This is a genomic window from Amycolatopsis minnesotensis, assembly GCF_039529815.1.
GTDB lineage: Bacteria > Actinomycetota > Actinomycetes > Mycobacteriales > Pseudonocardiaceae > Amycolatopsis > Amycolatopsis minnesotensis.
In genome coordinates this window covers 1-54,943 of record NZ_BAAANN010000047.1, presented here as the reverse complement: position 1 = coordinate 54,943, position 54,943 = coordinate 1, and the positions used below count along the sequence as shown (strand labels likewise).

Sequence of the window (54,943 nt, the reverse complement as noted above, 5' to 3'; positions counted from 1 at the left end):
TCGCCGTGTTCGTCAGCTGCGTGCTGCTCGCCATGCCGAACGGCCGCAACATCGAGCTGCACTGGGTGTTCTGGCAGAACGTGCTCGGCAACGCCTACCTGCTGATGCCGCTCGTGCTCGCCGCCGTGCTCACCGCGCGCTGGATCGTCCTGCGCGGGCGCCGCGCGGCCGTGCCAACGAGAGCATCCGGGCCTCCTGGGCCACCGTCGGACGAGCATGTCGACGCGACCCCGGCGACCTGACCGCCGCGCCTGGTCGCTGGCGGCGGGCGCGCTGGTCGTCCTCGCGTTCGCGGGCGGGCTCGTCGTCTGGTTCACCGGTGCCCACCTCGGCGCGGACAGCGGCGTCTACCGCGCGGGCGCGCTGACCTTCCTGCGCGGCGAAGAGCTGTACAGCGCGCAGCGCCTGCCGACGCTGCCTTCGTGGGTGGCGCTGCCGTTCACCTACTCGCCGGCCGCGGCGCTGCTCTTCGTGCCCCTCGCGCTCATTCCCGAAGGGCTGACCTGGGGTTTCCTCGCCGCCGTCTCGGTGCTCTCCCTCGCCGTCGTGGTGCGCGTGTGCGCCCGGTCGGTGCGGGACTCCCGGCTCGCCTCGGTACCGGTGCTGATCGGCGTCACGGTGCTCGCGCTCGGCTTCGAACCGGTGTGGAAGACGATCCAGCTCGGCCAGATCAACCTGGTCCTGCTGGCGGTCGTCGTGCTGGACGTGCTGGTGGTTTCCGCGCGCGGTTCGCGGTGGGGCGGGGCGCTGATCGGCGTCGCGGCCGCGGTCAAGCTGACCCCGCTGATCTTCGTGCCGCACCTGTTCCTCACCGGGCGCTGGCGCGACGGCGTGCGCGCGCTCGCGACGTTCGCCGCGCTGCAGGGCGTGATGTTCGCGCTGATGCCGGGCGACGCCGCGCGCTACTGGACGGTCGCCGCGTTCGACCCGCACCGCATCGGCGGCGTCCAGTGGATCTTCAACCAGTCGCTCAACGGCGCGGTGACCAGGGCGTCGGCCGAAGCGCCCTGGTCGCAAACGCTTGCGCTGGCGATCGCCGCGGTGCTCGCGATCCCGGCGGCCTGGCTCGTCCGGCGCCTCGCCCGGCGCGGTGAGGCGCTCGCCGCGCTGGCGGTCACCGCGTTCCTCGGGCTGGTCGCGTCGCCGGTTTCGTGGTCGCACCACTGGGTGTGGTCGGTGCCGCTGGTGGTACTGCTGCTGGCGAAGGGCCGCGTGTGGCAGGGCGCGCTCGTGGCGGTGTTCTACCTCAGCGCGCTGATCATGTTCGTCCCGAACGGCGGGGACACCGAGTTCCACTGGAACCCCGGGCTCGCGGTGCTCGGCAACGCCTACGTGGTCACCGCGGTCGTGGGCCTGCTCGCCGCCGTGGCCGTCGAGCTGCGGCGCGACCGTGTGACGGAGCCCGCGCTCGCGCCACACCCGCAGGGCGACACCGCGGCCTCCGGCTAGTCTGCTCGCGCTATGGATACTCGAACCGGTCTCCCCGTGGTGGGCATGGTTGGCGGCGGCCAGCTGGCCAGGATGACGCACCAGTCCGCGATCGCGTTAGGACAGTCGCTGCGCGTGCTGGCCGCAGGCGAAAACGACTCCGCCGGGCTCGTCGCCGGTGAAGTGGTCTACGGCCACCACACCGATCTCGACGCGCTGCGCTCCTTCGCCAAGCACGTCGACGTGCTGACCTTCGACCACGAGCACGTGCCGGGCGAGCACCTGCGCGCGCTCGTCGCCGACGGGGTCGTGGTGCGCCCCGGCCCGGAGGCGCTGCTGCACGCGCAGGACAAGCTCGTGATGCGCGGGCGCCTGTCCGAGCTGGGTTTCCCCGGACCGCCGTTCGCCGAGGTCACTTCCCCGGACGACGTGCTGAAGTTCGGCGAGGAGCACGGCTGGCCCGTGGTGCTCAAGGCCGCGCGCGGTGGGTACGACGGCCGCGGCGTGTGGATGCTCGACGCCGCCGAACAGGCGCGCGAACTCGTCGGCGAACTGATCGCCGCGGGCACCCCGCTGCTCGTCGAGACGAAGGTCGCGATGCGGCGCGAGCTTTCCGCGCTGGTGGCGCGCTCGCCGTTCGGGCAGGGCGCCGCGTGGCCGGTGGTGGAAACCGTGCAGCGCGACGGCATCAACACCGAGGTCCTCGCGCCCGCGCCCGGCCTGTCCGCGGATCTCATGCACGAGGCGCAGGACCTCGCCCTGCGCGCGGCGGCGGAACTCGGCGTCGTCGGCGTGCTGGCCGTCGAGCTGTTCGAGACCGAGGACGGGCTCGTGGTCAACGAGCTCGCGATGCGCCCGCACAACTCGGGGCACTGGACCATGGACGGCGCGCGGACCTCCCAGTTCGAGCAGCACCTTCGCGCGGTGCTCGACTACCCGCTCGGCGCGACCGACCTGATGGCGCCGGTGTGCGTGATGGCGAACGTGCTCGGCGCGCCCGCCACCCCGGACATGAGTCCCGACGAGCGCCTGCACCACCTGTTCGCCCGCTACCCGGAAGCGCGCGTGCACCTCTACGGCAAGGGCGAGCGCCCCGGCCGCAAGCTCGGGCACGTCAACTTCACCGGCAGCGGTGTCGAACGGCTGCGCGAGCGCGCGACGCTCGCGGCGCACTGGCTCTCGCACGCCGAATGGCGCGACGGGCACGAAATCCACTGAATCCGCTTTGGACTGTCTGGAAAGGACGGCGATGTCGCCGAAGGTTGGCCTGATCATGGGCAGCGACTCCGACTGGCCGGTGCTGGAAGCCGCGGCGAAGGCGCTCGACGAGTTCGAGGTGCCCTACGAGGTCGGCGTGTACTCGGCGCACCGCACGCCGCAGCGCATGCTGGACTACGCGACGTCCGCGGCGGAGCGGGGCCTTTCGGTGATCATCGCGGGCGCGGGCGGCGCGGCGCACCTGCCCGGCATGGTGGCCTCGGCGACGGTGCTGCCGGTGATCGGCGTGCCGGTGCCGCTGAAGTACCTGGACGGCATGGACTCGCTGCTGTCGATCGTGCAGATGCCCGCCGGCGTGCCCGTCGCGACCGTCTCCGTCGGCGGCGCGCGCAACGCCGGGCTGCTCGCGGTGCGGATCCTCGCCGCGGCCGACGAATCCCTGCGCACCGAGATGGCCCGGTTCCAGTCCGATCTCGCGCAGCTCGTACTGGACAAGGACGCCGCACTCCGGGCACGGGTGACCGAGTAGCGCTTTTCCGTGCCCTGAAGGTCGCCTTCGGGGAATCTGACGCCGCGAAGGGCACCTTCAGGGCACGCGGTGGGCCGGGAGGCGAGGAAGTGCGCCAGCGGGCCGCTTCGCAGGTCCCTGATGGCCACCATGACGGCACTGGACGCCCGAAACTCGGCCTTCACGACAGCGCCCCGACAGCGCCCCGACAGCAGGGCCTGGGGGACGGCACTTTCGCGGGCGGGGCCGCATCATGCCTGTCCGGCGGCCATCTCGGATGCCGTCATCGTGGGTTTCACGGCACCTGGTGCCCTCATGGGGCCATCAGGGGCATCGATTCGCGAGTAGCCCGCCGGGCGAAGAGCGCGGTGGGTCCCTGAAGGTCGCCTTCGGGGAATCTGACGCCGCGATCTCTCCCCTCGCGGCGGTCAGGATCGCGAGGAATATGCCCTGAAGGTCGCCTTCGGGGACATAGACGCCGTGAAGGCGACCTTCAGGGCATGCGGCGGGCCGGGGAGACGAGGCAGGTGCCGTCATGGGGGCCATCAGGGGACATCCGCTCGCGAACACGCCGCCCGCGAAGGAAATGACAGCCTCCGCATGGTGGCGAGCCGTCAGAGCTGGTCCCGCAGGGTCCGCTTCAGGATCTTGCCCGCGGCGGAGACCGGGATCTGGTCGACGAACCGCAGCTCGCGAAGTCGCTTGTACGGCACCAGCTTCTCGTTCACCTCGGCCATCAGCCCCGCCTCGGTGATCTCGTCGTGGCCGGGCGCGCGCACGACGAACGCCACCGCCAGCTCGCCGAACTCCGCGCTCGGCCGCCCGATCACCGCGGCGCCGCGGACCTCCGGCCTGCCGATCAGCAGTTCCTCCAGCTCGCGCGGATAGACGTTGTACCCCTTGTAGATCAGCATGTCCTTGATTCTGTCCACAATGGACAACATGCCGTCGGTGTCGAGCACGCCGACGTCGCCGGTGTGCAGCCAGCCGTCCCGCAGCGCGTTGGCTGTCTCTTGTGGACGGTTGAGGTACCCGGTCATCACCTGCGGCCCGCGGACGCACACTTCGCCGCGTTCACCGGCGGGCACCGGATCACCGTGCTCGTCCGCGATCTTCACCTCGGTGTCGAACAGCGGCACGCCGACCGAGCCGACCTTGCGGAGCCCGGAGCGGAACACCGGCCCCGACACCGCGCCCATGGTGACCTCGGTCAGCCCGTAGCCCTCGGCGATCACCGCGTCCGGGCAGCGCCTCGCCAGCGTGCTGATCACGTCGTGCGCCAGCGGCGCGGCGCCGCTGGTGATCGCCCGCACCGAGGACAGGTCGCGCGAGGGCCACGAAGGGTCGGCGATCAGCGCCGCGAACAGCGCGGGCGCGCCACCGATCGACGTCACGCGAAGCCGTTCGCACGCGGCGAGGTAGCCACCGGGGTCGAGCCGGTCGTGGAGGACGACCGTGGTTCCGGTGAGCAGCGGGATGTTCAGCGCGCCGATCGTGCCCATCGCGTGGAACCACGGCGTCAGGTTGATCGCGGTCCCGGTGCCCAGCCGGACCGGCCACTCCTCCGCGCTGCCGACCTGGTCGAGCACCACGTCGCCGCGCTCGTCCTTCGAGGGCAGCGAGCCGGTCTGGCAGCAGGCGAACTGCAGCGCGTTCACCACCACGTTCCGGTGCGGCAGGCAGACGCCCTTCGACCGGCCGGTGGTGCCGCCGGTGTAGGCGAGGTGCGCCAGCGTGGTGTGCGGGTCGAACTCGGCACCCGGCGCGGTGTCGGGTGCTTCGGCGTGGAACGCGGCGAACTCGAAGTGCCCGGGAAGGGGCGTTCCGTCCGGATCGGACATCACCACCAGCTCGACGCGGGTGCGGTCGAGCCGGGCGGCGATCGCGTCCGCGGCCCGTGCCGACGCGATCGCGGCGACCGCTCCGCAGTCGGCGAGCTGCGCGGCGAGGTCGTCGGCGGGGAGCAGCGGGTTGACCGGGCTGAACGTCGCGCCCGCCAGGAGCGTGCCGAAGTAGGCGACCGGGTAGGCGAGGCAGTTCGGCATCGCCACCGCGACCACGTCGCCGTGCCCGGCGCCGTGCGCGGCGAGCGCGTTCGCGAACCGGTGCGCGGCACGGTCCAGCTCGCTGAAGGTGAGGTGGCGGGTGCCGTGGCCGAAGGCCACGCGGTCGCGGAAGCGGTGCGCGGCGCCGGCCAGTATCGAGCCGACCGCCACTTCCGGGTAGTCGAGGGTGGTGGGAAAACCGGTCGGCCACGAGCGATCAGTGATCGGCATCACTGCACGGTACGAAGAATGCGGCCGACGACACAAGCACCGTCTGGTAAACGAGCGCTAACATCGCGGGAAGCCCTGTACTGCGATGAGAGGTGACAAAGGTGTCGGACGGTCCCGGTCTTTACCAGCTTGCCGAGGAGCACGAGGAGCTGCGGGCCGCCGTGCGCGCGCTGGCGGAGAAGGAGATCGCTCCCTTCGCCGCCGAGGTCGACGAGCAGGAGCGGTACCCGGCCGAAGCGCGCGACGCGCTGGTCAAGGCCGGTTTCCACGCGGTGCACATCCCCGAGGAGTACGAGGGCCAGGGCGCGGACGCGATCGCGGCGTGCGTGGTGATCGAAGAGGTCGCCCGCGTCGACGCCTCGGCGTCGCTGATCCCCGCGGTGAACAAGCTGGGCACCCAGCCGATCCTGCTGTCCGCTTCGGACCAGGTCAAGAAGCTCGTGCTGCCGTCCATCGCGTCGGGTGAGGCGTCGGCGTCGTACGCGCTCTCGGAGCGGGAGGCCGGTTCGGACACCGCGTCGATGCGCACGCGGGCCCGCCTCGAAGGCGACTCGTGGGTGCTGAACGGCACCAAGGCGTGGATCACGAACGCGGGCGAGTCCACTTGGTACACGGTGATGGCCGTCACCGACCCGGAGGCGGAGAAGAAGGCGAACGGCATCTCCGCGTTCGCCGTGCACAAGGACGACCCCGGCTTCTCGGTGGGCCCGAAGGAACGCAAGCTCGGCATCAAGGGCTCGCCGACGCGCGAGATCTACTTCGAGAACTGCGAGATCCCCGCCGACCGGATCATCGGCGACCCCGGCACCGGCCTGAAGACCGCGCTGCGCACGCTGGACCACACGCGCCCCACCATCGGCGCGCAGGCACTGGGCATCGCACAGGGCGCGCTCGACGCCGCGATCGCCTACGTGAAGGAGCGCAAGCAGTTCGGGAAGTCCATCGGCGACTTCCAGGGCGTGCAGTTCATGCTCGCCGACATGGGCACCAAGATCGAAGCGGCGCGGCACCTCGTCTACGCCTCCGCCGCCGCGACCGAACGCGGCGACAAGCGCGCGGGCTTCATGGCCTCGGCCGCGAAGTCGTACGCCTCGGACATCGCGATGTCCGTGACCACCGACGCCGTGCAGCTCTTCGGCGGCGCGGGCTACACGCGCGACTTCCCGGTCGAACGCATGATGCGCGACGCGAAGATCACCCAAATCTACGAAGGCACCAACCAGATCCAGCGCATGGTGATGGCACGGGCCCTGCTCAAGGGCTGATCCATTTCGACCGTCGTTCGAGCGGTTCTGACTGCCTATGATTAGCCTGCTTCCCAGGCAGTCGTCGGAGCCAGACCGCCCGAGTGTGGTCGGTGCCGCTTGGTGCGCCTACTCGTGACTTGACAGCCCAGTTGCTACTGGATTAGGCGATATATTGCCATGGGGATTACGGTTAATCCAGGATGTTGCGGAACATTCAAAAAACCTGCCTGACCCATTTCTGAGAGCATCTGCGCTATTCCTTTTATAAAGTCTGCTCGCCTGAACTTAGAGTTTTCTGTAACGTTCTGAAGATCCTCAAGTGTTTCGTTGGCGGTTTTTATCGTCGAATTGACGTCTGAAGTCGCCTGCTCGCAGTCATTTGACCACTGCTTTGAGAGCTAAAAGAGAGCAGATTCAGTCCTGGGGGCAGCACTCCTCGTGTTGTTCTTATGATAGCTCGAAGGAAGTCTGCGCTGTAGCCTAAATTCGGAATAAAATCATGGATAGTACGCTCGTGTTCACTGCCCCTGTCTTCTGGTGGAGATGAGTCCAAAAAGTTCAGATTCGTAATTTCTTTAACCGTTTCATTGTCGCCGGATTCCTCAAGCGCTGCCTTTACGAGTTCATAGCTGAACCACTGGTATCCGTTTATTGCGGTCGACAAGTTGACGAGAGAGTTGCCAAGGTAGTTGCTATCAAATAGGTAGCCGGGTGCGGTGAGTCGTACAATCGAGCCCTCCGGGCACCTGTTGTAGATGGTTTCGTAGGTATCGATTTCCTGGTTTGCGAACTCATCGCTGATGTCTCGCATGTGCGTTGCTTCGAGACTGCTTTCAAGATCAGGAAAAAGGCTGTCAAGCATTGACCTTTGCGTGATGGATTCGCTTCCGGTGTCCGAGTTGAAAGAGAGAAACTTTTCCCAGCCTAGTGCTAGCTTCTTGCTGGAGCGTCGAGAGAAGCTGCGACCTTCTTCTACGCCCTGGTCAAGTTGACCTGCAATAGACTTGACTCTATCCACGTCTAGATATAGGTAGTCGCGAAGAGTCATTTGGGGTATTGATTCGTCTGTGGTCATGATCGAAAATCGCGGCAGAGATCGCCCCTGTTACATGTTGGAAAATAGTAACCATGTTCACGCTTTTGTTAGGCGTCATTTTCTGTGTATATGATGGGCGAGTATGCCTGGCGGTGGCACGTTTCACTTGGCGGCTGTCTCGTCAAATTCTTCGTCGCACGCGTGGCAGTCGTAGATGTGTGGTGACTTGGCTGTCCGATGGACCTTCCACAGGAAGCCGCACAGCATGCGGATCGTGACGCCGTCAGGCGGGTTCGGATCGCCCGCGACTCGATGCCTAACGCCCCCTACGATCGGCCGGAGTGGACCGTCGGGCTCGCTAGGCGCCGTTACTCGTCGTCCTCGACCGGGCCAGTGCCATCGAGGTCCTCGACGTTTCCGTCCATGTCCCGTCGCCAGCTCATGGTCGCCGCCTTCCTGCGCACTGTCACGCTCTGTATCCATGTGACAGCACGCTAGAATCGCAGCGCTGGCGAAAGAACTCACTGGTGGTCCGAGTAGAGGGCCCTGACGAGAGGCCGCTGATGGCCGAGCGTGGTGGAACCCCGACTGCTGGTCGGGGTAGTCGCTGTTCGGGCATCGTGTCGGGGTTCGTGTTGAAGTTGGCCCGGCAGGCCGCTGGTGCTACGCAGGAGTCATTCGCGGCGTCATTGGGTGTGGACGCGACCACCGTGCAGAGTTGGGAGTCGGGGCGTCGTCCGCTGACGGCGGTGCGCACGACAGACCTGCTTCGCCTGCGAATGCAACTCGCCCGAGCAGGTGCTCCGGCCGACACCGCGCGCTACCTCTTCGACGCTCTGGACGCGGACATGGTGCTCTCCGCCGCCATTGAGGGAGGCGATGTATGGCAGCGAGAGGAGTTGCACCCGCTATCGGCGACCGTGCACCGTCGGACGCTGATGAACTTGGTTACGTGGCCGGTTACTGGCCAGCTACCGGTGCAACTGGCTGGCCTGGCGCCGAAACGCCCGCATCGGGGACCTACTCCTGTTTCGCCTTATCTGTCCGATGAGGAACAGACGCGCCTCTTCGACCATCTGTTCACGGTTTCGCTACGTGCTACACAGCCCTCGGAGTCGCTACTGCGTCGGCAAGCCATCTACTTGCTCAGCTTCGATCGCCGACGGGACACCTCCGCATGGTTGCGTGGCGAATGGAGTCGCGCGACTAGGGGCAGGTCGTCCGACGACCTTTCGGGGCTGCTTGGTGTTCGTTCGGCGGCTGTGACGCGGGCGTCGATCGGTGATACCGACACTCTGCACGACTTCGTCGCCTCATTGGACTCCGAACGTGCCGCGACAGCGAACCTGAACTACTGGGCGCATTGGCTCGGTGAGTTGCCCTCGGAACAGGCCAGCGACGACTTCATGGTGACCGTCGACCCGCGTTCGTGGGCTGGCTTGCACCTGGCAGCGCATCTGACCGGTCGACTCGATCCCGCATCGCCTCACCTCGTGTTGAACTTGCACAGTTTGCACGCGTTGATAGCGCTCCGGCCAGGTCTGCTTACCGACTGGCCCCTGCTACGAACACGGCTGGCCGCTGCGGTCGAGCGACTGCACGGGTACGACAGTCTTGGTAAGCCCATGCATGATGAACTGGCTGGACTGGCCTATGCTGTCCGGCTCGCTAATCGATAAGGAGAGCGCAAAATGGAGGATCCGGCTGCTATCGCGGCGTTCGGGTACGAGTTGGGCATACTGAAGCGCATCCGGCGAGCTGGGTGGTGGCAGGCCGGGGTGCGTGACCCGGAGTCGGTAGCCGAGCATTCGATGCGCGTGGCGCAGTTGGCTGGTCTGCTCGCCGCTGAGGAAGGTGCCAATCCCGAGCGTGCGGCGTTCCTCGCGTTGTGGCACGACACGCAGGAGACTCGCACCGGTGACCTGCCGCACACGGTCAAGGGCTACTTGACCAAGCCCGATCCGCGGCAGATCACCCACGATCAGACCGGGCAGCTCCCGAGCACGGCCCGTGACAGCGTGCGCAACGCGGTCGACGAGTACGAGTCGAACGAAACGCTTGAGGCTCGCTGCGCGAAGGACGCCGACAAGCTCGAGATGTTGTTGCAAGCTGTCGAATACCGTGAGGTCGGTGTTCAGCGTGTGCAGGGATGGATCGACAGTGCGCTGAAGGGTGTCGTGACCGAAACGGGCCGACGTATCGCCGAGGCAGCTATTAACTTGTCGCCGTTGGCCTGGCGCGATCGCTGAACAGAGACGGGCGCCCAACTTACTGACGCTCGGCTACCTCATAACGCCCTGTGTTCGTCGCGCGCTACGGGCCAGCAACTCAGGAGCAGTCGTGCAGCGTGCAGTAAGAGGAATAGCTGCTGCTCGACGAGCTGCGGCTGCTGACGTGTCCTATTTGGACGGCTATCACGATCGCGCAGATGGCCGTGAGGATGGAGAACCCGACCGCGATCACGGCGAGTACGAACAGGTGTTTTCGCGCGGCCGGCTGCTGGATCGGCTTCCGCGGATTCGGCTATCCACTGGGTCGACCGGGTCTCGACCGACGGGCTGCCGACGTCTCGTGATTCCACGAAATCGTGCATCATGCGCTCGGTGCTGCCGTTAACTCTTCAGGTTAAACTTGACAGTTTGGACTGCAGAGTTCATCGTGGTGGGCATGGATGGGACTACGGAGCGGCTGGGCGGGTGTTGACGGCACTGACGGCGTTGCGCAAGTTCACGAGCACGTCGTCGAGCCGGGAGCGGACCGGATTCGATCGGGGGCTCTTGCCGCCGATGATGCTCGGGGCGGTTCTCAACCCGGTGAACTCGTCGATCCTCTCGGTGTCGCTGGTGCCGATCGGGGTCGCGTTCGGGGCGCCGCCGTCGCAGACGGCGTGGCTGGTGTCCGCGCTGTACCTGGCCACCGCGATCGGGCAGCCGGTGGTGGGGCGGCTGGTCGACCTCTACGGGGCACGGCCGCTGTACCTCGTCGGCGCGGGGCTCACCGGGATCGCCGGTGTGCTGGGCATGCTGGCGCCCAACCTCGGCGTGCTGATCGCCGCCAGGGTGGTGCTCGGCTTCGGTACGTGCGCGGGATATCCGGCCGCGATGGCGTTGATCCGCGGGGAGGCGCGGCGCACCGGGCGGGACAGCCCGGCCGGTGTGCTGACGGCGCTCGCGGTGGCCACGCAGACGATCGCGGTGATCGGCCCTCCGCTCGGCGGCCTGCTGATCGGCCTCGGCGGCTGGCGCACCACGCTGGCGGTCAACATCCCGCTCTCGCTGGCCTGCCTCGCCCTCGGTGCGTGGCGGCTGCCGCGCACCGAACGTCGCGAGGGGAGGGCAGCGCTGGACTTCCCCGGTATGGCCGCCTTCGCGGTGATGCTGGTGTCGCTGCTGCTGTTCCTGATGAACCCGCGCGCCGACGGCTGGTACCTGCCCGTGCTCACCGTCGTGTCGGCGGCCGGGCTGGTGCTGTGGGAACGACGCGTCGCGGATCCGTTCCTCGACGTGCGGGTGCTGGCGGGAAACCTGCCGCTGCTGGCCACCTACGGCCGCGCGCTGCTCGCCTTCACCGCCTCCTACGTCTTCGTCTACGGGTACACCCAGTGGATGCAGCAGGGGCGTGGCCTGTCCGCTTCGACGGCGGGGTTGCTGCAGCTTCCGGTGTTCGCCACCGCCGTCGTCGTTTCGATCACGACCGGGCGGCGCGAGCAACCCCGCGGGAAGCTGCTCGCCGGTGCCGTGAGCGTGATAGTCGCTTGTGGACTGATGCTGACGCTGCACGGGAGCAGTCCGATCTGGCTGCTGGTGCTGATCGCGCTCGTCTTCGGTATCCCGCAGGGACTGAACAACCTCGCGCTCCAGAACTCGGTGTACCGCCAGGCGGATCCGGAGCGCATCGCGTCCTCGTCGGGGCTGCTGCGGACCTTCGGCTATCTCGGCGCGATCATCGCTTCGGCCGCGCAGGGCGCCTTCTTCACCCACCGCGCCGACACCGCCGGGCTGCACGGCCTGACCTGGTTCATGCTCGCGATCGGCGTGCTGCTCTTCGCGCTCACCGTCGCGGACCGCTCGCTTGGCCGGAACGCCGAACGCGGCCCCGCGGCCGAAGCAGATGACGCGGACCGGTGATGGATCGCGCTACCTGTCGGTGTACTTGATCGCGGTCAGGGTGACCACGGTGTCGGTCGGCGCTACGGTGCCCGCGGCCGGTGACTGTCCTGTTTGGACCCAGTTCGCGTCGACGAGCAGCATCCTGCCCTTGCCGCTGCCGTCGACCTCGCGGAGGGTGTAGAACCCGGCCGCCTGCATGGTGTCCTGCGCCTTCTGGTGGCTCATGCCGGAGACGTCGGGGATCTTTCCCGTTTTCGCCGCGGCGGCGGACTTGGACTGGGCAGGGGCCGCACTGGTCGCGGCCGGGGCCGCGGAGGTCGTGGCCGTGGTGGGCTCGGGTGATCGCTGTCCCGGTGCGCCGCAGGCGGCGGCTCCCGCGACGGCGAGCGCGGCGGCGAATCCGAAAAAGATCTCGGTCTTGTGCTCGGGCATGAAAATGATCCTCCTGAATCGCGGTCGACTGTTTGGTCGTTTCCAGGAGGTCCGGTGTTAGCCCGCGAGGCAGAACGGTGCCCCGGTGCCGCTCACCCGATATTGATGGTGAACCCGCCGCCGAACGCTTCGGATTCGCTCTTCCAGATCACGCCGCGGTTGTCGTTGCCGACGTGCACCCCGTACTGCTTCTCCCCGCGCCGCGCGTGGGTGAACGTGAACGAATACTTTCGCTCGCCGGTGGATTCGGTGGTGACGGTGCCCAGCACCAGTTGGGTTATCGCCAGCACCTCGTTCTTTTCGTTGTAGAGGATCACCTGCGCGCCGTCCCGGATATCGCCGTACCCCGAGCACGATGTGACGCAATTGATCTTCATCGTGCCGGTGATCTTCCCGTTCTCCGGCGGGGGTTCGGGGGACAAGGTGACGACAAGGGCGACGGTCACGGCGGCCGCGACGACCAAGGCGCCGACCAGCCACGGCCAGCGTCTTCGCCTGCGCGTGACCGCTGGTGGGGGCGTGCTGGTCATGGCTGCTCCTTCGTGCGGTGGTGTTCCGGTTTCCTGCGAGTCGTGGCGCCCGGGGGAGGTGTTACTCAGGACTCCCACGATCTGGTCAAGGTGTTCCGGATGATGAGAGAGTGTCGTAGAGTCGGAGTACGACGACACGGGGTGATGGCGATGGAGCTGCTCGAATGGGACGCGCGCGCCTATGACGCGCTTCCCTTGCCGCACAAGCGATGGGGGCCCGCCACCGTCGCGAGGCTGGCCCTGACCGGCCGCGAGGCGGTACTCGATCTCGGATGCGGCACCGGCCGCGACGCCGAGCAGTTGCTGGAGCGGCTGCCGGACGGCCGGGTGGTCGCGGTCGACGGATCCCAGCAGATGCTCGAACGCCTCGCTGAGCGCCTCGCGGACCGGCTCGACCGGGTCGAGGTCGTGCGTGCCGACCTCCGCGACCCGCTGCCGCTGGACGCACCCGTCGATGCCGTGGTCAGCGTCGCGACCCTGCACTGGATCCCCGACCACGCACGGCTCTTCGAAAACGTCGCCTCGGTGCTGCGTCCCGGCGGGCAGTTCGTCGCCGAGGCCGGAGGTTTCGGGAACATAACGGCGATCCGCGCCGCACTCACCGCGATCGGCGCGGACGAGGGCGCCGGGATCTGGAACTTCGCCGGGGTCGCGGAAACGCGGACCCGCCTCGAAGCGGCGGGTTTCCGGGAGATCGAGGTCGAGCTGGTGCCCGATCCGGCCCGGCTGGCGGCCGGCGAGCAGTTCGAAGCGTTCTTGGCGACCGTGGTGCTCGCCGCGCACCTCCGCGGCCTCCCTGCCGCCGAGCGGCGCCCATTCGTCCACGCCGTGGTGGAACGCCTTCCCGGTCCGGTCGTCGACTACGTCCGGCTCCGGATCAGCGCGGTGCGCCGGTGAAATCCACAGTGGACTACCGAGAGTTGGCTCGGGGCAACGAGTTCGAATACGGAGAGTTCGGTTGAACGGTTGAGAGGACGCGTTCCGGTCGATCTTGACAGCGCTCAGTAGCCATTTCCCCGGCGGATCCTGCCCGCTTGACCCCTGACCCGGGGCCGGTCCCGCACGGCATGATCGAAGGTATGGCCTACAGCTTGCAGGCGCTCATTGCCGCTGATCGCGATGTGTTCGACGAGGCCGCCCGTTCGATCGCCGGGCTGGCCGTCGTCCCGCTCCGGCACGGGTTCGCGATGGTCCCGCTGACCGGCAGGCTGAGAACGGCGCTCGGGCCGTGTTCCTACCGCTCGTACGAAGAAATCTTCGACGGACTGACCTCGACGGTGGCCGAGTTCGCGGCCGGGGTCTCCCGTGCCGGCCCGGTCGCCTACTGCGAGGCCGAGTTCTTCGGCGGTGACGGCGGGCAGGCTTCCATCGTGTGGCGGGGCGGCGCGGTCGAATTCGGCCCGGTGCACGTCGCCGTGGACGACGACGGCGGGTGCCCGCCGGTCGGGGAGTGGGCGATCAACCTCGCGCTCGCGCGGCTCGGCGGCATCACCTGGACCGATCCCGACCACTTCCAGGTGGTCGGGCTCAACGGGCACCGCGCGACCGAGGCCTGGGTCAACGGCCGAGTGGGGCGCGGCGGGCGATGAGCCCGCGGGGGCTGATCCGCCAGCCGTGCTGGCCGCGGACCACGGTGTCCTGGTAGGTCACGCTGTCGCAGGTGCCGTTCGCCATGACGCCGATTCCCTTGGCGTGCGCGAAAACGCTGCCGTCCCGCTCGGTGACGACGACGTCGGTGACGTGGTGGGCGACCGGAGTGCGTTCGCCGAGCGCCAGCGGGCGATCAGCTCCGTGCTGCGCAAGTGGTCTTCGAGGGGCATCGCAGCTCCAGAGGCTAAGTGGGGAGTTCCCCGGTATGCTGGCCACGGTACCGGGGAACTCCCCAGTTGAGCGAGGGGCGGCAAATGCGAGCGGATGCGGCGAAGAACGTCGAAGCGGTGGTGTCGGCGGCCAGGGAGCTGTTCGGCGAGCGGGGGCCGGACGCCCCGCTCGACGACGTGGCCAAGCGCGCCGGGATCGGCAACGCCACGCTCTACCGGCACTTCCCGGCGCGCGGCGATCTGCTCGTCGCCGTCTACGCGGACGAAGTGGCCGCGCTCAACCGCCAGGGTGCCGCGCTCGTGAAGGACGTCACGGCCGTCGACGCGCTCTTCGACTGGCTGGACCACTTCGTCGTGCACGTCGCGACGAAGCGCGCGCTCGCCGTGGCGATCACCGAAGATCCCGCAGAACGTCGCACGGCGTTGTTCGAGCAGTGGCACGATTCGATGCGATCGACGGCGGAGGAACTGTTCGTCCGCGCCCGTGACACCGGTGTGGTCCGGCCGGACCTGACCGCCGCCGACGTGCTGGCACTGGTGAGCGCGGCCGCCGTCGCGAGCGCGGACGCCGGCGACGCCCGCCGGTTGCTGCGGGTCCTGTGGCACGGTTTCACCGGCACGGGCACCGGTATTTAACGAGGTCGTAGCGTTCCTGTCGGTAACCTGTCGATCGCGCTCGGGAGCGGGGCCCGAACCCGGTTTTCCCTTACCGTGGTCCCGGTAAGTTGAACTTTCACTTATTTCCGGGAGCTAATCGATGTACGCACGGGTTCGAGACGTGACCCTCCTGCTCGCACGCATCGGAGTCGCCGTGGTGTTCATCGCGCACGGCCTCCAGAAGTGGGACAACGGGCTGGACGCCACGTCGGCGATGTTCGCCAAAACCGGGCTGCCGCTGCCGACGGCCGCCGCCCTCTTCGCGATGACCGTGGAAATCCTCGGTTCGGTCGCCTTCATCGCCGGGTTCCTGCTGCCGCTGGTCGGCATCGGCTACGCGGTGGTCGGGATCGGCGCGCTCCTCTCGGTGCACGTCGACAACGGCCTGACCGGGCAGGGCGGCTACGAACTGGTGCTGGTGCTCGCGCTCACCGGGCTGGCGCTCGGGTTCAACGGCGGCCGGATCTCGCTCGACCACTTGCTCTTCTGGCGCAAGCGCGAGCGGCCGAAGCTCGGCGAGCCGGTGCCCGCCTAGAGTTCGACCGTGGTCCGCTCGGCCTTCCGATGCGCGTCCAGCCTGGCCGCCGACGTCACCTGCACCAGGTGCGCGCCGGCGGCCAGCGGCGTCAGCAGCCCTGCCAGCACCCCCTCCGGCACCATCCAGTCCAGTGTGGACAGAACGCGGTCCTCGCGCGACAGTGCCGATTCGCGCGCCGCGGCCAGCACTTCGTCCACTGTGGATCCTTGAAGTGCCGGTGTGTCACCGGGAATCGGGAGCAGCGGGCTGAAGTCGTCGCCCGCCAGCCGTGCTTCGTTCAGGTAGTCGAGCGAGCCGTCGGCCGGCGGGGTGCCGAGACCCCGGCCGAGCGGGTCCAGCGCGACGATCGCCGTCGCCTGCGCGCCGGTGGGGCTGGTGCCCGGTGCGACGAACGCGATCCGCGCGTCGGCCGAGGCGCTCACCACGTTCGCGCCGCACCACCAGGCGCCGAGCAGCACGCCCGCGGTCTGCCAGTGCGGCGGCAGGGCGACCACGACGTCGTCACCAGGCTCGACGTCGACCTCGTCGACCAGCCAGTTCGCGGTCTTCGCCGCCCAGTTCGCGGTCGTCGCGACGGACAGTTCGATCCGGCTGCCCGCGGCGTCGTCGTAGTGCGTGATCAGCGGGCGCGCGGCCGAGGAACGCAGCAGCGGGCGAAGCAGGTGCTCGGTGAGGCTCACCCCTGCCACGCTAGTAGACGCAGGTGACTCCCGGCGGCGCGGTCACCCCGGCGACGGGGCGCGCGGGCGCGGGGCCGCCGCCCGGCGCGCCACCACCGCCCGTCGGAGGCTGCACCGGTGGCGCGGGAGCCCGCCCGACCAGGCTCGCCACGTACTGCTGCACGGTCGGCGGGTCGATCTGCACGATGCTCTGCGTCCCGTCCGGGCTGCGGCCGTTGATCGTGACCACCGGGATGGTCTTGAAACCGACGTCGCCCGAGGCGATCCCCTTCGCCTGCTCGGCGAACTTCAGGATGTCGAGATCGGGGTCGAGCACGATCGACCGATGAACCGCGTCGGTGAGCTGGCCCAGTTTCGTCGGGCTGGTCAGCGTGCCCGCGGAGAGCACCTGGTGCAGCGCGGAGGACAGGAACGCCTGCTGCCGCACGATCCGGTCGAGGTCGCCGTGCGGCAGGTTCTTGCGCTGCCGCACGAAGGAGAGCGCCTCCCCGCCGGACACGGTCTGCACGCCCGCCTTGAAGTTCGCGCCGGAGTCCTTGTCCTCGGTCGCCTGCTTCAGGCACACCTGCACGCCGCCGAGGGCCTCGGTGAGCAGGTAGAACCCGAGCAGGCTCACCTCGGCGTAGTGGTCGACCCTGATCTGGGTGAAGTCCTGCACCGTCTTGATCAGTGCCCTGCGGCCCTCCTGGTCGGAGTCCCGCTCGATCTTCGCCTGGTCGGTCTCGCCGGTGTTGCGCAGCTTCGCCGCCGCTTCGGTCTTCGCGGTGCCGAACGCGGAGTTGATCTTCGCCTCGCCGCCGCCCGGCACGGTGACCCAGGAGTCGCGCGGGATCGAGATGCCGGACGGCTTGCCACCGTCTTTCGGCAGCCGCAGCACGATGATCGTGTCGGTGTTGATCCCGGCCTTTTCCTCGGTGCGCAAGGATTTCAGCATCGACGGCGGCAACGGGTTGCCCTGCATGTCCGACCGCGAGTCGGTGCCGACGAGCAGGATGTCCGTCGCGCCGTCGTCGGCGGGCGGGGAGCCGGTGTCCTCGCCGGTGCCCAGCGCGTCCGTGGTGTGGACGTTGCTCTTGAGGTTGTCGTAGGTCAGGTAGGCGATGCCGGTCGCCGTGAACGCGATCACGGACAGTAGTGCCACGAACGTTCGTCGCGTGATCTTCGCCCCCGTGTGCCTGCGGGGCAGCGGCACCGGGTCGCCGAACGGATCCGCCGACGCGTCGGCTGGCTCGGTGCGCGGATGCGGTGACGGGAGCCACCGCTCCTCCGCCCGCTCGCCGCCGTCGTCGCCCGAACCCTCAGCCACGCGTGTTCGCTCCCCGTCTGTTCCCTGTTGACCCACCGTAGAGCCTATGCGGTGGGTTAATGGCCCGCACTGGTGAGTCGGGCGCGTCAGTTGACGCAGGGCACTCCGCCCGCGGTGATCTTGTTCTCGGCCGACGGCGGCGCCGGACTGCTGCTCGGCGATCCGCTCGGCGATCCGCTCGGTGACGAGGACGACGAGGACGACGAGGACGACGGGGACGACGGGGGTGTCGCCGTCGTGGTGGCCGGCGCCGAGGAGCCGGACGCCGGTTGCGGTCGGTAATCCTTGCCGAGCAGCACCCGGACGTGCCCGGTGGCCACGTCGCGGTCCGGCTCGGTCTGCACGGCGGTGCCGAGCACCTGCTTGATGGCGGTCACCGCGGACTCGTCGCCGGGGTGGTACCGCACGAGCGTGCTCGTCCTGCCCGCGGTGTGGGTGATGCCGCCGTCGCGGAAACCCTTGTTCACGAACAGCGTCCTGGCCCCGGAGCCGGTCGCCGACGAGCCGGTGCCGTCGAAGAGGTCGACGGTGACCGCGTTCGCGCCCGCGATCGTGCCGGGCGTGCCCGGCTGCCCCGGCGCGTTCGGGGTCGTCGTCGAGGGCTGCCCGTCGCCTGCCAGCCGGGTCACGAACGCCTGCACGGCAGGCTGGTCGACGCGCACCACGTCGGCGCCGCCGATCACCGCGCTGCCGAGCACCGGGATCGTGCGGAACTCGATGTTGCCACCGGTGAGACCGCGCATCTGCGCCGCGAATTCGAGCAGGTCCCAGCCCTGGGAGAGCACCACCGACTTCTTGACCGCCTCGATCACGTCGCCGATCTTCGCCGGGTTCGCGATCACGTCGGGGGAGAGCACCTTGCGCGCGAGCCCGGACAGGAACGCCTGCTGGCGCGCGATCCGGTCGAGGTCGTTGTTGGGCAGGTCGTAGCGCTGGCGGACGAAGGCGAGCGCCTGCACGCCCTGCACCTCCTGCTCGCCGGCGGGCAGGTCGACGCCGGACTTGCGCTCCTTGACCGGCCCGTTGAGGCACACCCGCACGCCGCCGAGCGCTTTGGTGATCTCGTAGAAGCTCGACAGGTTCACCTCGGCGTAGCGGTCGATCATGCCCGGCTTGCCGATGAACTGCTCGAGCGTGGTGATCAGGTTCTTGCGCCCTGCCAGCTTCGCCTGCTCGTCGACCTGCTTGGGATCGGAAACGCCTTGCTGCCGCGCGGTTTTCGACTTGTCGTTGTAGGCGTAGACGTAGGCGCTGTTGAGCTTGTGCTTGCCGAACCCGCCCGCGATCTCGACGTACGTGTCGCGCGGGAAGGAGATCGCGACCGCCTTCTTCCCGTCCTGCGGGATGTGCACCAGGATCATGGTGTCGGTCTGGCGCTCGCCGTCCGACTCGCCGGCGTGCAGCATGTCCAGCACCTCGCGGGGCAGCGGGTTGCCCTGGTTGTCGGTGCGGCTGTCCTGGCCGACGAGCAGGATGTCGACCGCGCCGTCGAGCGGTTTGGCGTCCGGCGTGTCCTTGTCGAACACGTTCGTGGTCGCGAGCCCCTCGTTCACGTCGCCGATGAACAGCCAGCCGTAACAGGCCAGCACCACCACGACCGCGGACACCAGGCTGATCAGCACCTTGCCCCCGCGCAGTGCGAACACCCTCATCCCGCGCCCCCGCCCCCTGCGTGGTGCCGGAATGGGCGGTGGCGGCCATTCGTCGCTCACGCGCCCCTCCTCCCGGCCCACCCTTGTGCCCTTTCGGCAGCTTGAACTGGCGCCGTTGTCTTGCGGTTGTCCGCTTCCCGGCACGCACCCCTGGTCAAGCCACCACATTACTGTGCTTCTTGTATGACGTTTGTGGGCTCAGGAGGTTGCCCACCGATTCGTGGCACACTGCCCTCGGATCCCACGAGGAGGAGTGCGAAATGCGCGTGCTGGTCACCGGAGGCGCCGGGTTCATCGGGTCTCACTACGTGCGGCAGGCCGTGTCGGGCGCGTATCCGGCGCTGGCCGATGCCGAGATCGTGGTGCTCGACAAGCTGACCTACGCGGGGAACGAGGCGAACCTCGCGCCGGTCGCCGACGACCCGAGGCTGAAGTTCGTGCGAGGCGACATCTGCGACGGCGAACTGGTCGGGCGGCTGATGGCCGGGGTGGACCTCGTCGTGCACTTCGCCGCGGAGTCGCATGTGGACCGCTCGATCACCGGTGCGGCGGACTTCGTGCTCACCAACGTGCTCGGCACGCAGACCCTGCTGCAGGCGGCGCTGCTGGCCGAGGTGGGGAAGTTCGTGCACGTCTCGACCGACGAGGTGTACGGCTCGATCGCGGAGGGCTCGTGGGCGGAAGAACACGCGCTGGAGCCGAATTCGCCGTACTCGGCGTCGAAGGCGTCGTCCGATCTGCTCGCCAGGTCCTACCACCGCACGCACGGCCTGCCGGTGTGCGTCACGCGGTGCTCGAACAACTACGGGCCGTACCAGTTCCCGGAGAAGGTCATCCCGCTGTTCGTCACCAATCTGCTCGACGGCGGCACCGTGCCGCTCTACGGCGACGGCCTCAACGTCCGTGACTGGTTGCATGTGGACGATCACTGCCACGGCATCCAGCTCGTCGCCGACGGCGGCCGCCCCGGCGAGGTCTACAACATCGGCGGCGGCACCGAGCTGACGAACCGCGAGCTGACCGAACGCCTGCTGGCCGCGGTCGGCGCGGGCTGGGACCGGGTCGAGCCGGTCACCGACCGGCTCGGCCACGACCGGCGGTACTCGGTCGACATCGCCAAGATCGGCACGGAGCTGGGCTACGCGCCGCGCGTTTCGTTCGCCGAAGGGCTGGCGGAGACCGTACGCTGGTACACCGAAAACCGAGCATGGTGGGAACCGCTGAAGAGCCGGGCCGCCGTGGCTGGAGGCTGAGGCATGGCAGGGATTTCGGTCCTGGTACCCGGAGGCGGCGGGCAGCTCGGCCGCGCGCTCGCGGCACGGGCTTCGGACGAGGTCGAAGTGCACGCGCCCGGTTCGGCGGAGCTCGACCTCACCGACACCGGTTCGGTGCTCGAGGCCGTTTCGACGCTCGCGGAGGGCGCCGCGGCGGCGGGGCGGCGGCCGGTGGTCGTCAACGCGGCCGCCTACACCGCGGTGGACGCCGCCGAGGCCGACGAAAACCGGGCCTTCGCGATCAACGCCGACGGGCCGAGGGTGCTGGCCGCGGTCTGCTCGTCGCGCCGGGTGCCGCTGGTGCACGTCTCCACCGACTACGTGTTCCCCGGTGACGCGACCGAGCCGTACCCGGCCGGCGCGCCGCTGGGCCCGCGCAGCGCGTACGGGCGGACGAAGGCGGCAGGCGAGGACGCGGTGCTCGGCTCCGGTGCGTCCGCCTGGATCGTGCGCACCAGCTGGGTGTACGGGGACACGGGTTCGAACTTCGTCAAAACCATGACGCGCCTTGAGAAAGAGCGCGACGCGCTGTCCGTTGTGGACGATCAGCGGGGTTCGCCGACGTATGCGGGCGATCTCGCGGGCGCGCTGCTCGAACTGGCCGCGCGCGTGGTAACCGGGGACGGCCCCGCTTCGCGCGTCCTGCACTGCACGGGCGGTGGCGACACGACGTGGTTCGGGTTCACGCGGGCGATCTTCACCGAACTCGGTGCCGATCCCTCCCGGGTGAGCCCGTGCACCACGGCCGACTTCCCGCGCCCGGCGCCGAGGCCGGCGTACTCCGTGCTGTCGAACGAGGAATGGCGAGCCGCCGGGCTGGCCCCGCTGCGCCACTGGGAAGAAGCGCTGAAGGACTACTTCGCGCACCAGTCCTGAGCGGGTCGCGCTTTCCGGCTCTCGTGGAGTGGAGGCATGGATTGCGGCGAGGCCGGGCTTCGCAGGACCGCACCTTCAGGGACCAAGCCCGGCGGCTCCACGCTCCCGCTCACCCGTCGCACCGGAACCGACGCGCGCATCATCACTGCGACCCTCGGAGCATCGGCGGCCCCGAAGGCGACCTTCGGGGGCATGGGCGCGGGGGAGCGCGGTCAGGAGGCGGCGCGCTGGTAGGCCTCGACGGTTCGTTGCGCGCAGCGACGCCAGGTGAAACCGGCCGCGTGCGCCCGCCGCGCGGCCGAGTCGCCGGTGCCCGCGGGCTCCGACACGGCCCCGCGCAACGCTTCGGTGAGCGCTTCGTCGTCGGCGTAGGGGACCAACCGGGCGAACCCGGCCGAAACCTCCCGCAGCGCGGGGATGTCCGTGCACACCACCGGCACGTCGCACGCCATCGCCTCCAGCACGGGCAGCCCGAAGCCCTCGTCCCGCGACGGCAGCACCAGTGCGCCCGCGCCGGCCACCACGCCCTGCAGGTCGACGTCGGTGAGGTAGCCGATGTGGAAGGTCCGGTCGGTGCTCGGGAACGGGCCGGGCCCGGAGAACACCAGCGGCGGCAGTTCCGGCGCCGCGGCGTGCGCGCGCAGCAGCCAGTCCAGTCCCTTGCGCGGTCCCGCCGCGCCGACGAAGAGCAGGTACTCCTTGGGCAGGCCGAGCATCTTGCGCGCGTCGGGGCTCGGCGGCCTGCCGGTGAACCAGCCGGCGTCGACGCCGAGCGGGGTCACCGTGATCTTGTCGCGGCCGACCGAAAAGCGCTCCGCGACCGCGTCGGCCACCGCCGCCGTCGGGGTGCAGATCACGTCGGCGCGGGCCGCGCCGCGGCGCACCAGCTCCGGCAGGCCGCGGTCGCTCGGCGCCAGGTCGGCCGGTTCGTCGATGAACGCGAGGTCGTGGATGGTGAGCACGCCCGCGGCGCGCAGCGCGGGCGGGAGCACGAAGTTGGTGCCGTGCACGACGTCGGTCGGACCGGCGAACAGTTCGATCGGCGGGAACGGCGAGCGCAGCCACGACCGGCGGAGCAGGCGCGCGGCAACCGGGACGCCGCGCGCCCTGGTGCCGTGCGGAAGCACGTGCCGCAACCGCCGCCAGCCGCGCAGCGTGAACGCCACCGCCCGCATGTCCACATCGGACCGGGATGCGAGCTCTTCGGCCAGCGAAGCCGTGTAGCGGCCGATACCGGTGCGCGCGCCGAGCAGCGGCGTGCCGTCGAGGAGTACGCGAAGCTCAGGCATTCGGGCGCCCTCGCCGCGCGACCTTCAGCACGCGCCCCGCGACCCGCCTCGCCAGTTCCTTCGGTCCGCCGTCGGCGAGGTACTCCTTCACCAGCGCCACGTCGCGCCGCACGAGTTCGGTGCCCCGCAACGGTTCCGTGATCACCAGATCGGCGGAGCCGGGCAGCCGGTCGGCGGCCGGACGCGGGTCGCGGCAGAATTCGACGAGCGGTTCGAGCGCCTTCGGCCAGGTGAAGCGGGTCGCCACATCGGCGATCCGCTCGCGGCAGCCCTCGGCGAACTCGGTGTCGTAGAGCGCGCGATCGAGTGCGTCGGCGAGCGCTTCGGGGTCCTCCGCCGGAACCACGACGCCGAGGCGCTCCTGGCGGATGAGGTCGGCGAAGGCGTCGCCGTCGGTGGTCACGATCGGCAGCCCGGACCACAGGTAGTCGAGCACGCGGGTGCGGAAGGCGAAGGTGGTCTCGACGTGTTCGAAATGCGTGGTGACACCGCAGTCGGAGTCGAGCAGCCAGTTCTGGCGCTCCTCGTAGGGCACCCACTGCTCGTTGAAGAACACGTGCTTCCCGGTCAGCCCGAGCCGGTCGGCGAGCTGGACGGTCCTGGTGCCGATGTCCATCTCGGCGACCTCGGGGTTCGGGTGCCGCATGCCGAGGAAGACCAGCCGCACGTCACCGCGGCGGTGCCGGAGCCGGTCGATCGCGTGCACCAGCGTCAGCGGGTCGAACCAGCTGTAGATCCCGCCTGCCCACAGGATCACGTGGTCGGTTTCGGCGACCCCGTCGAGGGTGGCGCGCAGGCCGGGGCCGGTGCGCACGGGCGGCTGGGCCGACAGTCCGAAGGGGACGACGGCGAGCAGCGACTGCGTGGTCGGGTCGGCGTCGTAGAGCCGGGGGGAGAGCCTGCCGAGCGCGGCGAGGTGGCCGAGCCACAGCAGCCGCTGGCGTTCGGAGGCGCACAGGAAGAAGTCGCCGCGTTCGAGCTGGGCGTCGAGCACCTTGGTGACACCGGCGAGATCGGCGGCGCGCCGGTCGTCCGGCGCGCTCTTGCCCTGTTCGAGCAGTTCGAGGTGCATCGGGTCGTACAGGTCGCACACCACGATCTTGTGCGACTGCTCCTTCTTCAGCGAAGGCGCCATTTCGAGCACATGACCCTGCACGATGACGATCTCGGCCCAGTCGATCGGCTCGGTGAGATCGCGCTTGCGTGCCGCGCTCACCGGGAACGGCGCGGGCGGCGGCGCGGCGAGCGGGTTGACCGTGACCAGGCGGACGTCGTGCTCGGCGGAGAGCACGCCCGCGATGTTCCAGGCCCGGATCGCGGGCCCGGCCATCCGCTCGCTGATCGCGTCGCCGGTGATCACCAGCACCCGGCGGCGGCGCCCGAAAACCCCGTCGATGCCGAACGCTTCGACCAGGATCTCGTGCGCGTCGAGGTAGCGCGGCAACGGGTACGCGGGTTCCAACGCCTTGCGCAGCAAGGGAATCAGGTCCGCGTCGGTGCGCACGCGGGCGGACTGCTCGATGGCGCGGGATTCGGCGAGCGATGGCATCAGCTCGACGAACTGGTCGATCGCGAGCATCCCGGCGAGGGTGGTGCGCGGGACGGCGATGGGATCGGTCTCGACGGCGGTCACGCCGCGTTCGAGGTCGAGCTGCGTCGCGTCGATGTCCCCGCGCGCGGTGGCCCTGCGCACCGCGAGCGCGAGCGCCGCTGGCAGGACCTTGGCGAGCGTCTCGTCGGAAAGGTTCTTGTACAGCGCGGCCAGTGCGTTGCGTTCGAGGAGGAACGTCTCGCGGCCGGTCTCCGGTGCGTCCACTTCGGACATCGTCGCGTGGTGCCGGTGGAAGGCGACCGATCCCGGCACGTACCGCACCCGCCAGCCGCGGAGGTTGAGCCGCCAGCCGAGGTCGACGTCCTCGTAGAACATGAAGAAGCGCTCGTCGAAGCCGCCGAGTTCGGCGAACACCGCGGAGCGCACGAACATCGCGGACCCGGTGCCGAAGAGGACGTCCTTCGCGACCTCGTGCTCCGCGGCGGGCACCTCGGCCAGCGGGGCGCCCGCGTGCCGCTTGTAGCCCATGCCGAACCAGGTGAGCCCGCCGTCGACGAAATCGGTCCCGGTGCCTTCCCAGTCGAGCACCTTGCTGGCCACCGCGGCGACCGTCGGCTGCGCGCGCAGTTCGTCGACGGCGGCGCGCGCCCAGTTCTTCCCGGGGCGCGCGTCGTTGTTGAGGAAGGCGAGCACGCTGCCTTGCGCGGCGCGCGCGCCCAGGTTGCAGCCGCCCGCGAAACCGCTGTTGACCGGCGACTCGACGACCTTCGCCGACGGCACGGCCGCGCGGATCTTCGCCGCTTCGCCGCCGCCGGAGGCGTTGTCCACGCAGATCAGTTCGAGGCGCGGGTAGTCGAGGTCCTCGGCCAGCGCGCGCAGGCAGGTGACGGTGTCGGTCACGCCGCGGTAGTTCACCACGACCACCGACACCAGCGGCAGCGTCGTTTCCCCCTCGGCCAAGACCAAGCTCCTCACGCTAGCGCCCTCGCGAACCTTTAAACTTCGAAAGTTCAAAGAGTTGACCGGGAGCTTATCGACCGGCCCAGCTTCGCCAGACCTCGCCTCGGCTGACTCGTGCCAGGCCGCCGACCGCGCGGCGCGCGACGAGCGCCCCGGGCAGCATGGCGACGATCTCGGCGAGCACGCGCGCACGCAGCGTGAACCGGAAGTTCGCGGCGGCGGGCCTGTCGCGGCGCAGTGGCAGCACCGCGGTGAGCGCGGCGAACTTCGCCAGTTCGCGCGCGGCGACGGCGGCGGGCGCGCAGCGCACGAGCATCAGCAGCCGGTTGCGCTCGTTCCACCGGTGGAACTCCGGCGAGCCGGGCCGCGTGCTGGCACCGTGCCGGTGCCGGACCCGCGCCGAGGGCACCGCGAGCACGTCGTGCCCGGCCAGGCGCAGGCGCCATGCGGTGTCGGTGTCCTCGTAGTAGCAGAAGAACGCGGCGGGCACGCCGCCCGCGGCGCGCAGGGCCTCGGTGCGCAGGAGCACCGCGCCACCGCAGAACCCGAAAACGGGGAGCTCCCCGGTTACCCGGTCGTAGCCGTGCCCGTCCGCGGTCAGCCGCACCCCGGTCGACTGCGCGGTGCCGTCGGCCCGGTCCAGCCTCGACGCGGCGGCAGCCGCGCCCGGTGCCGCGCCGAGCGCGTCTTCGAGCAGGCCGAGCCAGTCCGGCGCGGGTGCCGCGTCGTCGTTCAGCCAGGCGACCAACGGGGTGTCCACATGCGACAACGCGGCGGCCAGTGCACCGGCGTAGCCGGTGTTGCGCGGCAGCCGCAGCACTTCCGGCGCGCTCGGGTGGGCGGCGAGCAGGGCGGCCGTGCCGTCGTCGGACGCGTTGTCCACCACGAGTGTCCGATGTGGACGATCCTGCGCGGCGAGCGCGTCGAGGCAGTCGGCGATGTGGGCCGCGCCGCGCCAGGTGACGACCAGGACGGTGATGGGCAGCGGCACCAGCGCAGAATAGTGCCCGTGCCGGAACTCGTGGTCATCGCCGAGCAACTGCTCGCGCCCGTGCCCGGCGGCACGGGCCGCTACACCGGAGAGCTGCTGCGCGCCCTCGCGGCCACCGCGCCGCCGGGATGGACCGTGTCGAGTGTCGTGGCCAGACATTCCGACGTGACCGCGGCCGAGATCGACGGCGTCGAAGGACCCCGCGTGCTGCCGCTGCCACCGCGCGCGCTCATCGGCGTTTGGGAGCTGGGCCTGCCGTTCTGGCCGGGTGGCGACGCCGTGCACGCGCCGACCCCGCTCGCGCCGCCGCGCGTCCCGGCGGGCCGGACCCTGTCCGTGACCGTGCACGACACCGTGCCGTGGACCCACCCGGAGACGCTGACCCCGCGCGGCGTCGCGTGGCACCGGAAAATGATCACGCGGGCGGCGCGGTGCGCGAACGGCGTGCTCGTGCCGACCGAGGCCGTGGCCGGGGAGCTGAGCGCGCTCGTGGACGTGGAACCGCTCGTCGCCGGGCACGGCGTGAGCGAGGCGCTATCCGGGGAGGTCCCCGGTTTCGCTCTGCCGCCGCGGTACGTGCTCGCCGTCGGCACCCTCGAACCCCGCAAGGGCGTCGACGTGCTGGTCGAGGCGATGGACCACGTCGACGTGCCGCTGGTGCTCGTCGGCCAGCCCGGCTGGGGCGGCGTCGACTCCGCGGAGCTGACCCGGCGGGGCGTCCGCGTGCTGGGGAAGCTGTCCGATCCCGAGCTGGCGACCGTCCTGCGCGGTGCCGCCGTGCTCGCCGCCCCGAGCCTCGCCGAGGGGTTCGGCCTCCCGGTGCTCGAAGCGATGGCGGCCGGGGTCCCGGTCGTCCATTCCGACGCGCCCGCGCTCGTCGAGGTGGCGGGCGGCGCCGGGATCACGGTCACCCGCGGGGACGCTTCCGGCCTGGCGTCCGCACTGCGCGAAGTGCTCGATTCAGCCGATCGGGCGACACGGCTCGCCGAAGCGGGCCGTTTGCGCGCGTCAGCGTTCTCGTGGGAACGGGCCTGCGCCCCGGTCTGGACCCTCCACCAGCGCCGATGAGCGCCGAACTTTGTTGGTTCCTGACCAACCGGGCGCCGATCCGCCGTACCCTGCTCGGGTGGCAGTCGAACCCCGCGTCCTGATCGACGCGACAGCCGTGCCTGCCGATCGCGGCGGCGTCGGCCGGTACGTCGACTCGCTGGTCGCCGCGCTCGACGAGGACGGTGCCCGGCTCACCGTGGTCTGCCAGCCCCGTGACGCCCGCCTTTACGACGGCCTCGCGCCGCGGTCGCGCGTGGTGCCGACGGTGCAGTCCACCGCGACCCGCACCGCGCGCCTGACCTGGGAACAGACCACCCTGCCCGCGCTGGTGCGCCGCCTCGGCGTGGACGTCGTGCATTCGCCGCACTACACGATGCCGCTCGCCAGCCGCGCCGCCTCGGTGGTCACCCTGCACGACGCGACCTTCTTCACCGACGCCGTGCTGCACGCCGGGGTCAAGGCCCGCTTCTTCCGCGCGTGGACGACGACGGCGTTGCGGCGCGCGTCGCTGTGCGTGGTGCCGAGCCAGGCGACCGCGGACGAGCTGGCGAAGGTCGCCAGGATCCGCGCCGGGGAACTGGAGATCATCGAGCACGGCGTCGACACGGACCGCTTCCACCCGCCGTCACCGGACGAGGTGCGCGCCGCGCGGGACGCCGTCGGCCTCGGTTCGACGCCGTACGTGGCGTTCCTCGGCGCGCTGGAGCCGCGCAAGAACGTGCCCGCGCTGATCCGCGGGTTCGCGCGCGCGGTCGCGGGCAGGCCGAACCCGCCCGCGCTGGTGCTCGCCGGGCAGCCCGGCTGGGACACGCAGGTGGAGAAGGCGCTCGACGCGGTGCCGCACCGGCTCCGCGTGATCAGGGCCGGGTACCTGCCGTTCGGCACGCTCGCCGGCTTCCTCGGCGGCGCCGAACTCGTCGCGTACCCGAGCCTCGGCGAGGGGTTCGGGCTCCCGGTGCTCGAAGCGATGGCGGCGGGTGCGTGCGTGCTGACCACCCGGCGCCTGTCGCTGCCCGAGGTCGGCGGCGAGGCGGTCGCGTACTGCGGCGTCGGCGCGGGCGATGTCGCGGCCGCGCTGTCGGAACTGCTCGACGACCCGTCGCGCCGGTCCCAGCTCGCGGCCGCCGCGCAGCGGCGCGCCAAGGAGTTCTCGTGGGCCACGAGCGCGGAGAAGCACCGTGTCGCTTACGAGAAGGCGTGGTTGTCACACCGGCTGAGGGCCGGGGCCTGACACCCGGCACAATGGTGCGCCGTGACGCAGCCAACTGTTTATGGCGACGGCGTGGCCGTGGTCGTCGTGACCTATTTCCCCGGCGAGACCCTCGAGCCGTTCCTCCAGACGCTCGAAAAGGCCTCCACGCGTGACGTGCGGGTGGTGCTGGCCGACAACGCGTCCACCGACGGCGCGCCGGAGAAGGCCGCCGCCGCGCACGACAACGTGCACCTGCTTTCCATCGGGGAGAACCTCGGCTACGGGTCCGCGGCGAACCGCGGGGTCGCCGAGCTGGGCCCCGAGTACGGCTGGGTCGTGGTGGTCAACCCCGATCTCGAATGGGGTCCCGGGTCGCTCGACACCCTGCTCGAAGCCGCGCGGCGGTGGCCGAGGGGCGGCGCGTTCGGGCCGCTCATCCGCGAGCCGGACGGTGCCGTCTACCCGTCCGCGCGGCTGCTTCCGGAGCTGGGCAGGGGCATCGGGCACGCGGTGTTCGGCAAGGTCTGGCCAGCCAACCCGTGGACGCGGGCCTACCGCCAGGAGCGGGGCGAGCCCGTGGAACGGCTCTCCGGCTGGCTTTCCGGGTCGTGCCAGCTCCTCCGGCGCGAGGCGTTCGACTCCGTCGACGGGTTCGATTCGCGCTATTTCATGTACTTCGAGGACGTGGACCTCGGCGACCGGCTCGCCCGCGCCGGCTGGCAGAACGTCTACGCGCCGTCCGCCGAGGTGATGCACATCGGGGGCAAGGCGACTTCGCGCGCGCCGGCGAAGATGCTCGCCGCGCACCACGTCAGCGCCTACCGGTACCTCTCCGACCGGCACCGCGGCCTGCTGTGGAAGCCGGTGCTCGCCGCGATCAAGCTTGGCCTGAAGGCCCGGCTGAAGCTGGAGACGCGCTGACCCCGCGCAGTGCGGCCGCTTCGAGCCCGGCGAACACCGCGGTGACGAACGCGGCGACGAGCAGCGTCACCGTCACCGTCGCGGGCAGGGGGAACACGAGCACCAGCGCCACCGCGACGACCACCCCTGCCGCGTTGCCCAGCGCGGCGAGCTTGCACACAGCCACCGCGTCGGTGCCGCGGGCGGCCCTGGCGAGCACGAGCGCCATCGCGACCATCGCGACGCCGAGCGCGTAGTACACCGGCCACGGGCGCGCGACCGGGAACCCGACGGCGTCGGTCACCGCCGAAACCGGGACCAGGAACAGCGCGACGCCCAGCAGGCCGTCCCACACCGCGTCGGCGCCCAACAGGAGCCGCATCGCGGCCCCGTCCTGCTCGGACATGCCGCCCCCAGTTAGTGAAACGAGTGTGTCACTAATACTGTGGCACTCCTACCCCGGAGCTGTCGAGAGGAAGTCCGTGGCAAGACCGCCGGAACCCGGCCGCCGCGACGCGACGCTGGCGAAGGCCACCGACTACGTGCTCGCGCACGGCCTCGCCGGGCTGAGCCTGCGCCCGATGGCCACCGCGCTCGGCACGAGCACCCGCATGCTGCTCTACGACTTCGGCAGCAAGCGCGCGCTGGTCTCCGAGCTGCTCGCCGAAGCGCGCCGCCGCCTCGGCGCGAGCCTCACCGAATACCTCGCCGAGCACGACCTGTCCGCGGCGGAGCTGATCCGGGTGATCTGGGCCTGGCTCATCGACGCCGAGCAGGGGCCGTACCTGCGGCTGTTCTTCCAGACCTACACCGACGCCATGACGAACCCCGGCGACTACGCCGACGGCGGCCGCGGCATGGTGGACGACTGGCTCGCGGTGCTCGCCGGCCGGTTCGACCCCGCGGCCGCGACACTCGTGGTGGCGACACTGCGCGGGCTCGTGCTGGACCGGATGACCGCCACCGATCCCGCCCGCGTCGACGAAGCCCTGGCGCGGTTCGCCGCGCTGCTTCCCCGGATCTAGCGGGTCACAGGCCTTCGAGGCGCCGGGACAGTGCCGACTGACCGTTGGCCGGTGCGTCCTGGGTGGTGGTCGGCACGATTCCGCTCACGCTGCTCACGCCCTCGCGCGGGGTGTTCTGCTCGGCCTGCGGGCGCGGGCGAGGCTGCGGTTTCGTCGGCTGGGGCAGCGGAGCGGTCTGCTGACCGCGGGCCTGCGACGGGCGTTCCAGGCGCGCGGTAGATTCCTCGTTCGCCAGGTGCGACGCGGCCTCGATCAGTTCCGACGGCAGCACCGTGGTGGTGTCCGGGTCGTCGGAGCGGTCGATCTCGGAGACCACCGATCTCGGGATCTGCTGCGTGTTCGACGAGTCCATCGGCGAAGTCGCGTTGTCGGAGGTGACGACATACGCGCCGCGGGCCCTCGCACGTGAAAGCTGGGCATCCGCACGATCGCGGGGGTCCATCCCCTCGGCCTCCCGACTCGACCAGAGGCCCGCGCCGACCGGGGCCACCTTGTACTCGTACTGCTGGGCCCTCCCGTGGAGAAGGCTTCCACCACCTAGGGTAGGCCCTTGAGGCCGTTGCCGTCAGCGTTTCTCGCGGTTCTTCGCGGCATGTCGCGCGGTGCCGCGGTGGAACCTGGTGATTCGCCGGGTGGACGGAGAGGATCTTGACATGACATCGGACCAGCCCGCCGACGCGGTGGTACTCGTCGGCGGAAAGGGCACCCGCCTCCGCCCGCTGACGCTGTCCGCGCCGAAGCCGATGCTACCGACCGCGGGGGTGCCGTTCCTGAGCCATCTCCTGTCGCGCATCGGTGCGGCCGGGTTCCGGCACGTGGTCCTCGGCACGAGCTACCGCGCGGAAGTCTTCGAAGACTTCTTCGGCGACGGCGCGCCGCTCGGCCTCGAAATCGAATACGTGGTGGAGGACGAGCCGCTCGACACCGCGGGTGCGATCCGGAACGTGGCGGGCAGGCTGCGCGCCGACGACGCGGTGGTCTTCAACGGCGACATCCTGGCCGGGGCGGATCTCGGCGAGCTGGTGCGCACGCACCGCGACAGCGGCGCGGACGTCACGTTGCACCTGCAGCGCGTCGCGGACCCGAGCCGGTTCGGTTCGGTGCCGACCGACTCCTCCGGCCGGGTGCTGGAGTTCCTGGAGAAGATCCCCGATCCGCCGACCGACCAGATCAACGCCGGCTGCTACGTGTTCCGGCGTTCGGTGATCGAGTCCATCCCCGAGGGCAGGCCGGTTTCGGTCGAGCGCGAGACGTTCCCCGGCCTGCTCGCCTCCGGCGCGCACATCCACGGGTACGTCGACTCCTCGTACTGGCTCGACGTGGGCACCCCGGAGGCGTTCGTGCGCGGTTCGGCCGATCTCGTCCGCGGCCTCGCCCCGACGTCGGCGCTGCCGGGCGAAGTGGGGGAGTCCCTGGTTCTCGGCGGCGCGCACGTCGCGGGTGACGCCGAAGTGGACGGCGGGTCCGCGATCGGCGCCGATGCCGAGATCGGCGCCGGAGCACGGGTTTCCGGCTCGGTGCTGTTCGACGGCGCGTCGATCGGCGAGGGCGCGGTGGTCGAACGCTCGGTGCTCGGCGCGGGTGCGCGGGTCGGCGCGGGTGCGCGGCTGAGCGGCGTGGTCCTCGGCGACGGCGCGTCGGTCGGCGCGCGCTGCGAACTGGTCGACGGTGCCAGGGTCTGGCCCGGCGTCGAACTGCCCGACGGCGCCGTCCGGTTCTCCAGCGACGCCTGAGCATGCGCTACCGGCCGTCGTTCCCGCTCGATCTCGCGCAGGTGCTGTCCCCGCACCAGCACGGCCGCGGCGACCCGCATTTCCGGCGGGACGAGCGCGGCGTCGCATGGCTGGCCGGGAACACCGCCGACGGGCCTGCCGCGATGGCGCTGCGCCGGTTCGCCGACGGTGAGGTCGAAGCGCAGGCATGGGGCGATGGCGCGGACCGGTTGCTCGCGGGGCTGCCCGCGCTGCTCGGCGCCGATGACGACGACGCGGGGTTCGTCGCGCACCACGACGCGGTGGCCGCCGCCCGGCACGCGCTGCCCGCGTTGCGGCTCGGGTCGAGCGGGCGGGTCTGGGACGCGCTGGTGCCCGCGGTGCTGGAGCAGAAGGTCACCGGGATCGAGGCGAGGCGGTCGTGGCGCGAGCTGTGCCGCTGGTACGGCGAACCGGCTCCCGGCCCGGTACCGGACTGGCTGCGCGTGCCACCTACCCCGCGCGCGATCATGTCCATTGTGGACTGGAAGTGGCACAGGGCTGGCGTCGACCACACCCGGCGGCGGACGCTGGTGTTCGCCGCGCAGGTGGCGCACCGCTTGGAGAAGGCGGGCGAAACCCGTGGCGCGCAAGGGCGCGCGTGGCTGCGGAAGGTGCCGGGCATCGGCGTCTGGACCGCGGCGGAGGTGGCGCAGCGCGCGTGGGGGGACCCGGACGCGGTGAGCTTCGGGGACTTCCACATCCCGGCCGTGGTCGGCCACGCCCTCGTCGGCGCGCCACTCGACGACGCCGGGCTGCAGGAGGTGCTCGCGCCCTACGCCCCGCAACGGCAGCGCGTCGTCCGGTACCTGGAGGCCGCCGGGTACTCGCGCCCGAAGTACGGGCCCCGATACCCGATCCGCGACTACCGCGCGATGTAGGCGCCTTCCCACGGGCGGATGGTTCATGCCGTGAAGGATGCTCCTATAGAGGCCGAGGTGGGGTCCGCTGCGCATGCCCTGAAGGTGCCCTTCGGGGAATCTGACGCCGCGAGGGTGACCTTCAGGGCATGCGCTGGGATTTCGCCGCCCGCGCCTCTTTCCCCCGTCCGCGCTGAAGGCCCCTGCAGGGGCCTTCAGGGATGTGCATGCCGCGGATGTGGCCTTCGCCGGGGCTGCTCCGCTCCAGGGTGCATGCCCTGAAGGCGCCCTTGAGGGAATCTGACGCCGCGAAGGTCACCTTCAGGGCATCAGCACCACCATGCCGCCCGCCGTGAGGGGCGAGATCGCGGCGTCAGATTCCCCGAAGGCGCCCTTCAGGGACCAAGGCCCCGACGGCTCCACGCATCCGCCACCCACCTCACCGGAACCGACGCGCACACATCACTGCGGCTTTCGGGGCACGCCGGGCTCCGCAGGGGCAGCGCGAGTTTCTTGCCCACTCGGCCCTGCGGCAGGATCTCGGGCTCTCCCCCGGAAAAGACGCATGCCCCGAAGGTGACCTTCGGGGCATGGTGCCTACCAGCGTTGCCGCGGCGGGTACTGCTGGCCGGGATGCTGCTGCGGCGGGAACGGCTGCTGCGGAAAAGGTTGCTGTTGCGCGAAGGGTTGCTGCTGCGGGTACTGGCCGTTCAGCTTCTTCTTCGCCGAGGAGAGCTGCACCGCCAGCACCGCGATCACGGCCAGCAGCACCACGATGATGGCGAGCGACAGGATCGAGAAGCCCATGGTCTACCAGCGCGGGGGTTGCTGCGGGGGACCCTGCGGCGGGAAACCCTGCTGGGGGCCCTGCGGGTAGGCGGGCGGCTGGCCGAACCCGCCCGGCGGCGGGAAGCCACCGGACGGCGGCGGTTGCTGCGGGAAGCCCCCGGAAGGCGGGGGAAAGCCACCGGAAGGCGGGGGAAAGCCACCGGGAGGCGGGAAGCCGCCCTGCTGCTGCGGGAAGCCCCCGGACGGCGGCGGTGCGACAGCGCCACCGGGCTGCTGGGCCATCGCGGGGAAGCCGCCGGACTGCGGCGGGGCGAAGCCCTGTGGCTGCTGGGCGAACGCACCGGGGCCTGGCTCGCCGAATCCGCCGGGAGGCGGCGGGACCGGCCCGCCGGGAGGCGGCACTGGCCCGTTCGGACCGAAGCCGGGAGTGCCGGGAAAGCCCTTCGCCTTGTTCTGGTTATGTGCTTTGACCAGGCCGACGATGATGCAGATGAGCACGATCGCGGCGATGATGCCGAGTACCCACCAGCCGCCGGAGCCGTCGCCGCTGCCGCCGGTGTGGATGTGGACCCGGGTGCCGAACCCCAAAGGCATGCGCTGCCTCCCTCCTGTGCGCGCACACCATAACCCGCGACCGCCCGCGCTTTTACCCGAACGGGGGAATCCGGGCGGGCGATTCCACTCAGGACCGGTCGAGCGCGGCCCGCACGATCGCGAGCGCCTCGTCGGCCGGAATTCCCAGGCCACGGACGGTGTCCGCGTAGTCACCGGCGGCCTGCTTCGCGCGCTGCCTGGTCTCGTCGCCGGACGCGCCGACGAAGCTGCCCGCCCGGCCCCTCGTCTCGATCAGGCCCGCTTCTTCGAGTTCGCGGTAGGCGCGCGCGATGGTGTTGGGCGCGATGCCGAGTTCACCGGCGAGCGCGCGCACGGTCGGCAGCTTCGCGCCCACCGCGAGCGAGCCGTCGTTGATCCGGTTCGCGAGTCCCGATCGGACCTGCTCGTAGGGCGGCACCGGGGACGCCGGGTCGTAGCCGACGATCACGACGTCGCCAGCGCCACGAGTTCGCCGAGGTCCTCCGAACCGGACGGCAGCCCGCCGAGCGGCCACCAGCGCAGGTCGTCGGACTCGTCGCTGCGCACCGGCTCCGCACCGCGCGGCGCCCGCACGGTGAACCGGACGTCGAAGTGCCGCGTCGGCTTGCCGAGCGAGCAGGTCACCGGGTGCACGTCGAGGTGCACCGGCTCCTGGTCGATCACCAATCCGTCCATTCCGGACTCTTCGCGCGCTTCGCGCAGCGCGGCGCCGGCGAGCGTGGCGTCCTCGGGTTCGCAGTGCCCGCCGAGCTGGAGCCAGCGCCCCACCCTGGGGTGCAGGGTCAGCAGCACCCGCTCGCCGTCCGCGTCGAGCAGCACCGCCGACGCGGTCAGGTGCCCCGCCTCGCACGACCTGGCGCACGAGTCCTCGCGTGCCAGCAGGAACCCGGTGAACGCCTGCCGCAGCGACTCCTGGCCTGCCGACGGCGGCCGCCATCGCGCCAAAGTGGACAGTGCGTCCTCGCGCAGCGTCACAGCTCCACCAGCCCTTCCGCCAGCTCGCGCGGGCCGCGCGCCGCGGGCGGGCCGTCGACGGGGTGCCCGATCGCGACGGCGCCGAGCGGCTCCCAGTCCGCGCCGAGCTCGAGCTGCTCGCGCACCAGATCGGCGGCGAAGATCGTCGAACCGATCCAGCACGAGCCGACGCCCTCGGCGGCCAGCGCCACCAGCAGGCCCTGCACGGCGGCGCCCGCGGCGACCGTGAACATCGTGTGCTCGCAGGCGTTGCGCCGCGCGTCGGGGTAGGTGTGCGCGCCGTCGGGGACCAGGAACGGGATCACCACCTCCGGCGCGTCGAACAGGATGTCGCCCCTGCTGAGCCGTTTTTCGATCTGCTCGTCGGTGAACTCGTCACCGGCGAGGTCGGCGCGCCACGACTCCCGCATCGCGGTCAGCAGCGCCTTCCGCTTCGCGGGGTCGCGCAGCCAGACGAACCGGACCGGTCGCGTGTGGTGCGGCGCGGGCGCGGTCAGCGCCGCGCCGATCGCGCGGCGCATGGTCTCGGGGTCCACTTCGGACTCGCTGAACGCGCGCACCGAGCGGCGGGTGAGCACCGCTTCGCGCCTGCCCTGCGCCAGTGCCTCGTTCGTGCCGAGCCGGAACAGGTCCTCCTCGACGGGCCGGACCAGCTTCCGCGCGGTCGAGCCGTCGTCGGCGATTTCGAACCCGCGCACCACGGCCACCGGGGTGCCGCCGAGCTTGCCCTTCACCAGATCGGCCGCCGAGGCCAGTTCATCGGCGATCGCCATCTCGGTGACCGCGAGCTCGTTGCCCTGCTCGTCCACGGCGCCCGCGTAGGCGTGCAGCACCCGCAGCCCGCTGGCGCCGATCGCGGCGTCGGTCTGCCCGACCCGCCACGCCCTGCCCATGGTGTCGGTGACCACGACCGCGATCTCCACGCCGAGCCGCTCGCGCAACCCGTCGCGCAGCGCCAATGCGCTCGCGTCCGGGTCGGCCGGCAGCAGCGCCACCTCGTTCCCGGCCACATTGGATGCGTCCACACCGGACGCGGCCTGCACGATGCCGAGCCGGTTCTCGGTGATCACCGTCCGCGCGATGCGGGCGATCACCCTGACCGATTCTTCCTCGACGAGCTTGCGTCGCGCGGCGTCGCGCGCCTCGGGGTCGGTGGGCACGGTGACGAGCCTGCCCTCGGCCTTGGAGACGATCTTGCTGGTCACCACCAGCACGTCACCGGAGCGCAGCCACGGCGCTGCCGAGGCGATCGCCCCGGTCAGGTCGGCGCCAGGCCGGAACTCCGGCAGGCCGTCGACGGGCAGGATCTCGATGCGGGGCGCCGCGTGGTCCGGCAGCGGCTGGTCAGGTTTTTCAGGCAAGGTCCACTCCGGACAGTTCGAGCGCGGCCTTCGCCATCGCCGCGGTGGCGTCCACATCGGACATGAGAAGGGGTACCGCGCGCACCGCGACACCGGGCACGTCGGCCGACTCGCCGGACTGCACGAGCCAGCCGTCGAGCACCCCGTCCGCGGTGGTCTGCCGTGCGCCGTAGTGCCGTCCGACGGCCTCCGCCGAGGTCTCCACCCCGATCGCGGTGAGGCACGCGTCGGCCATGCCGCGCAACGGCTTCCCGCCGATGATGGGGGAGATGCCGACGACGCCGCCCGCGGTCTTGCGCAGCGCCTCGCGCACGCCGGGCACCGACAGCACGGTGCCCACCGAGACCACCGGGTTCGACGGTGCCAGCAGCACCGCGTCGGCCTGCGCGATCGCGTCCAGCACGCCGGGGCCCGGCGCCGACTCGTCGGCGCCGATCGGCACGATCGACCGCGCGGGCAGCTCGGCGCGGTAGCGGACCCACCACTCCTGGAAGTGCAGCGCCTTCTCCTGCTCCGGCTGCTCGGGGTCGTCGACGACGACGTGGGTCTCCACCCGGTCGTCCGACATCGGCAGCAGGCGGACACCGGGCTGCCAGCGATCGCACAGCGCTTCGGTCACCGCGGAGAGCGGATAGCCCGCGCGCAGCATGCGCGTGCGGATCAGGTGCGTCGCGATGTCCTTGTCGCCGAGCCCGAACCAGCTCGGCTCGGCGCCGTAGGCCGCGAGCTCCTCCTTGACCGTCCAGGTCTCGCCCGCGTGCCCCCAGCCGCGGGCGGTGTCGATCCCGCCGCCGAGGGTGTACATGCAGGTGTCGAGGTCGGGGCAGATCCGGAGCCCGTGCATCCACACGTCGTCGCCGGTGTTGACCACGGCGGTGATCTCGTGCGGTGAATCGGACACCGTCCCGATCGGGGGCAGGCCGAGTGCGGCTTTCACGCCGAGCAGGAAGCGGGCGCCGCCCACCCCGCCGACGACTACAACGATTTTCACGACTTCGGATCCTCGCACGTGGTCTGTGGTGGCACCCAGTACCGGTACCGGTGGTGCTCGGTGAACCCGAGCCGTCCGTACAACGCGAGCGCGGGCGCGTTCCTTACCGAGACCTGCAAGGCGCATTCCCGGTGGTTCGCCCACTGGCCCGCCGCGGCCATCAGGGCGACCGCGAACCCGCGCCGCCGACAAGAGGGGCGCACCGCGAGCCTGGATACGTGCAGCAGGTCGCCGACGACCGCGGCGCGCACCGCGCCGGCCACCCTGCCACCGTCGTGGACCACGCCGTAGCCGATGTCGCCGGTGGTCAGGACGTACCGCTGCGCTTCCGACGGCGCCGAGGTGCCCGCGCACAGCTCCCACCATTCGCCGGTGGGCTCCGCCAGTACTTCGGCGTCGCCCGGCGCGGACCCCGCGTCACCGAGCAGGACCGACACTTCGTGACCGGCCGGGTGCGCGCTGTGCTCGATCCAGCCCGCGGCGGCGATGGCGGCCTCGGCCGCACTGCCGTGTATCACCTGCGCGATCGGGGGAATGCCGTGGGAGTGGCTGAACTCACACACCGCGCGCAGCGCCTCGGGCACGGGCACGCCGGGGTCACCGAGGGCGAGCGCGCTGTTGGCCCGTCCGGTGAACCCGTCCGCCCAGCGCAGCAGCCAGTCGCCCAGCCGGGCCCGCACCGGTGCCCGCCATGCGGCCGCACAGGCGGATTCGAGCGCTTCGCTGGTCATCACGCGTTAGATTGTGACGAGGAGCCCGCGAAGGAGCAGGGAGGGTCGATGAGCATCGCGCGCAAGGACGACCGGCACAACGACGACCTCGTCAAGGAGATCGCCGAAGGCTTCAACCGGGCCGTCGGGGCGAAGAAGACCGGGGACTCCGGGGATTCCGGGGAGAAGCCGAAGCCGCGGTTCGTGGTCACCGGCGACAACAGGACGCCGCCGCCGCGGGGCCGCAAATCGCGGTAACGTCGCCATACCGGGAGTATGCCGCGCCTGGGTGTGCCGTCCGCTAAGGGTTGCCTCACCAGGGAAGGGACGCCCGAGGCCGCGTAATGTCGGCCGGGCGCCAAGGAGTGACGAACTTGAGGAACAGCAGGAGAGCGCAGTGACCTATGTGATCGCCGAGCCCTGCGTCGATGTGCTCGACAAGGCTTGCATCGACGAGTGCCCCGTCGACTGCATCTACGAGGGCGACCGGATGCTCTACATCCACCCCGACGAGTGCGTCGACTGCGGTGCCTGCGAGCCGGTGTGCCCGGTCGAGGCCATCTACTACGAGGACGACGTTCCCGACGACTGGGCCGACTACACGAAGGCCAACGTGGACTTCTTCGACAAGCTCGGATCACCCGGCGGGGCGTCCAAGGTCGGCAAGGTCAGCGATGACCCCGACTGGATCAAGGCACTCGCGCCGCAGGGCGAATGAGCCCAGCGGCTTCCGCGCTTCCCGACTTCCCGTGGGACGCGCTGACCGAGTACGGCGACAAGGCGAGGTCCCACCCCGGCGGAGTGGTGGACCTCTCGATCGGCACGCCGGTCGACCCGGTTCCGGCTGGCATCCGTGACGCGCTGGCCTCGGTGTCGGACATCCCCGGCTACCCGGCCACGCACGGCACGCCCGCGCTGCGCAGCGCCGCGATCGACGCGCTGCGCCGCAGGCACGGCATCTCCGGCCTCGACCCGGTCGCCGTGCTCCCGACCATCGGGTCGAAGGAACTCGTCGCCTGGCTGCCGCGCCTGCTCGGCGCCGGGCCCGGCGACCAGGTGGTCATCCCCGAGCTGTCGTACCCGACCTACGAGGTCGGCGCGCTCCTCGCCGGCGCCGAAGCCGTCCGCGCGGACGGGCTCACCCAGCTCGGGCCGAGCCGTCCCGCGATGATCTGGCTCAACTCGCCGTCCAACCCGACCGGCCGCGTGCTCGGCCCGGAGCACCTGCGCAAGGTCGTCGAATGGGCCCGCGAGCGCGATGTCGTGGTGGTCTCCGACGAGTGCTACCTCGCGCTCGGCTGGGAGACCGAACCGGTGTCGATCCTGCACCCGTCGGTCTGCGACGGCCGGTTCGACAACCTGCTCGCGGTGCACTCGCTGTCGAAGTCGGCGAACCTCGCGAGCTACCGCGCCGGGTTCGTCACCGGTGACCCGGCGCTCGTCGAAGACCTGCTCGCGATCCGCAAGCACGCGGGCATGATCGTGCCGCGGCCGGTGCAGGAGGCGATGGTCGTCGCGCTGACCGACGACGAAGCGCTCGCCGCACAGCGCGGGCGGTACGAACGCCGCCGCCAGGTGCTGCGGAAAGCGTTGGCGGACAGTGGTTTCCGCATCGACCACTCCGAGGCAGGGCTCTACCTGTGGGCCACTCGCGAGGAGGACGCCTGGCAGACCGTCGCCTGGCTCGCGGCCCGGGGCATCCTGGTAGCGCCGGGAACCTTCTACGGCCCGAGCGGCGCGAAGCACGTGCGGATCGGGCTGACCGGCACCGACGAACGCGTCGAAACCGCCGCCGACCGCCTCGCGAGCTGATTCGCCGGAGGCCCTGGCTTGGCGGCCTTCGGGGAGTCCGACGCCGCGATCTTGCCCTTCGTGGTGCGCGGTTTGGCGATGTTGATGCCCTGAAGGACGCCTTCGCGGTGTCAGGTTCCCTGAGGGGTCCCTTCGGGGCATGTGCTCCGGAGCAGGGCGGGCCTACGAGGTCGCATCCGCGGCGTTCACGCCCGTGACGGCCCCCTTTCGGGCGCCAGCGCGGACATGGGGAAGAGGCGTGAGCTTGGGAAGTCCGGTGCCTTCCCTGAAGGACGCCTTGGGGGCATCTGACGCCGCGATCTCGCCCTTCGCGGCGGGCGGCACGGCGACCTTCATGCGCTGAAGGGCGCCTTCGCGGCGTCAGGTTCCCTCAAGGGAGCCTTCGGGGCGTGCGGCCTGGAGCTGGGCAGGCCCGCGAAGGCCAGATTCGCGACGTTCCCGTCTCTGCGGGTCCCTTTGGGGCACAAGTGCGGGAATGAGAAAGCTCCGCGAGTCGCGAGATCCCAGTGCGTGCCTTCAAGGGCGCCTTCGCGGCGTCAGATTCCCCAAAGGGCACCTTCAGGGCGCCGCCCCCACGGGGCAGTCCCGCCGAGCCACGAGGAAGACGCGGCTCAGTAGTCCTTGCCGGTCAGGCCCCGGTAGATGAACCTGGTGAGCGCTTCGATGGCTTCCTCGTCGTCGGGCCTGCGCACGCCCTCGATCGCGGGGCCGAAGAGCCACTGGTGCGCGAAGGAGTCCAGTAGCAGCGTCATCATCGAGATGCTGAGTTCGGGCGTGCCGGGGAGCTTCATGTCCGACGACGCGATGATCGTGTCGAGGTGGTCGTGCAGCTCCTCCTGCTGGACCGTGCCGAACTGGCGCATGGTCGTCCCGAAGCCCTCGTCGACCATCGCCGCCTGGCGCACCGCGAGCATGGCGCCCGCGTTGTCGCGGTAGAACGTCCACAGTGACCGCAGGTGGTAGCGGATCGCGGCCGGGTCGGTGAAGTCCGCACTGTGCCCCGGCTCCTCCGCGGCCTCGTCCCCGGCGTCGGCCAGGTCCTTCAGCAGCGCTTCGAGCAGGGCTTCCTTGCTGGCGAAGTGGTTGTAGAAGGAGCCGGCCGCCCGCCCGGCTTCCCGGGTGATGTCGGTGATCTTCGTGCTGAGGTAGCCGCGCTCGACGAACAGCCGTGCGGCGGCGGCCTTGAGCGCGGCCTCCGTCTCAGCCGCCTTCTCTTTCCTGCTCGTGGTCATGGCCCTCCTTGACAGGAACGCTAACAGCCTTCATTCTGAATCTAGATTCACTGAATTTTAATTCACTGGAGGGGTGTCATGCAGGTTCTCGTCGCCGGGGCCGGTCCCACCGGCCTCACGCTCGCCATCGATCTCGCGCGCCGCGGTGTGGACGTCCGCATCGCCGAAAAGGGGCAGGAGTTCTTCGCCGGATCCCGCGGTGACGGCCTGCAGCCGCGCACGCTCGAAGTGTTCGAAGACCTCGGCGTCATCGACGCGGTGCTCGCCGCGGGCGCGCCGCCGTGGCCGATGCTCATGCACGTCGGCGGCGAAACCACCGAGGTGGGCGAGCAGTTCGGCGCGAAGGCCGAGACGCGGCCGGACGCGCCGTACACGACCCCGTGGTTCCTCGGGCAGTCCCGCACCGAGGAAATCCTGCGCGACCGGCTCGCCGAGTTCGGGGTCACCGTCGAGCTGGGCACCGAGCTGGTCGGTTTCGCGCAGGACGAAAACGGGGTCACCGCGACCCTGCGACACGATGGGCGGGACGAGGCGGTGCGGGCGGACTACCTCGTCGGCACCGACGGCGGCCGCAGTTTCGTGCGCAAGGCGCTGGGCATCGCGTTCGAGGGCGTCACCGACGAGTCCATCCGGATGCTGCTCGGCGACGTCCGCATCGACGCGCTCGACCACGAGCACGCGCACTGGTTCGCCGCCGAAGGGAACCCGGTGGAAGGGATCATGCTCACCCCGCTGACCGGCGGGCGGCACTTCCAGTTCGCCGCCCCGCTGCCGGACGGTGCCACCGAGGCGTCACTGGAAGTCCTGCAACGGCAGGTGGACCGGTTCTCCGGGCGGACCGATCTGGAGCTGACCGAACTGGTCTGGTCCACCGTGTGGCGCCCGAACGTGCGGCTCGCCGAGCGGTTCAGGTCCGGGCGCGTGTTTCTCGCGGGCGACGCGGCCCACGTGCACCCGCCGACCGGCGGGCAGGGCCTCAACACCGGCGTGCAGGACGCCTACAACCTCGGCTGGAAGCTCGCGGACGGGTCGGAAGAGCTGCTCGCCAGCTACGAGACCGAGCGCCGGGCGATCGCGAAGTACGTGCTGGAGGTGAGCACCAAGCTGATGCGCAAGTACACCGACGGGGACCCGGACGCCAACGAGCGCGGCGAGGAAACCCAACAGCTCAACGTCAGCTACCGCGAAGGCGCGTGGGGCGGTCCCGTGCAGGCGGGGGACCGGGCGCCGGACGCGCCGCTGCGCACCGCCGAGGGCAAGCAGGTGCGGCTCTTCGAACTCTTCCGCGGCCCGCACGCCACCCGGCTCGTCTTCGGCGACGTGCCCGCGAGTGGTGAGCACACGTACCGGATCGTCCCCGCGGGCGGAACGCCCGTCGGTGATGAGCTGCTCGACCAGGACGGGCACGCCTTCCGCGCGTACTCCGTCACCTCCGCCGCAGTCGTCGACATCCGCCCCGACGGTTACATCGCGCGCTGAGCGGCCGCGTCGACCTTCAGCCACGCCGAGCGCCAGCGCGCGCGGGTGTCGAGCCGCTTCACCAGCTCGCGCTCGGCGATCCGGCCCGCGATGAACCCGATCCGCGCGTTGCCCTCGGCGGCGCCCCGCACGAGCTCGCGCATGCGGTCGGCGGCCACCACGGCGTCCTGGTGGTCGCCGAGGATCGTCTGCAGGTCCTTGGTGGCGCTGATCAGCTTCCGCACGCGATCGGCTCGTTTCTTCTTCGCCGACGTGAGCGCGAGTTCGGCGGCGTAGCGCAGCCGCTTGCCCTTGATGCGGAGCGCGTGCAGTTCGGGGTCGGGCGGCTCGGCGGGCAGCACCGCGATCGCCTTCGCGAGCTTGCGGTGCGGGGTGCGCAGCGCGGTGACGGGATCCGAATCGTCCACTGTGGACTTTTCGGCGGCTTCGGGCTCGTGGTCGGGCCGACGCGTGAGCTGGGCGACCGACTGCAGCAGCATGCGGTACCGCTCGCTGTCGAGCACCTTCCTCAGCCGCTTCTTCGCCCGCGCGCGCTCGGCGACGAACACCGAAACCAGCTCGTGCCCGGCGAGCTGGTCCGCGGTTTCGAACTCGGCGACCACCTCGCGCAGGTGCCCGATCAGCACGTCGTAGTCGCGGACCTCACCGAGCGCGCCGCCGAGCCAGCCGAGTTCGGCGCGCGCGGCGTCCGCGGTGGAGCCGAGCGGGCCGCCCGCGGTCTTGAGGATGCTGCGCAGGCGCCGGGTGGACACCCGCATCTGGTGCAGGTCCTCGGGGTCGACGCCGCTGCGCGTGCCCGGCTCGTGCTTGAGCACCGCGCGCAGGTCCGCGTCCAGTTTCGCGCGCAGATGGGTCGCGGGCGGATCGCTCGCGCGCGGCTTGACCGGTTTCGCGGGCAGCCCGAGCGCCGTCGGGCTCAGCGACTTCCTGGCTGCCTTCCCGGCTGCCTTCTTGGCGGTCTTCTTGCCGCTCCGCGCCGGCGCGGACGATGAGGTGCTCATTAGATGAATGGTAGGTGAACGGCGGAGGTGCCTTCCAGAACGCGAACGCCCTCGCCGAGCGCGGTTAGCCCGCTAACCGCAGGCAGTCGGCGCCTGCCGGGGAGAAGCTCAGTCGTTCGCGTGCAGGGCGGCGTTCAGTTCGATGCCGGTGCCGGTCCGCGGAACCGCCTCGACCTGCCCGTTCGTGGAGTTGCGCCGGAAGAGCACGCCGGTGGCGCCGGACAGCTCGCGCGCCTTGACCGTCTTGCCGTCGAAGAGCACCTTGGAGCCCGCGGTGACGTACAGGCCCGCTTCGATCACCGAGTCGTCGCCGAGCGAGATGCCGCACCCGCCGTTCGCGCCGATCAGGCAGCGCTCGCCGAGCGAGATGACCTCGGTGCCGCCGCCGGAGAGGGTGCCCATGATCGACGCCCCGCCGCCGACGTCCGAGCCGTCGCCGACCACGACGCCTGCCGAGATCCGGCCCTCCACCATGGACGCGCCGAGCGTGCCCGCGTTGTAGTTCACGAAGCCTTCGTGCATGACCGTGGTGCCGGTGGCCAGGTGCGCGCCGAGGCGGGCGCGGTCCGCGTCGGCGATCCGGACGCCGGACGGGCTCACGTAGTCGACCATGCGCGGGAACTTGTCGATGCCGTACACGGTCACGTTGCCGCGGCCGCGCAGGCGGAGCCTGGTCGCCTCGAACCCTTCGACCGGGCACGGCCCGTGGTTCGTCCAGACCACATTGGACAGCAGCCCGAAGATGCCGTCGAGGTTCTGCCCGTGCGGGCGGACCAGCCGGTGCGAGAGCAGGTGCAGCCGCAGGTAGACGTCGTGCGCGTCGGCGGGCGCGGTGGTGAGCCGTCCGATGGTGGTGCGCACCGCGACGACCTCGACACCGCGTGCCGGGTCTTCGCCGATCAGCGCGCCGACGGACTCGCCGAGCGCCTCGACGGCCTGCTCCATGCTCAGCCGCTCGGTGCCGGTGGCCTCGGTGCCCTTGGTGGCCTCGGTCAGCTTCGGCTGCGGGAACCAGGTGTCCAGCACGGTGCCGCCGCCGACGGTCACGGTGGCCAGGCCGACTCCGTGCGCGCCGGTGCTTTCGGGGGTGGGGGTCTGCTCGCTCACGCCGACACGGTAACCCAGCCCGCGCTGGTCATCACGCGTCGGGCAGCGCGTCCACGGTGCTCTTGATCTCGCGGAGGGAGCGGGCGATCGCGGTCAGCGAGTCGACGCACGGACCCGGCGCGGACGAGGCGACCGTGGTGCACCCGCCCGTCCGGTAGGCGTCGACGCCGTGGTCGAGGTCGGTGGCGAACCCGTCGAGCCCCGGGTTCTTGGCCAGCCCGGCCTGCTTGTGCACGGTGCCCGCGGTGCCACCCAGCTGGGTGACGTACTTTTCACACCCCTTGGGCTCCTGGCCGCCCGGCTTGGAGTAGCAGGTGTCCGCCACGAGTGCTTCGAGCTTCACCTTGAGGCCGGAGATCCCGGGATCGGGTGCCTGCGGCTTCGGCTTCGGCCCCGCTTCACCGGAACACCCCGAAACCAGGACCGCCAGCAGGGCCAGCGCGCTCGCCGCCACGATTCTCGTCCGCACGGCGCAGACGGTACGCCCAGTGGCGATGCCTGCGGACTCAGGGCGGGACGCGCTAGTAGCGTGCCCGTGTGAGCATTCTCGACCTTGGCGCCGACCCCGTCGACCTGACGGCGGCGCTCGTGGACATCGAAAGCGTTTCCGGTGACGAAGCCGCCATCGCCGACGCCGTGCAGGAAGCGCTGGAGAGCCAGGCCGGGCACCTCGAGGTCGTGCGCAACGGGAACGCGGTGCTCGCCAGGACCGATCTCGGGCGCCCCGGCAGGGTGATCTTCGCCGGGCACCTCGACACCGTGCCGGTCAACGCGAACCTGCCGGTCCGCCGGGAAGGCACCGGCGACGCGGAGCGCCTGCACGGGCTGGGCACCGTCGACATGAAGGGCGGCGACGCGGTGTTCCTGCACCTCGCCGCGACCGTCCCGGCGCCGAAGCACGATGTGACCTTCGTCTTCTACGACTGCGAAGAGGTCGAGGCGGTGCGCAACGGGCTCGGCCGCATCGAACGGGAGCTGCCCGGCTGGCTGCGCGCCGATCTCGCGATCGTGGGCGAGCCGTCGAACGCGGTGATCGAGGCCGGGTGCCAGGGCACCATGCGCGCGGAGATCCGCGTCACGGGCGCCCGCGCGCACACCGCGCGGGCGTGGCGCGGCGTGAACGCGATCCACCTGCTCTCCGAGCCGCTGCGGCTGCTGTCCGACTACCGGCCGCGCACCCCCAAGATCGACGGCCTGACCTACCGCGAAGGGCTGCAGGCGGTGAAGATCTCCGGCGGTGTCGCCGGCAACGTCGTGCCGGACGAGGCCGTGCTCACCGTCAACCACCGCTTCGCGCCGGACCGTTCGCCGGAGCAGGCGGAAAAGCACCTGCGCGAGGTGTTCGACGGTTTCGAACTGTCTATTGTGGACCTTTCCCCGGGTGCGCTGCCCGGCCTCGGCGCACCGGCCGCGGCGGAACTGGTGGCCGCCGCGGGCGGGCAGCCGATGGCCAAGCTTGGCTGGACCGACGTCGCCCGCTTCGCCGCGCTCGGCATGCCCGCGGTCAACTACGGTCCCGGTGACCCCGCCCTCGCGCACAGCCAGGGGGAGAACGTGGCCGCGGCGGAAATCCGGCAGGTGAAAACCGTCTTACGGTCGTTCCTGGGCGCCTGAACCTGGTAGCGCGAACCCGGCTGGCGCGATACAAAGCACGGGTGAGTGAGCAACGAGCCGATGGGCGGATGACACGACCGGACGTGCCAGGCGAGCAGTATCCGGAGCACCCGCCCGAAAAGCACCGCGGCCCGGTCGTGCTGCGCCGCGACCGGCGTGAAGAGACCAGCACCACCGACGAGCGGCTGCTGGACTCCCGCGGCCCCAGCGACTGGGTGCACACCGATCCCTGGCGCGTGCTGCGGATCCAGGCGGAGTTCGTCGAGGGGTTCGGCGCGCTGGCCGAGGTACCGCGCGCGGTCACCGTGTTCGGGTCCGCGCGCACCAAGCGCGAGCACCCCGAGTACGAACTCGGTCGCAAGATCGGCGCCGCGCTCGCGAACGCCGGGTTCGCCACGATCACCGGCGGCGGCCCCGGCGCGATGGAGGCGGTCAACCGCGGCGCGTCCGAGGCGGGCGGGTTCTCCATCGGGCTCGGCATCGAGCTGCCGTTCGAGCAGGGCCTGAACCCGTGGGTCGACCTCGGCGTGAACTTCCGCTACTTCTTCGCCCGCAAGACCATGTTCATCAAGTATTCGCAGGCGTTCATCTGCTTGCCAGGCGGGTTCGGCACGCTGGACGAGCTGTTCGAGGCGCTCACGCTGGTCCAGACCAAAAAGGTCACCAAGTTCCCGGTCGTCCTCTTCGGACGGTCCTACTGGGGCGGGCTGTACGACTGGATCGCCAGCACGCTGCTGGCCGAGGGCAAGATCTCGGAGAAGGACCTCGACCTGCTCCACGTCACCGACGACATCGACGACGCCGTGCGCGTGGTGCTCGAGTCGTACCAGGCATGGGAGGACACCCATTAACCGCATCTGCGTGTTCTGCGGCTCTTCGATGGGCTTTTCGCCGCTGTACGCCGAGCGCGCGGCGGCGCTGGGCAAGCTGCTCGCCGAACGCGGCATCGGGCTCGTCTACGGCGGCGCCAGCGTCGGCACGATGGGTGTCGTCGCCGACGCCGCGCTCGCCGCGGGCGGTGAGGTCATCGGGGTCATCCCGCAGCACCTGAGCCGGGTCGAGATCTCGCACGCCGGGCTGACCGAGCTGCACGTCGTCGCGGACATGCACGAGCGCAAGGCCAGGATGGCCGAGTTCTCCGACGGCTTCCTGGCGCTGCCCGGCGGCGCGGGCACCCTCGAGGAGCTGTTCGAGATCTGGACCTGGGCCCAGCTCGGCCTGCACGGGAAGCCGCTGGGCCTGGTCGACGTCGGCGGGTACTACACGCGGCTGCGCGAGTTCGTCGACCACATGGTCGACGAGGGCTTCCTGCGCACACAGCACCGCGAGCTGCTGTTCGTCGACGAGGACCCGGCCGTGCTGCTGGACGCCTTCGCGAAGTACGAGGCCCCCACCGTCGACAAGTGGGTGCGGTGACTCAGGCGGCTTCGTTGGGGCGCTTGTGGTACTTGTCCACGTACTCCTGGCCGGAGAGTTCGGCGATGGCGTACATGACCTCGTCGGTGGCCGCGCGCCGGATCGCCGGTGACGCGTCGAGCCCCTCGTAGCGGGAGAAGTCGATCGGGCGGCCGAAGGTGATCGTGATCCGCGCCGGCCGCGGGATGCGCTTGCCGTTCGGCTGCAGCTTCTCGGTGCCGCTCAGCGCGGCGGGGACGACCAGCGCGCCGGTGGCCAGCGCCAGCGCGGCGACGCCGGTGTGGCCGCGGTGCAGCCTGCCGTCGAGCGAGCGGGTGCCCTCGGGGTAGATCCCGAACGCGCCGCCGTCGGTGAGCACCTTGCGGCCCGCTTCGAGCGCGGCGAGCCCGGCCTGTGCGTTGCCGCGCTCCACCGGGATGTACCCGAGCCCGGTGAGGAAGGCCGCGACGAACCGGCCCTTGAAACCCTTGCCTTCGAAGTACTCCGCCTTGCCGAGGAACTTCACCGGGCGCGGTGTGACGAACGGGATGACCGCGGTGTCGAGCGCCGCCCTGTGGTTCGCCGCGATGACGACGGGGCCGGTCGCGGGCACGTTCTGGATGCCGTGGACCACCGGCCGGTAGATCATCCGCGCCAGCGGGGCGAGTACGAAACGGACGAACCACTGAACCAACATGTCCTCCTTGGCTGGGTACCGCGTCCAGCATGGCACGATCGTCGGTCATGAGGTGGTTCGAGCGGCGCACGTGGCAGAACCCACTGTGGACACCCGAGGCGCTCGCCGCCGCGAAGGGTGACCGGATGGTGTCGGTCGTGATGCCCGCGCTCGACGAGGAGGAGACGGTCGGCGCGGTGGTCGCGTCCGTGCGCCCGCTGCTCGGCACGCTCGTCGACGAGCTGGTCGTCGTCGACTCGGGATCCACCGACGCCACGGCCGAGGTCGCGGCCGCCGCGGGGGCGAGGGTGGTGCGCCGCGAGGACGTGCTGCCGTCGCTGGAACCGTTGCCCGGCAAGGGGGAGGTGCTCTGGCGCGCGCTCGCGGCGACGGCAGGCGACCTCGTCGTCTACCTCGACTCCGACCTGGTCGACCCGGACCCGGCCTTCGTGCCCGCGCTGCTCGGGCCGCTGCTCACCGCGCCGGGCGTGCACCTGGTGAAGGGGTTCTACCGCCGCCCGCTGCGGTTGGAGACGGCCGAGCTGGGCACCGGTGGCGGCCGGGTGACCGAGCTGCTGGCGCGCCCGGTGCTCGCCGCACTGCGGCCGGCGCTGTCCGGGATCATCCAGCCCCTCGGCGGCGAATACGCGGCGACGCGGGAGTTCCTGGAGTCGGTGCCGTTCGCGGCGGGGTACGGCGTGGAGATCGGGCTGCTGATGGACGCCGAGGCGGCCTACGGCCTCGACGGGCTCGCGCAGGTCAACCTCGGCGTCCGCAAGCACCGCAACCGGTCGCTGCTGCAGCTCGGGGTGATGGCGAGGCAGATACTCGGCACCGCGCTCGCCCGCGCGGGGGTGGAGGCGGGCGGCAGTGCGGACCTGACCCAGTTCGTGCAGGTTTCCGGGGAATGGCTGCCGGACGTCACCGAGGTACTGGTGGCCGACCGCCCCCCGATGCGGCACGTGCTCGCCGGGTAGCCGCTGCCCTCGAGGATGCTCCTGCGGAGGTCGGGGCGGGGCCCTGCCGGTGATGCGCGCGCGTCGATTCCGGTGCGATGGGTGGCGGAAGCGCGGAGCAACCGGGGCTTGATCCCTCAAGGCGCCCGTTGGGGCATCGGGATCAGGCGCCGGGAATCGGGGCGCCGGAAGGCATTCCGGCCGCGACGTAGGCTTCGTACAGCGGCCGCCACGGTTCGGCGGAGTCGCTGTGCGGGCCGTCGGCGGACCCGTCGGCGACGTACTTGCCCAGCTCGGCGAGGCAGACGGCCCAGCCGGCCGCGTTGCGCGCGGCGGTGTCGCGCGCTTCGAGCACGTTGATCAGGGTCAGCGTGCACCCGCCCGCCGCCGGTGCCAGCTCGAAGTGCAGCTCGTCGCCGCCCCAGGTGAAGGCCAGCCTGTGCGGCGGGTCGTAGGCGAGCACCGTGCCATGGTCGTCGTCGACGTTCGGGTCGTGCGAGAACGACACCGTGCCGCCGACTTCGCCTTCGAGCGCCACCTTCGACGGGAACCAGTGCGCGAGGTCCTCGGTACGGGTGATGGCCGCCCACAGGCGGTCCACGGGGTGGGCGTAGGTGCGCTGGAACCGCACCGCCGGCCTGCCCTCGTGCTCGATGAACGTGCCGCGATCCATGGCGTCTCCTTCGTGGTCGATGCCCGCCAATATGCCACTACAGCTATGTTCCGGTCAAGGCATATGTGCACGTCCGGGTGATGGGAGGTAGTGCTCGGCGTAGTAACCGGCACGGGCGACGAGCTCGGCGTGCGTGCCGCGTTCGACGACCTCGCCTTCGTCGAGCACGAGGATCTCGTCGAAGCCGGGCAGCGGCGCGGGCTGGTGGGTGGCCAGCACGACCGTCCGCCCCGCCGCGGCGGTGAGCACCGACCGCAGCACCGCGTCCGCGTGCGCGGGGTCGAGGCCCTCCACCGGCTCGTCGAGCAGGAGCACCGGCGCGTCCGAGAGCAGCGCCCTGGCCAGCAGCAGCCGTTGCCGTTGCCCGCCGGACATCGCGGCGCCGTCGGTGCCGGGGAGCCGGTCGAGTTCGGCCTCGGAACCGGCCGCGCGGCACGCCGCCAGCAACTCGTCGTCGCTGGCGGAAGGCTTGGCCAGCAACAGGTTCTCGCGGACGGTCGCGCGGAACACGTGCGCGTCGGCGAGTGCGCCGGAGACCGGCAGGCGCTCGGCGGGGTAGGCGCCGAGCGCCCGCCCGTTTAGCGTCACCGCGCCCGCGGTGGTCTCGACCTGTCCTGCGAGCGCCGCGAGCAGCGTGCTCTTACCGGACCCGCTCGGCCCGACGAGCGCGACGAGCCTGCCCTGCGGGAGGTCGAGATCGACGCCGGTGAGCGCAGGTGCCGGGCGGCCGGGGTAGCGGAGACCGGCACCGCGAAGTCGCAAGTGGACGTTCGCGGCGGGTACCGGGCAACTGCCGTCACGGGGCGCGGGTTCGGACAGGAGCTGGTGCAGCCGCCGCAGCGGTTCGCGGACCTCGGCCCAGCGCCGGGCGGCGGTGGCGAGCGGGAGGACGGTCTCGAACACCGCCATCGTGCCGAGCCCGAGCGCGGCGATCGCGGGCAGGCCCAGTCCACCAGCGGTGACGCACACCGCGAGCGTCGTGAGCACCTGGATCGCCGCTCCCGCACCGGGTAGCGGCGAACCCGCCCGCCGTCGCTCACGTGCGGAGAGTCCACTTGCGACGGTCCGGGCCGCGGCCACCGCGCGGTCCGCCGCGCCGAAGGCGCGCAGTTCGACGGCGCCGCGCGCGAGGTCGATCGCGGAGTCGGCCAGTGCCGCGAGCGCGGGGGCGTCGGCATCGGCCGCGCGCCGTGCCGAACGCGCGGACAGCACGGGGAGCAGCACGCCCGCCAGTACCAGCCCGGCGACGAGCGCCAGCGCGGCGGGTGCGGAGAACAGCAGCGCGCCGGTCACCGCGGCCATGCCCACGACCAGCGCGACCAGCGCCGGGAGCAGGCAGCGCAGCACCGCGTCCTGCGCGGCGTCCACATCGGACACCAGCCGGGAGAGCAGGTCGCCACCGGAAAACCGGGAAGAACGCCGTGCCGTCAGCGTTTCGTACACGCGCCCGCGCAGCGCACCGAGGTACCGCAGCACCACTTCGTGCCCGGCGAGCCGTTCGGCGTAGCGCAGGCCGCCGCGCAGCAGGGCCAGCGCGCGCACCGCGATGATCGCGACCGTCAGCGCGGCGATCGGCGGCTGCTCGGCGGCGCGCAGGAGCAGCCAGGCCGCGGTCGCCATCAGCAGCAGCCCGGCGAGTTCGGCGCAGGCGGCCAGCACGGTCGCCACCGCGAGCCTGCGGACGTCCGCACGGGTGACACCCCATACCGTCATGCCGCACACGACGCACCCGCGATCCGGCCGCCGCGCAGTTCGGCGACCCGGCTGGCCACGGTGAGCAGCGCGGGGCGGTGCGCCACCAGCACGGCGGTGCGGCCGGGCAGCACGGCGCGCGCCGCGGCGAGCACCGCGGCCTCCGTCCGGTTGTCGAGCCGCGCCGTCGGTTCGTCGAACAGGAGCAGGTCCGCTTCGGTGCGCAGCAGCGCCCGCGCCAGCCCGATGCGCTGGCGCTGCCCGGAAGACAGCCCCAGTCCGCGTTCGCCGAGACGTGTGGCACGGCCGTCCGGGAGTGCGGTGATCACGTCGTCGAGCATCGCGGCCTTCGTCGCCGCCGCGATCTCGGCCGGCGTCCGCGCGTGGCCGAGCGTCAGGTTCTCGGTGATCGACGCCGCGAACAGCGTCGGCCGCTGCGGCAGCCACGCGACCCGCGCGCGCCAGGCTTCCTGGTCGACCTCGCGAAGATCCGCCCCGCCGACGAGCACCCGGCCCGCCGACGGCTCGGTCAACCCGAGCAGTACCGAAAGCACGGTGCTCTTCCCGGCGCCGCTGCGCCCGACGAGCGCGAGCCGCTCGCCCGGTTCGACGGTTAAGTCCACTTCGGACAGTGCGACGGTGTCGCCGTGGCACACGGTCACGCGGTCGAACCGGATCGTCGCGGTGCGGAGATCCGGCGGCCTGCTCAGCGTCCGCGCCGGTGCCGGTGCGGGCGCGTGTTCGGCGACCTTCGCCAACGCGGCGAGCCCGTCCGCGCTCGCGTGGAACCGCGCGCCCGCGGCCCGCAGCGGCAGGTAAGCCTCCGGGGCGAGCAACAGGACGAGCACCGCCGTGTGCGCGTCCAAACCGCCTGCCAGCAGGCGGAAACCGACCGGCACCGCGACGAGCGCGACGGACAGTGTCGCGACCAGTTCGAGCACGAGGCCGGAGAGGAAGGCCGTCCGCAGCGTCCGCATGGTGGTGCCGGCGTGCGCGTCCGCCATCGCCCGCACCACCCGCGCCTGTGCACGCGCCCTGCCGAACAGCTTCAGCGTGGTGAGCCCGGTCACCGCGTCCAGGAAGTGACCGCCCAAAGTGGACATCAGCAGCCATCGCTTCGCGGTGCGGGCCTTGGTGTGCTTGCCGACGAGGACCGCGAACACCGGGATGAGCGGCAGCGTCACGGCGATGACCAGCGCGGAGGCCAGGTCCGCGACGCACAGCCGGACCAGCACCGCGATCGGCAGGACGACCGAGGACACCAGTGCGGGGAGGTAGTCCGCGACGTACCCGTCGACCGCGCCGACCCCCTTGGTGACCAGCGTCGCGGCCTCGCCGGGATCCACTCCACTTCGGACGGTCAGTGACGAGAACACCTTGGCGCGCAGCGTTTCCTTCACCGCGGCGGCCTGGCGCCCGGTCAGCGCGCCGTGGGCCCAGAAGAGCAGCCCGCGCGCGACCGCGACGCCAGCGAGCAGTGCCACGGTCGTCGTCGCCGGTGCGGTGAGCACCGACGCGAGCGATTCCGCGAGCAGCAGGACGATCGCCGCCGCGACCGCGTTCAGCAGGCCCAGCCGGACCAGGTACCGGCGGACACCGGGTAGCTGTCTCATCCCGGCCGCCTAGAAGTGCAGGACCGAGGCGGCGCCGACCCGGCGGCGGTTCGCCAGCCAGGTCCAGCCCTGCACGGCGGCCACCAGCACCAGCACCGGCGGTGTCACGACCATGAGCACGTCGAGCGTTTCCGGCGCGCTCGCGGACTGCGCCACGGTGAGGCCGCCACCGGGGTGTTCGGTCGAGATCAGGACCCGCGGGTACCGGAGCAGGCCGACGGCCAGCGCCGGTGTCGTGGCCAGCACCATGCAGCCGAGCAGCGCCGTCCGCGGCCGGTGCGCGGCGAGCGCGAGCCAGGTCACCAGCAGCGCGACCAGCGCGAGTGCCGCCGTGCCGATGCCTGCCGCCGGGTTCTCGATGGCGGCACCCTGGTCGAGTGCCGTCCACGCGGTCACCACGAGCACGAACGAAACGACCGGGGGCAGCAGCACGCGGGCCAGCCGCCGTGCCCTGGCGGCGATCTCGTCGCTGCCGCGCGCGGCGAGGAACACCGCGCCCTGCAACGAGAACAGCGCCACGAAACCGGCTGCCCACACCACGGAGTGCAGGTCGAACAGCTCGGTGACGGTGCGCCCTTCGACCGGCAGCCCGCGCACGAGGTTGCCGACGAACAGCCCCCACGATCCCGTGGTGAGCACCGCGCCGGTGACGATCAGCCCGTCCCACGCCCGCCGTTCGCCGTCGGGGCGCCTGCTGCGGAGCTGGACGGCGGCGGTGACCATGACGAGCCCGGTCAGCAGCAGCACGACCACCAGGTACGCACCGGCGAAGAGCTTTCCTTCCAGGTGGGGGAACGCGCCGAAGAGCACGCCGACGGCCGCCACCAGCCAGACCTGGTTGGCCAGGAAGAACGGCCCGATCGCGCCGAGCGCCCGCCGCCGCTCCGGTTCGTCGCGGGTGAGCGTGCGCAGCAGGATCGCGGTGCCGTAGTCGTTGCCCGCGAGCGCGAAGTAGCCCGCGATGAGCGCGCCGAGCACGCACCAGAAGAAGGTCACCACGGTTCACACTCCACTGAGGACTAGGTGTATTGCCCTGTGAGGTTGGGGACGCGGCTGGCGGGTGGTTTGCCGGTGAGTGCGGTGTGGCCGCGGTGGTGATTGTAGGTGTGTAGCCAG

57 protein-coding genes (1 of these 57 cut by a window edge) are annotated in these 54,943 nt (G+C 70.8%); 28 read left to right on the top strand and 29 right to left on the bottom strand.

All coding sequences use genetic code 11. The annotated features are described in order from the left end of the window. The 4 genes in view from ABD256_RS38635 to purE are tightly spaced (at most 31 nt apart) and all read left to right on the top strand, a layout consistent with a single transcriptional unit that may run on beyond the window. A protein-coding gene (locus ABD256_RS38635; RefSeq protein ID WP_344430365.1) for a glycosyltransferase 87 family protein crosses the window boundary here: on the top strand, positions 1–242 show its 3' portion. The gene continues 1,153 nt to the left of window position 1, outside the view; only the last 242 of its 1,395 coding nucleotides appear in the window; its start codon lies off the left edge, out of view; its stop codon occupies positions 240–242. Then, a complete protein-coding gene (locus ABD256_RS38630; RefSeq protein WP_344430363.1) occupies positions 217–1,449 on the top strand; it encodes a glycosyltransferase 87 family protein in 1,233 nt (410 codons plus the stop codon). Before ABD256_RS38635 ends, ABD256_RS38630 begins: the two co-directional genes overlap by 26 nt. Before the next feature lie 12 nt (positions 1,450–1,461). Beyond that, complete coding sequence (locus ABD256_RS38625; RefSeq protein WP_344430360.1) at positions 1,462–2,646, top strand: 5-(carboxyamino)imidazole ribonucleotide synthase; 1,185 nt, start codon at positions 1,462–1,464, stop codon at positions 2,644–2,646. Positions 2,647–2,677: 31 nt separating this feature from the next. After that, positions 2,678–3,175, top strand: a complete 498-nt coding sequence (gene purE, locus ABD256_RS38620) for a 5-(carboxyamino)imidazole ribonucleotide mutase (protein WP_344430358.1) — start codon at positions 2,678–2,680, stop codon at positions 3,173–3,175. 593 nt (positions 3,176–3,768) lie between these two features. On the opposite strand, the gene ABD256_RS38615 is transcribed toward purE, so the two are convergent. Further along, positions 3,769–5,430, bottom strand: a complete 1,662-nt coding sequence (locus ABD256_RS38615) for a class I adenylate-forming enzyme family protein (RefSeq protein ID WP_344430356.1) — start codon at positions 5,428–5,430, stop codon at positions 3,769–3,771. A 92-nt stretch (positions 5,431–5,522) separates the two neighbouring features. On the opposite strand from ABD256_RS38615, the gene ABD256_RS38610 reads away from it, so the two are divergent. Then, positions 5,523–6,695, top strand: a complete 1,173-nt coding sequence (locus tag ABD256_RS38610) for an acyl-CoA dehydrogenase family protein (protein ID WP_344430354.1) — start codon at positions 5,523–5,525, stop codon at positions 6,693–6,695. Between the two features lie 319 nt (positions 6,696–7,014). Here ABD256_RS38610 and ABD256_RS38605 read toward each other — a convergent pair whose 3' ends face one another. Further along, complete coding sequence (locus ABD256_RS38605; RefSeq protein ID WP_344430352.1) at positions 7,015–7,752, bottom strand: DUF6414 family protein; 738 nt, start codon at positions 7,750–7,752, stop codon at positions 7,015–7,017. A gap of 593 nt (positions 7,753–8,345) precedes the next feature. Here ABD256_RS38605 and ABD256_RS38600 point away from each other — a divergent pair. The 3 genes from ABD256_RS38600 to ABD256_RS38590 all read left to right on the top strand — a co-directional run bounded on the left by ABD256_RS38600 (position 8,346) and on the right by ABD256_RS38590 (position 11,840). After that, on the top strand, positions 8,346–9,392 hold the full coding sequence (locus tag ABD256_RS38600; RefSeq protein WP_344430351.1) for a helix-turn-helix domain-containing protein: 1,047 nt from the start codon (positions 8,346–8,348) through the stop codon (positions 9,390–9,392). Between the two features lie 12 nt (positions 9,393–9,404). Beyond that, positions 9,405–9,962, top strand: a complete 558-nt coding sequence (locus tag ABD256_RS38595) for an HD domain-containing protein (RefSeq protein WP_344430350.1) — start codon at positions 9,405–9,407, stop codon at positions 9,960–9,962. A 345-nt stretch (positions 9,963–10,307) separates the two neighbouring features. Then, positions 10,308–11,840 carry an MFS transporter gene (locus ABD256_RS38590; RefSeq protein ID WP_344430349.1) on the top strand — a complete coding sequence of 511 codons (1,533 nt, stop codon included), beginning with the start codon at positions 10,308–10,310 and terminating at the stop codon, positions 11,838–11,840. 9 nt (positions 11,841–11,849) lie between these two features. Here the strand turns inward: ABD256_RS38590 and ABD256_RS38585 are convergent, their stop codons facing one another. Next, a complete protein-coding gene (locus tag ABD256_RS38585) occupies positions 11,850–12,254 on the bottom strand; it encodes a PASTA domain-containing protein (protein WP_344430348.1) in 405 nt (134 codons plus the stop codon). 92 nt (positions 12,255–12,346) lie between these two features. Next, on the bottom strand, positions 12,347–12,784 hold the full coding sequence (locus ABD256_RS38580) for a hypothetical protein (RefSeq protein ID WP_344430346.1): 438 nt from the start codon (positions 12,782–12,784) through the stop codon (positions 12,347–12,349). 150 nt (positions 12,785–12,934) lie between these two features. On the opposite strand from ABD256_RS38580, the gene ABD256_RS38575 reads away from it, so the two are divergent. Next, positions 12,935–13,681: a class I SAM-dependent methyltransferase gene (locus ABD256_RS38575; RefSeq protein WP_344430344.1), complete on the top strand. Its 747-nt coding sequence runs from the start codon at positions 12,935–12,937 to the stop codon at positions 13,679–13,681. Between the two features lie 182 nt (positions 13,682–13,863). After that, entirely contained in the window at positions 13,864–14,373 is a 510-nt protein-coding gene (locus ABD256_RS38570) for a hypothetical protein (RefSeq protein ID WP_344430342.1), read from the top strand. On the opposite strand, the gene ABD256_RS38565 is transcribed toward ABD256_RS38570, so the two are convergent. Then, entirely contained in the window at positions 14,342–14,650 is a 309-nt protein-coding gene (locus ABD256_RS38565) for a hypothetical protein (RefSeq protein ID WP_344430340.1), read from the bottom strand. The two genes, ABD256_RS38570 and ABD256_RS38565, sit on opposite strands and share 32 nt — an antisense overlap. A gap of 38 nt (positions 14,651–14,688) precedes the next feature. Here ABD256_RS38565 and ABD256_RS38560 point away from each other — a divergent pair, with 38 nt between their 5' ends. Both ABD256_RS38560 and ABD256_RS38555 read left to right on the top strand, forming a co-directional pair. Continuing rightward, complete coding sequence (locus tag ABD256_RS38560) at positions 14,689–15,240, top strand: TetR/AcrR family transcriptional regulator (protein ID WP_344430338.1); 552 nt, start codon at positions 14,689–14,691, stop codon at positions 15,238–15,240. Positions 15,241–15,361: 121 nt separating this feature from the next. Continuing rightward, entirely contained in the window at positions 15,362–15,796 is a 435-nt protein-coding gene (locus tag ABD256_RS38555; protein WP_344430336.1) for a DoxX family protein, read from the top strand. On the opposite strand, the gene ABD256_RS38550 is transcribed toward ABD256_RS38555, so the two are convergent. The 3 genes from ABD256_RS38550 to ABD256_RS38540 form a co-directional block, all read right to left on the bottom strand. After that, positions 15,793–16,479: a TIGR03089 family protein gene (locus ABD256_RS38550; protein WP_344430334.1), complete on the bottom strand. Its 687-nt coding sequence runs from the start codon at positions 16,477–16,479 to the stop codon at positions 15,793–15,795. The two genes, ABD256_RS38555 and ABD256_RS38550, sit on opposite strands and share 4 nt — an antisense overlap. Positions 16,480–16,489: 10 nt before the next feature. Beyond that, a complete protein-coding gene (locus tag ABD256_RS38545; protein ID WP_425546592.1) occupies positions 16,490–17,785 on the bottom strand; it encodes an LCP family protein in 1,296 nt (431 codons plus the stop codon). A gap of 86 nt (positions 17,786–17,871) precedes the next feature. Then, complete coding sequence (locus ABD256_RS38540) at positions 17,872–19,437, bottom strand: LCP family protein (RefSeq protein ID WP_344430332.1); 1,566 nt, start codon at positions 19,435–19,437, stop codon at positions 17,872–17,874. Between the two features lie 260 nt (positions 19,438–19,697). Between ABD256_RS38540 and rfbB the strand changes: the two genes are divergently transcribed. Further along, positions 19,698–20,690: a dTDP-glucose 4,6-dehydratase gene (gene rfbB / locus ABD256_RS38535; protein ID WP_344430331.1), complete on the top strand. Its 993-nt coding sequence runs from the start codon at positions 19,698–19,700 to the stop codon at positions 20,688–20,690. Positions 20,691–20,693: 3 nt separating this feature from the next. Next, a complete protein-coding gene (gene rfbD / locus ABD256_RS38530; protein ID WP_344430329.1) occupies positions 20,694–21,587 on the top strand; it encodes a dTDP-4-dehydrorhamnose reductase in 894 nt (297 codons plus the stop codon). A 212-nt stretch (positions 21,588–21,799) separates the two neighbouring features. Here the strand turns inward: rfbD and ABD256_RS38525 are convergent, their stop codons facing one another. The 3 genes from ABD256_RS38525 to ABD256_RS38515 all read right to left on the bottom strand — a co-directional run bounded on the left by ABD256_RS38525 (position 21,800) and on the right by ABD256_RS38515 (position 26,379). After that, the gene (locus ABD256_RS38525; protein ID WP_344430327.1) at positions 21,800–22,876 is read right to left on the bottom strand and encodes a glycosyltransferase family 4 protein; all 1,077 of its coding nucleotides are present in this window, start codon (positions 22,874–22,876) and stop codon (positions 21,800–21,802) included. Next, the gene (locus ABD256_RS38520) at positions 22,869–25,388 is read right to left on the bottom strand and encodes a glycosyltransferase (RefSeq protein WP_344430325.1); all 2,520 of its coding nucleotides are present in this window, start codon (positions 25,386–25,388) and stop codon (positions 22,869–22,871) included. Before ABD256_RS38520 ends, ABD256_RS38525 begins: the two co-directional genes overlap by 8 nt. 70 nt (positions 25,389–25,458) lie before the next feature. Then, positions 25,459–26,379 carry a glycosyltransferase family 2 protein gene (locus ABD256_RS38515; protein ID WP_344430323.1) on the bottom strand — a complete coding sequence of 307 codons (921 nt, stop codon included), beginning with the start codon at positions 26,377–26,379 and terminating at the stop codon, positions 25,459–25,461. Positions 26,380–26,397: 18 nt separating this feature from the next. Here ABD256_RS38515 and ABD256_RS38510 point away from each other — a divergent pair, with 18 nt between their 5' ends. From ABD256_RS38510 to ABD256_RS38500, 3 genes are read left to right on the top strand one after another with little or no spacing between them, the layout of a single operon-like run. Beyond that, positions 26,398–27,447, top strand: coding sequence for a glycosyltransferase family 4 protein (locus tag ABD256_RS38510; protein WP_344430322.1), 1,050 nt, complete (start codon positions 26,398–26,400; stop codon positions 27,445–27,447). A 58-nt stretch (positions 27,448–27,505) separates the two neighbouring features. Continuing rightward, a complete protein-coding gene (locus ABD256_RS38505; RefSeq protein ID WP_344430320.1) occupies positions 27,506–28,660 on the top strand; it encodes a glycosyltransferase family 4 protein in 1,155 nt (384 codons plus the stop codon). 21 nt (positions 28,661–28,681) lie between these two features. Further along, positions 28,682–29,542 carry a glycosyltransferase family 2 protein gene (locus ABD256_RS38500; protein ID WP_344430318.1) on the top strand — a complete coding sequence of 287 codons (861 nt, stop codon included), beginning with the start codon at positions 28,682–28,684 and terminating at the stop codon, positions 29,540–29,542. Here the strand turns inward: ABD256_RS38500 and ABD256_RS38495 are convergent. Continuing rightward, complete coding sequence (locus ABD256_RS38495) at positions 29,499–29,927, bottom strand: hypothetical protein (protein WP_344430316.1); 429 nt, start codon at positions 29,925–29,927, stop codon at positions 29,499–29,501. The two genes, ABD256_RS38500 and ABD256_RS38495, sit on opposite strands and share 44 nt — an antisense overlap. Before the next feature lie 76 nt (positions 29,928–30,003). Between ABD256_RS38495 and ABD256_RS38490 the strand changes: the two genes are divergently transcribed. Further along, positions 30,004–30,546, top strand: a complete 543-nt coding sequence (locus ABD256_RS38490) for a TetR/AcrR family transcriptional regulator (protein WP_344430314.1) — start codon at positions 30,004–30,006, stop codon at positions 30,544–30,546. Positions 30,547–30,550: 4 nt separating this feature from the next. Here the strand turns inward: ABD256_RS38490 and ABD256_RS38485 are convergent, their stop codons facing one another. After that, positions 30,551–30,988, bottom strand: a complete 438-nt coding sequence (locus ABD256_RS38485; protein ID WP_344430312.1) for a hypothetical protein — start codon at positions 30,986–30,988, stop codon at positions 30,551–30,553. Positions 30,989–31,199: 211 nt separating this feature from the next. Between ABD256_RS38485 and manB the strand changes: the two genes are divergently transcribed. Together manB and ABD256_RS38475 are read left to right on the top strand one after the other, a co-directional pair. Next, positions 31,200–32,279, top strand: a complete 1,080-nt coding sequence (manB, locus tag ABD256_RS38480) for a mannose-1-phosphate guanylyltransferase (RefSeq protein WP_344430309.1) — start codon at positions 31,200–31,202, stop codon at positions 32,277–32,279. Between the two features lie 2 nt (positions 32,280–32,281). Beyond that, positions 32,282–33,178, top strand: a complete 897-nt coding sequence (locus ABD256_RS38475; RefSeq protein ID WP_344430307.1) for a DNA-3-methyladenine glycosylase family protein — start codon at positions 32,282–32,284, stop codon at positions 33,176–33,178. 576 nt (positions 33,179–33,754) lie between these two features. Here ABD256_RS38475 and ABD256_RS38470 read toward each other — a convergent pair. From ABD256_RS38470 to ABD256_RS38440, 7 genes are all read right to left on the bottom strand, one after another. Next, the gene (locus ABD256_RS38470; RefSeq protein ID WP_344430305.1) at positions 33,755–33,964 is read right to left on the bottom strand and encodes a hypothetical protein; all 210 of its coding nucleotides are present in this window, start codon (positions 33,962–33,964) and stop codon (positions 33,755–33,757) included. A gap of 3 nt (positions 33,965–33,967) precedes the next feature. Further along, the gene (locus tag ABD256_RS38465) at positions 33,968–34,540 is read right to left on the bottom strand and encodes a hypothetical protein (protein WP_344430304.1); all 573 of its coding nucleotides are present in this window, start codon (positions 34,538–34,540) and stop codon (positions 33,968–33,970) included. 88 nt (positions 34,541–34,628) lie between these two features. Next, positions 34,629–34,988 (bottom strand): GntR family transcriptional regulator, encoded by a 360-nt coding sequence (locus tag ABD256_RS38460; protein ID WP_344430302.1) that lies wholly within the window; start codon positions 34,986–34,988, stop codon positions 34,629–34,631. Then, positions 34,985–35,515: an NUDIX hydrolase gene (locus tag ABD256_RS38455; RefSeq protein ID WP_344430300.1), complete on the bottom strand. Its 531-nt coding sequence runs from the start codon at positions 35,513–35,515 to the stop codon at positions 34,985–34,987. Before ABD256_RS38455 ends, ABD256_RS38460 begins: the two co-directional genes overlap by 4 nt. Continuing rightward, positions 35,512–36,852, bottom strand: a complete 1,341-nt coding sequence (locus ABD256_RS38450) for a coenzyme F420-0:L-glutamate ligase (RefSeq protein ID WP_344430378.1) — start codon at positions 36,850–36,852, stop codon at positions 35,512–35,514. The genes ABD256_RS38455 and ABD256_RS38450 overlap by 4 nt, the downstream gene beginning before the upstream one ends. A 16-nt stretch (positions 36,853–36,868) precedes the next feature. Further along, on the bottom strand, positions 36,869–37,867 hold the full coding sequence (gene cofD, locus ABD256_RS38445) for a 2-phospho-L-lactate transferase (RefSeq protein WP_344430298.1): 999 nt from the start codon (positions 37,865–37,867) through the stop codon (positions 36,869–36,871). After that, entirely contained in the window at positions 37,864–38,598 is a 735-nt protein-coding gene (locus tag ABD256_RS38440; RefSeq protein WP_425546593.1) for a GNAT family N-acetyltransferase, read from the bottom strand. The genes cofD and ABD256_RS38440 overlap by 4 nt, the downstream gene beginning before the upstream one ends. A gap of 48 nt (positions 38,599–38,646) precedes the next feature. Here ABD256_RS38440 and ABD256_RS38435 point away from each other — a divergent pair, with 48 nt between their 5' ends. The 3 genes from ABD256_RS38435 to dapC all read left to right on the top strand — a co-directional run bounded on the left by ABD256_RS38435 (position 38,647) and on the right by dapC (position 40,389). Further along, positions 38,647–38,835: a hypothetical protein gene (locus tag ABD256_RS38435; RefSeq protein ID WP_344430294.1), complete on the top strand. Its 189-nt coding sequence runs from the start codon at positions 38,647–38,649 to the stop codon at positions 38,833–38,835. Positions 38,836–38,974: 139 nt separating this feature from the next. After that, a complete protein-coding gene (fdxA, locus tag ABD256_RS38430) occupies positions 38,975–39,295 on the top strand; it encodes a ferredoxin (RefSeq protein ID WP_215547583.1) in 321 nt (106 codons plus the stop codon). Further along, on the top strand, positions 39,292–40,389 hold the full coding sequence (dapC, locus tag ABD256_RS38425; protein WP_344430292.1) for a succinyldiaminopimelate transaminase: 1,098 nt from the start codon (positions 39,292–39,294) through the stop codon (positions 40,387–40,389). The genes fdxA and dapC overlap by 4 nt, the downstream gene beginning before the upstream one ends. Positions 40,390–41,000: 611 nt before the next feature. Here the strand turns inward: dapC and ABD256_RS38420 are convergent. Further along, a complete protein-coding gene (locus tag ABD256_RS38420) occupies positions 41,001–41,621 on the bottom strand; it encodes a TetR/AcrR family transcriptional regulator (RefSeq protein WP_344430290.1) in 621 nt (206 codons plus the stop codon). A gap of 78 nt (positions 41,622–41,699) precedes the next feature. On the opposite strand from ABD256_RS38420, the gene ABD256_RS38415 reads away from it, so the two are divergent. After that, complete coding sequence (locus tag ABD256_RS38415) at positions 41,700–43,100, top strand: FAD-dependent monooxygenase (RefSeq protein WP_344430288.1); 1,401 nt, start codon at positions 41,700–41,702, stop codon at positions 43,098–43,100. On the opposite strand, the gene ABD256_RS38410 is transcribed toward ABD256_RS38415, so the two are convergent. The 3 genes from ABD256_RS38410 to ABD256_RS38400 form a co-directional block, all read right to left on the bottom strand. Further along, the gene (locus tag ABD256_RS38410) at positions 43,085–44,101 is read right to left on the bottom strand and encodes a CHAD domain-containing protein (RefSeq protein ID WP_344430286.1); all 1,017 of its coding nucleotides are present in this window, start codon (positions 44,099–44,101) and stop codon (positions 43,085–43,087) included. The two genes, ABD256_RS38415 and ABD256_RS38410, sit on opposite strands and share 16 nt — an antisense overlap. Positions 44,102–44,209: 108 nt before the next feature. Continuing rightward, on the bottom strand, positions 44,210–45,208 hold the full coding sequence (gene dapD, locus ABD256_RS38405; RefSeq protein ID WP_344430284.1) for a 2,3,4,5-tetrahydropyridine-2,6-dicarboxylate N-succinyltransferase: 999 nt from the start codon (positions 45,206–45,208) through the stop codon (positions 44,210–44,212). Positions 45,209–45,239: 31 nt separating this feature from the next. Then, entirely contained in the window at positions 45,240–45,677 is a 438-nt protein-coding gene (locus tag ABD256_RS38400) for a hypothetical protein (RefSeq protein ID WP_344430282.1), read from the bottom strand. A gap of 68 nt (positions 45,678–45,745) precedes the next feature. On the opposite strand from ABD256_RS38400, the gene dapE reads away from it, so the two are divergent. The 3 genes from dapE to ABD256_RS38385 all read left to right on the top strand — a co-directional run bounded on the left by dapE (position 45,746) and on the right by ABD256_RS38385 (position 48,238). Continuing rightward, positions 45,746–46,822, top strand: coding sequence for a succinyl-diaminopimelate desuccinylase (gene dapE / locus ABD256_RS38395; RefSeq protein WP_344430280.1), 1,077 nt, complete (start codon positions 45,746–45,748; stop codon positions 46,820–46,822). A gap of 68 nt (positions 46,823–46,890) precedes the next feature. Next, positions 46,891–47,673: an LOG family protein gene (locus ABD256_RS38390; protein WP_344430376.1), complete on the top strand. Its 783-nt coding sequence runs from the start codon at positions 46,891–46,893 to the stop codon at positions 47,671–47,673. Beyond that, on the top strand, positions 47,669–48,238 hold the full coding sequence (locus tag ABD256_RS38385) for an LOG family protein (RefSeq protein WP_344430374.1): 570 nt from the start codon (positions 47,669–47,671) through the stop codon (positions 48,236–48,238). Before ABD256_RS38390 ends, ABD256_RS38385 begins: the two co-directional genes overlap by 5 nt. A gap of 1 nt (position 48,239) precedes the next feature. On the opposite strand, the gene ABD256_RS38380 is transcribed toward ABD256_RS38385, so the two are convergent. Next, positions 48,240–48,914 carry a lysophospholipid acyltransferase family protein gene (locus ABD256_RS38380; protein WP_425546591.1) on the bottom strand — a complete coding sequence of 225 codons (675 nt, stop codon included), beginning with the start codon at positions 48,912–48,914 and terminating at the stop codon, positions 48,240–48,242. A gap of 47 nt (positions 48,915–48,961) precedes the next feature. On the opposite strand from ABD256_RS38380, the gene ABD256_RS38375 reads away from it, so the two are divergent. Then, the gene (locus ABD256_RS38375; RefSeq protein ID WP_344430278.1) at positions 48,962–49,870 is read left to right on the top strand and encodes a glucosyl-3-phosphoglycerate synthase; all 909 of its coding nucleotides are present in this window, start codon (positions 48,962–48,964) and stop codon (positions 49,868–49,870) included. Positions 49,871–50,012: 142 nt separating this feature from the next. Here the strand turns inward: ABD256_RS38375 and ABD256_RS38370 are convergent, their stop codons facing one another. The 4 genes from ABD256_RS38370 to ABD256_RS38355 are packed head-to-tail and all read right to left on the bottom strand — an operon-like array spanning position 50,013 to position 54,826. Next, on the bottom strand, positions 50,013–50,522 hold the full coding sequence (locus ABD256_RS38370) for an SRPBCC family protein (RefSeq protein WP_344430276.1): 510 nt from the start codon (positions 50,520–50,522) through the stop codon (positions 50,013–50,015). Positions 50,523–50,576: 54 nt separating this feature from the next. Further along, the gene (gene cydC / locus ABD256_RS38365; protein WP_344430274.1) at positions 50,577–52,235 is read right to left on the bottom strand and encodes a thiol reductant ABC exporter subunit CydC; all 1,659 of its coding nucleotides are present in this window, start codon (positions 52,233–52,235) and stop codon (positions 50,577–50,579) included. Further along, positions 52,232–53,827 carry a thiol reductant ABC exporter subunit CydD gene (gene cydD / locus ABD256_RS38360; protein ID WP_344430272.1) on the bottom strand — a complete coding sequence of 532 codons (1,596 nt, stop codon included), beginning with the start codon at positions 53,825–53,827 and terminating at the stop codon, positions 52,232–52,234. The genes cydC and cydD overlap by 4 nt, the downstream gene beginning before the upstream one ends. A 9-nt stretch (positions 53,828–53,836) precedes the next feature. Beyond that, positions 53,837–54,826, bottom strand: a complete 990-nt coding sequence (locus tag ABD256_RS38355) for a cytochrome d ubiquinol oxidase subunit II (protein ID WP_344430270.1) — start codon at positions 54,824–54,826, stop codon at positions 53,837–53,839. Between the last annotated feature and the right edge of the window lie 117 nt (positions 54,827–54,943).

What these genes read in the sequence shown, in the direction of transcription:
- ABD256_RS38630 (WP_344430363.1), top strand. Translation starts at nt 217, where the DNA reads ATGTCGACGCGACCCCGGCGACCTGACCGCCGCGCCTGGTCGCTGGCG.
- ABD256_RS38625 (WP_344430360.1), top strand. Translation starts at nt 1,462, where the DNA reads ATGGATACTCGAACCGGTCTCCCCGTGGTGGGCATGGTTGGCGGCGGC.
- purE (WP_344430358.1), top strand. Translation starts at nt 2,678, where the DNA reads ATGTCGCCGAAGGTTGGCCTGATCATGGGCAGCGACTCCGACTGGCCG.
- ABD256_RS38615 (WP_344430356.1), bottom strand. Translation starts at nt 5,430, where the DNA reads ATGCCGATCACTGATCGCTCGTGGCCGACCGGTTTTCCCACCACCCTC.
- ABD256_RS38605 (WP_344430352.1), bottom strand. Translation starts at nt 7,752, where the DNA reads ATGACCACAGACGAATCAATACCCCAAATGACTCTTCGCGACTACCTA.
- ABD256_RS38595 (WP_344430350.1), top strand. Translation starts at nt 9,405, where the DNA reads ATGGAGGATCCGGCTGCTATCGCGGCGTTCGGGTACGAGTTGGGCATA.
- ABD256_RS38590 (WP_344430349.1), top strand. Translation starts at nt 10,308, where the DNA reads ATGCGCTCGGTGCTGCCGTTAACTCTTCAGGTTAAACTTGACAGTTTG.
- ABD256_RS38585 (WP_344430348.1), bottom strand. Translation starts at nt 12,254, where the DNA reads ATGCCCGAGCACAAGACCGAGATCTTTTTCGGATTCGCCGCCGCGCTC.
- ABD256_RS38580 (WP_344430346.1), bottom strand. Translation starts at nt 12,784, where the DNA reads ATGACCAGCACGCCCCCACCAGCGGTCACGCGCAGGCGAAGACGCTGG.
- ABD256_RS38575 (WP_344430344.1), top strand. Translation starts at nt 12,935, where the DNA reads ATGGAGCTGCTCGAATGGGACGCGCGCGCCTATGACGCGCTTCCCTTG.
- ABD256_RS38570 (WP_344430342.1), top strand. Translation starts at nt 13,864, where the DNA reads ATGGCCTACAGCTTGCAGGCGCTCATTGCCGCTGATCGCGATGTGTTC.
- ABD256_RS38560 (WP_344430338.1), top strand. Translation starts at nt 14,689, where the DNA reads ATGCGAGCGGATGCGGCGAAGAACGTCGAAGCGGTGGTGTCGGCGGCC.
- ABD256_RS38555 (WP_344430336.1), top strand. Translation starts at nt 15,362, where the DNA reads ATGTACGCACGGGTTCGAGACGTGACCCTCCTGCTCGCACGCATCGGA.
- ABD256_RS38540 (WP_344430332.1), bottom strand. Translation starts at nt 19,437, where the DNA reads ATGAGGGTGTTCGCACTGCGCGGGGGCAAGGTGCTGATCAGCCTGGTG.
- rfbB (WP_344430331.1), top strand. Translation starts at nt 19,698, where the DNA reads ATGCGCGTGCTGGTCACCGGAGGCGCCGGGTTCATCGGGTCTCACTAC.
- rfbD (WP_344430329.1), top strand. Translation starts at nt 20,694, where the DNA reads ATGGCAGGGATTTCGGTCCTGGTACCCGGAGGCGGCGGGCAGCTCGGC.
- ABD256_RS38525 (WP_344430327.1), bottom strand. Translation starts at nt 22,876, where the DNA reads ATGCCTGAGCTTCGCGTACTCCTCGACGGCACGCCGCTGCTCGGCGCG.
- ABD256_RS38495 (WP_344430316.1), bottom strand. Translation starts at nt 29,927, where the DNA reads ATGTCCGAGCAGGACGGGGCCGCGATGCGGCTCCTGTTGGGCGCCGAC.
- ABD256_RS38485 (WP_344430312.1), bottom strand. Translation starts at nt 30,988, where the DNA reads ATGGACCCCCGCGATCGTGCGGATGCCCAGCTTTCACGTGCGAGGGCC.
- manB (WP_344430309.1), top strand. Translation starts at nt 31,200, where the DNA reads ATGACATCGGACCAGCCCGCCGACGCGGTGGTACTCGTCGGCGGAAAG.
- ABD256_RS38475 (WP_344430307.1), top strand. Translation starts at nt 32,282, where the DNA reads ATGCGCTACCGGCCGTCGTTCCCGCTCGATCTCGCGCAGGTGCTGTCC.
- ABD256_RS38470 (WP_344430305.1), bottom strand. Translation starts at nt 33,964, where the DNA reads ATGGGCTTCTCGATCCTGTCGCTCGCCATCATCGTGGTGCTGCTGGCC.
- ABD256_RS38465 (WP_344430304.1), bottom strand. Translation starts at nt 34,540, where the DNA reads ATGCCTTTGGGGTTCGGCACCCGGGTCCACATCCACACCGGCGGCAGC.
- ABD256_RS38440 (WP_425546593.1), bottom strand. Translation starts at nt 38,598, where the DNA reads ATGACCAGCGAAGCGCTCGAATCCGCCTGTGCGGCCGCATGGCGGGCA.
- ABD256_RS38435 (WP_344430294.1), top strand. Translation starts at nt 38,647, where the DNA reads ATGAGCATCGCGCGCAAGGACGACCGGCACAACGACGACCTCGTCAAG.
- dapC (WP_344430292.1), top strand. Translation starts at nt 39,292, where the DNA reads ATGAGCCCAGCGGCTTCCGCGCTTCCCGACTTCCCGTGGGACGCGCTG.
- ABD256_RS38420 (WP_344430290.1), bottom strand. Translation starts at nt 41,621, where the DNA reads ATGACCACGAGCAGGAAAGAGAAGGCGGCTGAGACGGAGGCCGCGCTC.
- ABD256_RS38415 (WP_344430288.1), top strand. Translation starts at nt 41,700, where the DNA reads ATGCAGGTTCTCGTCGCCGGGGCCGGTCCCACCGGCCTCACGCTCGCC.
- ABD256_RS38410 (WP_344430286.1), bottom strand. Translation starts at nt 44,101, where the DNA reads ATGAGCACCTCATCGTCCGCGCCGGCGCGGAGCGGCAAGAAGACCGCC.
- ABD256_RS38390 (WP_344430376.1), top strand. Translation starts at nt 46,891, where the DNA reads ATGACACGACCGGACGTGCCAGGCGAGCAGTATCCGGAGCACCCGCCC.
- ABD256_RS38380 (WP_425546591.1), bottom strand. Translation starts at nt 48,914, where the DNA reads ATGTTGGTTCAGTGGTTCGTCCGTTTCGTACTCGCCCCGCTGGCGCGG.
- ABD256_RS38375 (WP_344430278.1), top strand. Translation starts at nt 48,962, where the DNA reads ATGAGGTGGTTCGAGCGGCGCACGTGGCAGAACCCACTGTGGACACCC.
- ABD256_RS38370 (WP_344430276.1), bottom strand. Translation starts at nt 50,522, where the DNA reads ATGGATCGCGGCACGTTCATCGAGCACGAGGGCAGGCCGGCGGTGCGG.
- cydC (WP_344430274.1), bottom strand. Translation starts at nt 52,235, where the DNA reads ATGACGGTATGGGGTGTCACCCGTGCGGACGTCCGCAGGCTCGCGGTG.
- cydD (WP_344430272.1), bottom strand. Translation starts at nt 53,827, where the DNA reads ATGAGACAGCTACCCGGTGTCCGCCGGTACCTGGTCCGGCTGGGCCTG.